Source organism: Methylocapsa sp. S129, from assembly GCF_009765995.1.
Classification (GTDB): Bacteria; Pseudomonadota; Alphaproteobacteria; order Rhizobiales; family Beijerinckiaceae; genus Roseiarcus.
This window is the reverse complement of sequence record NZ_LMUI01000059.1, coordinates 56718-105433: the sequence shown is the minus strand read 5'-3', so window position 1 is coordinate 105433 and position 48716 is coordinate 56718. Positions and strand designations below refer to the sequence as shown.

The 48716-nt window shown below is 62.6% G+C and carries 49 protein-coding genes and 1 tRNA gene; 30 read left to right on the top strand and 20 right to left on the bottom strand.

From position 1 onward, the window contains the following. On the bottom strand, positions 1-237 hold a 237-nt coding region (locus tag GSQ90_RS29030; RefSeq protein WP_246731829.1), incomplete at its 3' end, for a PAAR domain-containing protein. A gap of 151 nt (positions 238-388) precedes the next feature. Here GSQ90_RS29030 and GSQ90_RS29025 point away from each other — a divergent pair. After that, the gene (locus GSQ90_RS29025; protein ID WP_158818476.1) at positions 389-751 is read left to right on the top strand and encodes a DNA-binding protein; all 363 of its coding nucleotides are present in this window, start codon (positions 389-391) and stop codon (positions 749-751) included. Positions 752-829: 78 nt separating this feature from the next. Next, positions 830-1054 (top strand): DUF6290 family protein, encoded by a 225-nt coding sequence (locus tag GSQ90_RS29020; RefSeq protein ID WP_158818475.1) that lies wholly within the window; start codon positions 830-832, stop codon positions 1052-1054. Positions 1055-1159: 105 nt separating this feature from the next. Here the strand turns inward: GSQ90_RS29020 and GSQ90_RS29015 are convergent, their stop codons facing one another. Beyond that, positions 1160-1399: a sulfurtransferase TusA family protein gene (locus GSQ90_RS29015; RefSeq protein ID WP_158818740.1), complete on the bottom strand. Its 240-nt coding sequence runs from the start codon at positions 1397-1399 to the stop codon at positions 1160-1162. A 104-nt stretch (positions 1400-1503) separates the two neighbouring features. Between GSQ90_RS29015 and mobA the strand changes: the two genes are divergently transcribed. Then, positions 1504-2130 carry a molybdenum cofactor guanylyltransferase MobA gene (mobA, locus tag GSQ90_RS29010; RefSeq protein WP_158818474.1) on the top strand — a complete coding sequence of 209 codons (627 nt, stop codon included), beginning with the start codon at positions 1504-1506 and terminating at the stop codon, positions 2128-2130. 111 nt (positions 2131-2241) lie between these two features. Here mobA and cydB read toward each other — a convergent pair whose 3' ends face one another. The 5 genes from cydB to otsB form a co-directional block, all read right to left on the bottom strand. Next, positions 2242-3252: a cytochrome d ubiquinol oxidase subunit II gene (gene cydB, locus GSQ90_RS29005; RefSeq protein WP_158818473.1), complete on the bottom strand. Its 1011-nt coding sequence runs from the start codon at positions 3250-3252 to the stop codon at positions 2242-2244. A gap of 3 nt (positions 3253-3255) precedes the next feature. Beyond that, complete coding sequence (locus GSQ90_RS29000) at positions 3256-4668, bottom strand: cytochrome ubiquinol oxidase subunit I (protein ID WP_158818472.1); 1413 nt, start codon at positions 4666-4668, stop codon at positions 3256-3258. A 241-nt stretch (positions 4669-4909) separates the two neighbouring features. Beyond that, entirely contained in the window at positions 4910-6343 is a 1434-nt protein-coding gene (locus tag GSQ90_RS28995) for a trehalose-6-phosphate synthase (protein WP_158818471.1), read from the bottom strand. Further along, positions 6328-8151 (bottom strand): glycoside hydrolase family 15 protein, encoded by a 1824-nt coding sequence (locus tag GSQ90_RS28990; RefSeq protein WP_246731828.1) that lies wholly within the window; start codon positions 8149-8151, stop codon positions 6328-6330. The genes GSQ90_RS28995 and GSQ90_RS28990 overlap by 16 nt, the downstream gene beginning before the upstream one ends. Then, on the bottom strand, positions 8148-8888 hold the full coding sequence (gene otsB, locus GSQ90_RS28985; protein ID WP_158818470.1) for a trehalose-phosphatase: 741 nt from the start codon (positions 8886-8888) through the stop codon (positions 8148-8150). The genes GSQ90_RS28990 and otsB overlap by 4 nt, the downstream gene beginning before the upstream one ends. A 242-nt stretch (positions 8889-9130) precedes the next feature. Here otsB and GSQ90_RS28980 point away from each other — a divergent pair. Continuing rightward, positions 9131-9207: transfer RNA gene (locus GSQ90_RS28980), tRNA-Trp, on the top strand. A gap of 791 nt (positions 9208-9998) precedes the next feature. Beyond that, positions 9999-10151, top strand: a complete 153-nt coding sequence (locus GSQ90_RS28975; RefSeq protein WP_158818469.1) for a DUF3309 family protein — start codon at positions 9999-10001, stop codon at positions 10149-10151. A 15-nt stretch (positions 10152-10166) separates the two neighbouring features. Here the strand turns inward: GSQ90_RS28975 and GSQ90_RS28970 are convergent, their stop codons facing one another. Both GSQ90_RS28970 and GSQ90_RS28965 read right to left on the bottom strand, forming a co-directional pair. Further along, a complete protein-coding gene (locus GSQ90_RS28970) occupies positions 10167-10766 on the bottom strand; it encodes a nuclear transport factor 2 family protein (protein WP_158818468.1) in 600 nt (199 codons plus the stop codon). A 39-nt stretch (positions 10767-10805) separates the two neighbouring features. Continuing rightward, positions 10806-11654 carry an IclR family transcriptional regulator gene (locus GSQ90_RS28965; RefSeq protein WP_158818467.1) on the bottom strand — a complete coding sequence of 283 codons (849 nt, stop codon included), beginning with the start codon at positions 11652-11654 and terminating at the stop codon, positions 10806-10808. Positions 11655-12134: 480 nt separating this feature from the next. On the opposite strand from GSQ90_RS28965, the gene GSQ90_RS28960 reads away from it, so the two are divergent. The 21 genes from GSQ90_RS28960 (at position 12135) to GSQ90_RS28860 (ending at position 33073) form a co-directional block, all read left to right on the top strand. Next, a complete protein-coding gene (locus GSQ90_RS28960; protein WP_158818466.1) occupies positions 12135-12977 on the top strand; it encodes a cyclase family protein in 843 nt (280 codons plus the stop codon). After that, positions 12977-13327, top strand: coding sequence for a cupin domain-containing protein (locus GSQ90_RS28955; RefSeq protein ID WP_158818465.1), 351 nt, complete (start codon positions 12977-12979; stop codon positions 13325-13327). The genes GSQ90_RS28960 and GSQ90_RS28955 overlap by 1 nt, the downstream gene beginning before the upstream one ends. Continuing rightward, the gene (locus GSQ90_RS28950) at positions 13324-14124 is read left to right on the top strand and encodes an SDR family NAD(P)-dependent oxidoreductase (RefSeq protein WP_158818464.1); all 801 of its coding nucleotides are present in this window, start codon (positions 13324-13326) and stop codon (positions 14122-14124) included. The genes GSQ90_RS28955 and GSQ90_RS28950 overlap by 4 nt, the downstream gene beginning before the upstream one ends. Before the next feature lie 3 nt (positions 14125-14127). After that, positions 14128-15048: a 3-hydroxyacyl-CoA dehydrogenase family protein gene (locus GSQ90_RS28945; protein ID WP_158818463.1), complete on the top strand. Its 921-nt coding sequence runs from the start codon at positions 14128-14130 to the stop codon at positions 15046-15048. 27 nt (positions 15049-15075) lie between these two features. Continuing rightward, entirely contained in the window at positions 15076-16017 is a 942-nt protein-coding gene (locus tag GSQ90_RS28940; RefSeq protein WP_158818462.1) for a 3-keto-5-aminohexanoate cleavage protein, read from the top strand. A 58-nt stretch (positions 16018-16075) separates the two neighbouring features. Further along, positions 16076-16738, top strand: a complete 663-nt coding sequence (locus tag GSQ90_RS28935; RefSeq protein ID WP_158818461.1) for a DAPG hydrolase family protein — start codon at positions 16076-16078, stop codon at positions 16736-16738. A 75-nt stretch (positions 16739-16813) separates the two neighbouring features. Then, complete coding sequence (locus GSQ90_RS28930) at positions 16814-18040, top strand: amino acid ABC transporter substrate-binding protein (protein ID WP_158818460.1); 1227 nt, start codon at positions 16814-16816, stop codon at positions 18038-18040. Between the two features lie 232 nt (positions 18041-18272). Next, entirely contained in the window at positions 18273-19145 is an 873-nt protein-coding gene (locus tag GSQ90_RS28925) for a branched-chain amino acid ABC transporter permease (protein ID WP_158818459.1), read from the top strand. Next, entirely contained in the window at positions 19145-20113 is a 969-nt protein-coding gene (locus GSQ90_RS28920) for a branched-chain amino acid ABC transporter permease (RefSeq protein WP_158818458.1), read from the top strand. Before GSQ90_RS28925 ends, GSQ90_RS28920 begins: the two co-directional genes overlap by 1 nt. Then, complete coding sequence (locus GSQ90_RS28915) at positions 20110-21657, top strand: ATP-binding cassette domain-containing protein (RefSeq protein ID WP_158818457.1); 1548 nt, start codon at positions 20110-20112, stop codon at positions 21655-21657. The genes GSQ90_RS28920 and GSQ90_RS28915 overlap by 4 nt, the downstream gene beginning before the upstream one ends. 16 nt (positions 21658-21673) lie before the next feature. Beyond that, positions 21674-22795, top strand: a complete 1122-nt coding sequence (locus GSQ90_RS28910; RefSeq protein WP_246731827.1) for an alcohol dehydrogenase catalytic domain-containing protein — start codon at positions 21674-21676, stop codon at positions 22793-22795. A gap of 241 nt (positions 22796-23036) precedes the next feature. Continuing rightward, on the top strand, positions 23037-23816 hold the full coding sequence (locus GSQ90_RS28905) for an SDR family oxidoreductase (RefSeq protein ID WP_158818456.1): 780 nt from the start codon (positions 23037-23039) through the stop codon (positions 23814-23816). A 98-nt stretch (positions 23817-23914) separates the two neighbouring features. Beyond that, positions 23915-25216, top strand: a complete 1302-nt coding sequence (locus GSQ90_RS28900) for an ABC transporter substrate-binding protein (RefSeq protein WP_158818455.1) — start codon at positions 23915-23917, stop codon at positions 25214-25216. Positions 25217-25238: 22 nt separating this feature from the next. Further along, positions 25239-25967 carry an ABC transporter ATP-binding protein gene (locus tag GSQ90_RS28895; RefSeq protein WP_371418480.1) on the top strand — a complete coding sequence of 243 codons (729 nt, stop codon included), beginning with the start codon at positions 25239-25241 and terminating at the stop codon, positions 25965-25967. Positions 25968-26005: 38 nt separating this feature from the next. Next, entirely contained in the window at positions 26006-26704 is a 699-nt protein-coding gene (locus tag GSQ90_RS28890; RefSeq protein ID WP_158818453.1) for an ABC transporter ATP-binding protein, read from the top strand. Positions 26705-26708: 4 nt separating this feature from the next. Then, a complete protein-coding gene (locus GSQ90_RS28885; RefSeq protein WP_158818452.1) occupies positions 26709-27572 on the top strand; it encodes a branched-chain amino acid ABC transporter permease in 864 nt (287 codons plus the stop codon). Then, entirely contained in the window at positions 27569-28645 is a 1077-nt protein-coding gene (locus GSQ90_RS28880) for a branched-chain amino acid ABC transporter permease (protein ID WP_158818451.1), read from the top strand. The genes GSQ90_RS28885 and GSQ90_RS28880 overlap by 4 nt, the downstream gene beginning before the upstream one ends. 1 nt (position 28646) lies before the next feature. Beyond that, positions 28647-29858, top strand: coding sequence for a M24 family metallopeptidase (locus GSQ90_RS28875; RefSeq protein ID WP_158818450.1), 1212 nt, complete (start codon positions 28647-28649; stop codon positions 29856-29858). A gap of 34 nt (positions 29859-29892) precedes the next feature. After that, a complete protein-coding gene (locus GSQ90_RS28870) occupies positions 29893-30399 on the top strand; it encodes a cupin domain-containing protein (RefSeq protein ID WP_158818449.1) in 507 nt (168 codons plus the stop codon). Then, on the top strand, positions 30396-32231 hold the full coding sequence (locus tag GSQ90_RS28865; RefSeq protein WP_158818448.1) for a CocE/NonD family hydrolase: 1836 nt from the start codon (positions 30396-30398) through the stop codon (positions 32229-32231). The genes GSQ90_RS28870 and GSQ90_RS28865 overlap by 4 nt, the downstream gene beginning before the upstream one ends. After that, positions 32228-33073: a sugar phosphate isomerase/epimerase gene (locus GSQ90_RS28860; RefSeq protein ID WP_158818447.1), complete on the top strand. Its 846-nt coding sequence runs from the start codon at positions 32228-32230 to the stop codon at positions 33071-33073. Before GSQ90_RS28865 ends, GSQ90_RS28860 begins: the two co-directional genes overlap by 4 nt. A gap of 221 nt (positions 33074-33294) precedes the next feature. Here GSQ90_RS28860 and GSQ90_RS28855 read toward each other — a convergent pair whose 3' ends face one another. Both GSQ90_RS28855 and GSQ90_RS28850 read right to left on the bottom strand, forming a co-directional pair. Further along, positions 33295-34884 carry a bifunctional 3-(3-hydroxy-phenyl)propionate/3-hydroxycinnamic acid hydroxylase gene (locus GSQ90_RS28855; RefSeq protein ID WP_246731846.1) on the bottom strand — a complete coding sequence of 530 codons (1590 nt, stop codon included), beginning with the start codon at positions 34882-34884 and terminating at the stop codon, positions 33295-33297. Between the two features lie 5 nt (positions 34885-34889). Next, a complete protein-coding gene (locus GSQ90_RS28850) occupies positions 34890-36002 on the bottom strand; it encodes an NAD(P)-dependent alcohol dehydrogenase (RefSeq protein WP_158818445.1) in 1113 nt (370 codons plus the stop codon). A gap of 288 nt (positions 36003-36290) precedes the next feature. Between GSQ90_RS28850 and GSQ90_RS28845 the strand changes: the two genes are divergently transcribed. Beyond that, positions 36291-37289 (top strand): VOC family protein, encoded by a 999-nt coding sequence (locus GSQ90_RS28845; protein ID WP_158818444.1) that lies wholly within the window; start codon positions 36291-36293, stop codon positions 37287-37289. On the opposite strand, the gene GSQ90_RS28840 is transcribed toward GSQ90_RS28845, so the two are convergent. Beyond that, positions 37290-38048 (bottom strand): GntR family transcriptional regulator, encoded by a 759-nt coding sequence (locus GSQ90_RS28840; RefSeq protein ID WP_158818443.1) that lies wholly within the window; start codon positions 38046-38048, stop codon positions 37290-37292. Positions 38049-38434: 386 nt separating this feature from the next. Between GSQ90_RS28840 and secE the strand changes: the two genes are divergently transcribed. Both secE and nusG read left to right on the top strand, forming a co-directional pair. Next, positions 38435-38632 (top strand): preprotein translocase subunit SecE, encoded by a 198-nt coding sequence (gene secE / locus GSQ90_RS28835; protein ID WP_158818442.1) that lies wholly within the window; start codon positions 38435-38437, stop codon positions 38630-38632. A gap of 78 nt (positions 38633-38710) precedes the next feature. Further along, positions 38711-39241, top strand: a complete 531-nt coding sequence (nusG, locus tag GSQ90_RS28830; protein ID WP_158818441.1) for a transcription termination/antitermination protein NusG — start codon at positions 38711-38713, stop codon at positions 39239-39241. Positions 39242-39284: 43 nt separating this feature from the next. On the opposite strand, the gene GSQ90_RS28825 is transcribed toward nusG, so the two are convergent. Together GSQ90_RS28825 and trxB are read right to left on the bottom strand one after the other, a co-directional pair. After that, positions 39285-40178 carry a LysR family transcriptional regulator gene (locus GSQ90_RS28825; protein WP_158818440.1) on the bottom strand — a complete coding sequence of 298 codons (894 nt, stop codon included), beginning with the start codon at positions 40176-40178 and terminating at the stop codon, positions 39285-39287. A 119-nt stretch (positions 40179-40297) separates the two neighbouring features. Continuing rightward, a complete protein-coding gene (trxB, locus tag GSQ90_RS28820) occupies positions 40298-41272 on the bottom strand; it encodes a thioredoxin-disulfide reductase (protein ID WP_158818439.1) in 975 nt (324 codons plus the stop codon). A 173-nt stretch (positions 41273-41445) separates the two neighbouring features. On the opposite strand from trxB, the gene GSQ90_RS28815 reads away from it, so the two are divergent. Continuing rightward, a complete protein-coding gene (locus GSQ90_RS28815) occupies positions 41446-42057 on the top strand; it encodes a glutathione S-transferase N-terminal domain-containing protein (protein ID WP_158818438.1) in 612 nt (203 codons plus the stop codon). Positions 42058-42123: 66 nt separating this feature from the next. Here GSQ90_RS28815 and GSQ90_RS28810 read toward each other — a convergent pair whose 3' ends face one another. From GSQ90_RS28810 to GSQ90_RS28785, 6 genes are all read right to left on the bottom strand, one after another. Next, a complete protein-coding gene (locus GSQ90_RS28810; RefSeq protein ID WP_158818437.1) occupies positions 42124-42810 on the bottom strand; it encodes an outer membrane protein in 687 nt (228 codons plus the stop codon). Between the two features lie 515 nt (positions 42811-43325). After that, positions 43326-43586: a hypothetical protein gene (locus tag GSQ90_RS28805; RefSeq protein WP_158818436.1), complete on the bottom strand. Its 261-nt coding sequence runs from the start codon at positions 43584-43586 to the stop codon at positions 43326-43328. A gap of 115 nt (positions 43587-43701) precedes the next feature. After that, entirely contained in the window at positions 43702-44631 is a 930-nt protein-coding gene (locus GSQ90_RS28800) for a DMT family transporter (RefSeq protein ID WP_158818435.1), read from the bottom strand. A 121-nt stretch (positions 44632-44752) separates the two neighbouring features. After that, positions 44753-46279 (bottom strand): choline-sulfatase, encoded by a 1527-nt coding sequence (gene betC / locus GSQ90_RS28795; RefSeq protein WP_158818434.1) that lies wholly within the window; start codon positions 46277-46279, stop codon positions 44753-44755. 78 nt (positions 46280-46357) lie between these two features. Further along, positions 46358-47485, bottom strand: coding sequence for an extracellular solute-binding protein (locus GSQ90_RS28790; protein ID WP_158818433.1), 1128 nt, complete (start codon positions 47483-47485; stop codon positions 46358-46360). Beyond that, positions 47482-48678: an aminotransferase gene (locus GSQ90_RS28785; protein WP_158818432.1), complete on the bottom strand. Its 1197-nt coding sequence runs from the start codon at positions 48676-48678 to the stop codon at positions 47482-47484. The genes GSQ90_RS28790 and GSQ90_RS28785 overlap by 4 nt, the downstream gene beginning before the upstream one ends. Positions 48679-48716: the final 38 nt, after the last annotated feature.

Genomic DNA, 48716 nt, shown 5'->3' with positions numbered 1-48716 from the left:
CGCCCCGCCGACGATGGCGCCGCCGCAACCGATTTTGCCGCCCGCCGTCGCAGCGGGGCGGCCATTGATGAACACATTGGGCGATCCTTGGACGACGGGGCTTCCATCCCTAGCCGTATCGCCTTGCCGGGCAGCCGAAGCGCCGCCGATCGAGACGTCCGGACTGCCGCCGACGACAGGGGTCTGGGCATGGGCGCCGGCGAAGGGCGCCGCGAAAGCCGCGATTAGAAGAAACATTGTTGACCGCATCCATTTCACTCCGACGGAGGCGCCTGTCGCGACACTCTAGCAAATCCCTGCATGTATTCGCGGATTGAATTATAATCGGATCTCCCGCGTCCGCATTGATCCGCGATTTTCTGAGCGACGTGAAGAGGGAGCTGAGGCGATGAAGGAAGTTATCCTGCACGTCAGGGATACCGATGTGTTTTTTGCTGACGCGGAGGAAATGGCGCGCCGGCTCGATCGGGGCCAGACCAAGAGCGCGCCCGCCAGATTCGCCTTCGAGAGCATGGAAGGCCTGTTGAAAGTCCTGACGGCCAATCGTTGGGCGTTGCTGCGCGCCTTGCGGCATTTGGGGCCGGCCTCGGTCCGCGCCTTGTCCAAACATCTCGCCCGCGACTATCGCGGCGTTCACGCCGACGTGGCGCTTCTTGTCGAAGCCGGACTGATCGCGCGCGATAGCGACGGGCTCATTTACGTGCCGTGGTCGCGCATCGCCGCGGAAATGGCGCTCGACGCGGCGGCGTGAAACCAAGCCCACGCATCCACGATTTCAGGGAAGCGGCTCGTCATGCCATACACCTATTGCTCGTCCTGAGAAGCCGCCATGCTCTCCCTTCGCCTTCCGCCAGAAATCGAAGATCGCCTCGACGCCCTCGCCGAGCGCACGGGTCGCAGCAAGAGCTATTATGCGCGCCAAGCGATCCTCGAACATCTCGACGATCTCGAGGACGTCTATCTCGCCGAGCGCGAAATGGACGCGATCCGATCTGGCGTCGCCAAGGCAATTCCCTTGGACGAGCTGATGAAGCGCTATGATCTGACGAATTGAGTTTTCGCCGTCGTCTGAACGGAATCTCGAGCGGCGCGGCCGCTTAGTGGCGTAGGGTCTATTGAGGTCTTCCCGCGAGTGGGGCGCGGACTTCGACAATCCCGCTCAGGCGCCTGCCGCGCTCGCCTTTTCGATGAGGAACACGATCCGGCTTTCCAAATGTTCGGTGGCCGCGATGCGGTCGCCGGTCTCGCGGATGAGATGGGGAATGTCGATGGCGGCGAGCGGGTCGGTGCAATGGACCTGCAGGAGATCGCCCGGCATCAGGCGCGCGAGCGCCTTGCGGGTCTTCAACGCCGGCAAAGGACAATTCAGTCCGATCAGGTCGAGCTTGGTCGTCGCCATGGCTTCGACGATGGGGGAGGGGGCTCGCATCGTCAAGCGGCGCGGCAGCCGCCGCGCCGAAACAAAATATTGACGGAACGCGGATTTGCTTCAGAGATGCCGGCATGAATGACAGGCCTGTGACGCTTGGCGTCATCCTCGCCGGCGGTCTCGCGCGGCGCATGGGCGGCGGCGACAAGCCGATGCGCAGGATTGGCGCAAGCACGATTTTGGAGCGCGTCGCCGCGCGCCTCGCCCCACAATGCGACGGCCTCATCCTCAACGCCCATGGCGATCCCACGCGTTTTGAATCGTTGAGCCTGCCTGTCGTCGCCGACAATGTCGAGGGATTCGCGGGACCGCTCGCGGGCGTGCTGGCGGCGCTCGACTGGGCTGCCGCGCATAGACCCGATATCGCTTGGGTCGTCAGCGCGGCGGGCGATTGTCCTTTCCTGCCGCGCGATCTCGTTGCGCGTCTGCATGACGCGCGAACGGGCGCGGACGCGCAGCTCGCCGTCGTCGCCTCGGGCGGACGCGCGCATCCCGTGATCGGATTATGGAGCGTCGATTTGCGCGAAGACCTCCGCCATGCGCTCGTCGTCGAGGATTGCCGTAAGGTCGAGCGCTGGATGGCGCGTTATCGGCTCGCCACGGCGACATGGGCGAACACATCGCGCGATCCGTTCTTCAACGTCAACACGATCGCAGACCTTGCCGAGGCCGAGCGTCTCGCTAAGCTGGACGACGATTAAGGCGGACTGCGTCGACCAATCACTTGAGCGCGGATCGCAGCGCCAGAGCGACGATTGCAAAGACGGCCAGGCTCGCGCCGTAGAGGCCGACGAACCACAGCAGCTTGCGCATCAGTGATAGTGGGTTTCGTGGCCGACCTTGCCGCGAAACAGCCAGTAGCTATAGCCGGTATAGGCGAGGATGATCGGCAGCAGCACCACCGCGCCGACCAGCAGGAACCCCTGGCTGGCGGGCGGCGCCGCCGCCTGCCAGATCGAAATCGAGGGCGGCACGATCAGCGGATACATGCTGATCCCCAGACCCGCAAAGCACAGCACGAACCAGCCGAGCGCACAGAGGAAGGGCGTGAGATCGTGCTTCAACGAGAGCCCGCGCCAGAAGCCCCAGGCGAGCAGCGCGACCAGCAGCGGCACCGGCGCGGTCAGCGCGACGCCCGGCCAGCCGAACCAGCGCTGGAAGAACGAGGGGTTGAGCATCGGCGTCCACAAGCTGACGACCACGATGAAGGCCAGCACGACAACGCCCAGCGTGCGCGCATGACGCCGGCAGCGTTGCTGCAACGGCCCCTCCGTTCGCCAGATCAGCCAACAAGCGCCGAGCAAGGCATAGCCGGCCACCACCGCCAGGCCGCACAGCACGGTGAAGCCGGTGAGCCAGTCCCACCAGCCGCCGGCATAGGCGCGATTCTCCACCTTGACGCCTTGCAGCAGGCCGCCGAGCGCGAGACCCTGGCACAGAGCCGCGACGGTCGATCCTAGCGAGAACGCGAGATCCCAGCCTTGCCGCCCGCGGGGCGAGGATGCGCGGAAGCGAAACTCGAAGGCGACGCCGCGAAAGACCAGCGCGAGCAGCATGGCGATAATGACGGGATAAAGGGCGGGCATGATCGTCGCATAGGCGAGCGGAAAGACCGCGAACAGCCCGCCGCCGCCCAGCACCAGCCAGGTCTCGTTGCCGTCCCACATCGGCGCGATGGAATTGACCATCACGTCGCGCTCCTTATCCTCGTGTTCGACGGCGAACAGGATGCCGACGCCGAGATCAAACCCGTCGAGCACGACATAGGCGAGCACCGCGAAGGCGATGAGGCCGGCCCAGATCAATGGCAGATCGAGAGTCATGGCCTATTCCCCCGCCGTCGACGGCATAGGCGCGCCGGCGGCGGGCCCTGGCGTGAGGCCGGCGGCATGGATCGGCGCGCCCTGCGCCGGCCCCTCCTCGCCCGGATGCGGCGGCTTGGCCATAAGCTGCAGCAGGAATGCAATGCCGGCGGCATAGACGATGAGATAAACGACGACGAAGAACGCCAGCGAAGTCGCCACCCCGGGCAGGCCGATTGGCGACAGGCTGTCGGAGGTGCGCAGCAGGCCGTAAACCGTATAGGGCTGGCGCCCGACTTCCGTCGTGATCCAACCGCACACCAGCGCGATGAAGCCCGCCGGCGCCATCGCCACCATCATCCGCTGCAGCCAGCGCGCGCGATAGAGGCGCCCGCCGCGGCGCAGCCACAGGCTGACGAGGCCGATTCCCGCCATCAGGAAGCCGAGGCCGACCATGATCCGGAAGGTGAAGAAGATCACCGGCGCATAAGGCTGGTCGGCGCGCGGCCATTGTTTCAGGCCCGGCGTCTCGCCGTCGAGACTATGGGTCAGGATCAGCGCGCCCAGATAGGGAATGGCGATCTGATAGTCGGTGCGCTGTTCCTTCATATTGGGAATACCGAACAGGATTTCGGACGCGCCGCGCTCGGTTTCGAAATCGCCTTCCATCGCTGCGATCTTGGCGGGCTGATGGGCGAGAGTGTTGAGCCCGTGCAGATCGCCGACGACAATCTGCGCCGGCGCCGCCAGCGTCGCCATCCACAGCGCCATCGAAAACATGGTGCGCGCCGCCTGGTTCTGCGCGTCGCGCAGCAGGTGATAGGCGCCGACGCCGCCGACAAGAAACGACACGCACAAATAGGAGGCGAGCACCATATGCGGCAGGCGCACGAAGAAGGAAGGGTTGAAGATGATCGCCCACCAATCCTCCGGCATGAAACGCCCATCGGCGGCGATGGAATAGCCCGCCGGCGTCTGCATCCAGGAATTGGCCGACAGGATCCATGTCGCTGAAATCAACGTGCCGAAGGCGACAAGAAATGTCGCCGCGAAATGCAGTCCGCGCCCGACCTTGTTCATGCCAAACAGCATGACGCCCAAAAAGCCGGCCTCAAGGAAGAACGCCGTCAATACCTCATAGCCCATCAGCGGCCCGATGATCGGCCCCGCCTTGTCGGAAAACGCCGCCCAATTGGTCCCGAACTGATAGGACATGACCAGGCCGGAAACGACGCCCATGGCGAAGCCGATCGAGAATATCTTCAGCCAATATTGGAAGAGATCGAGATAGACCTGCCGCCCCGTCTTCAGCCACAGCGCCTCCAGCACGGTGAGATAGCTGGCGAGCCCGATCGAAAGCGCGGGGAAGACGATGTGAAAGATGACGGTGAAGGCGAATTGCGCGCGGGCGAGGTGGAATGCGTCTAGCGTGAACATGGCTATTTCGCCTCGATGCGACCGGGCCGCAAGTCGCGCTTCGCGCCGTCCGATTCCAATTCAAGGCGCGTATGGAAGCGCCTTGCTGGTCGAGCCGCGTCAGGGGGCAAATCCGGCCAGCGGCGTGTCTTGAATTGGTCCTTATATCAGATTATGCCGACGCGACGTGCGGCTAATTGGCCCGTTCGCAGGAGACGTCTCGTCGCTCCGCCGGCCGTCTATGCTCGAATGAAACCTTGCTTCACGCGCGTTGCGCGAATAATTGCCGCAGGCCTTTCAGCAGTCCGGGCTGTTCGCGCGACTCTCCCAGCGCGGTGAGAAAGCGCTCCGCCCAGCGGTCGATGTCGTTGGCGGCCAGATGGGCGAACATCCTGTGCTGGCGCGCTTTTCGATCGTCGAGCGGCATGTCGAGCGCGGTCTTGATCGCTTCGGCCATTCCTTCCGGCTCATGCGGGTTGACGATCACGGCGCCGTCGAGTTCCTGCGCCGCGCCGGCGAATTGCGAAAGCACGAGAACGCCGGGATCTTCGGGATCCTGCGCGGCGACATATTCCTTGGCGACAAGATTCATCCCGTCGCGCAACGGGGTCACCAGCGCCACCTGCGCTGTCCGGTAAAGGCCGGCGAGCGCCGCGCGCGTGTAGGAGCGGTTGACGTAACGGATCGGCGTCCAAGCGGCGTCGCCATGACGACCGTTGATCTGTCCGACAAGCGCGTTGATTTCCTGATTCATGGCCGCATATTCGGGCACTTCGACGCGGCTCTTGGGCGTCACCTGGAGGAAGGTGACCTTGCCCAGCCATTCCGGATATTTGTCGAGGAAATGGCCAAACGCCTGAATGCGGTGCGGAATGCCTTTTGAATAGTCGAGGCGATCGACGCCGAGGATGAGACGCTTGCCGCCCAGACTGTCGCGCAGCTCTCCGACCATGCCCGATCTCACCGCGTTGCGCGCCGCGCGCGCATAGATGGCCGTCGCGATCGAGACCGGGAATGAGGCGACCGTCACCCTGCGCCCGTCGATTTCAAACATCCCGGGCGCGCGCTTGGATTCGCTGCCCTGGATGGCGAAATAGCGGCCGAGATTTTCCGCGTCCTGCACGGTCTGCAATCCCACAAGGTCATAATGGCTGAGTGCGCCCATCGTCTGCCAATGTTGCGGCAGCGCCTCGAGAATATCGGGCGGCGGGCACGGGATGTGGAGGAAGAAGCCGATCGGATTTTGGTGGCCGCGCGCGCGCAGCTCTCTGGCGAGCGGCAGCAGATGGTAGTCATGGACCCAGATCGTGTCTTCGGGCGTGATGAGAGGGGACAAGGCGTCTGCGAAATGGGCGTTGACGCGCAGATAGCCGCCGAGATCTCCCGCGTTGAATTCCGCCAGATCGACGCGGTAATGAAGGATCGGCCAAAGCACCCTGTTGGCGAAGCCGTTGTAATATTCCTGAAAATCCGTCGCGGAAAGATCGAGCGTGACGTAGGTCCGCATTCGGCGGTGGACAATGGTCGGCGTGGGAATCGCGCCGTCCTCGCTGACCTTGCCGCTCCAGCCGAACCAGACGCCTTCGCGCTGTTTCAATGCGGCGTTGACCGCGACGGTCAAACCGCCCGCCTGCCGGGGCCCTTTGGAATCGGGGATATTGACTCGATTTGAAACCAAAATCAGACGCGGCGCCATGCATCCTCCCATTTCACTGAAAGTCGCATCGCCGAATTGATGATCGCGGCCATCGAATAGGTCTGGGGAATATTGCCCCACAGGACGCCGGTTTCGGGATGAATGTCTTCGGAGAGGATGCCGAAGGCGTTTCGACGTTCGAGCAGATCGGTGAACATGGCGCGAGCTTCGTCGAGACGGCCGAGTTCCGCAAGCGCATCGATGTACCAGAAATTACAAACCAGGAATGCGGTCTCCGGAGCGCCGAAGTCATCTTCATTGGTGTAGCGCATGATGCGGCCGTTGCGCTTCAACTCGCGCCCGACCGCCTCGAACGTGCCGATAAATCGCGGATCGTCGGGCGCCAGCAAACCCAATTCGGACAGGAGCAAAACGCTTGCGTCGAGGTCCTGGCCATCGAGCGCGCCCGCCAGCGCGCCCTTATTTTCGTTCCAGGCGCGCGCCAGAATCGGCTCGCGCAACTCGTCCGCATGACTGCGCCAATACGCGGCCCGGCCATCGATTCCCAGCCGCGCTGCGATTTGCGATAGCCGGTCGCACGCCGCCCAGCACAAAGCGGCCGAATGGGTGTGGATGCGTTGGCGTCCACGATATTCCCATATGCCGGCGTCCGGCGTCAGCGCCAGTCGCAGCGCCCGTTCGCCCAGCGGTTCAAGCGCTTTAAACAGCGGCTCGTCGCCCATTCGGGGCAGACGCTCGTCGACGAACATTTGCGTCGCCGCGAGAATGACGCTGCCATAAACGTCGTGCTGACTTTGTATTTCGGCGAGGTTGCCCACGCGGACCGGCCCATTGCCTTGAAACCCCGCGAGATCGGGCGCGATTTCTTCGGTCAGCCTGTCGCCAGGGACGATCGAATGAACGGGCTTCAGCGGCGTATCGAGGTCGGCGGCGACGGTCAGAATATAATTGATATAAGCTTCCATGGTCTCGGTCGCGCCGAGCCTGTTCAGCGCCTGGACGACGAAATAGGCGTCCCGCAGCCAGCAAAAACGATAATCCCAATTGCGGCCGCTGCCGGGCGCCTCGGGGATCGATGTCGTATGGGCGGCGACGATGCCGCCCGTCTCCTCGAAGCTGCACAGTTTCAGGGTTACGGCGGCGCGGGTGACGGCGTTTTGCCATTCGAACGGCACGGCCAGCGAGCGCACCCACCCCGACCAATAATCGCGCGTGCGCTCCTCGAAGTCGCGCGCCGTGCTGTCGAGCGCGCTTTGAAAGGGTTCGTCGGGACCAAACACGAGCGTGATCGGTCGGGTGAGCGGAAAAGTCGTCTCTTCGGCGATATAAGATAGCGGCGCATCGGTGGTGAGGCGAAGCACGTCTCCCGTGCCGCGGTAGCGGATATGATTGGAGCCGAGCGAAAACTCGGCGGTGGGCCGGCCATAGGCGTGGGTCGGCCGAACCCTAATCGCGATTCTGGGCAATCCGGCGACCGGAATAATGCGGCGCACGATTTGCGGCGGTCGGAACGTCCGTTCGAAATGAACAAATCGCGGCGCAAAATCCGTGATGCGAACGCGCCCGCCATGGCGATCTTCAAGCTCCGTCTCCACAATGGCGGTATTGCGGACATAGGCGGCGTTCACATGCGCGAGATCGGCGAGGACGACATCGGTAAATCCCTTCTCCTCGTCACCCGAAAGAAGGCGCGAGAAGGCGGGATTGGAATCGAAGCGCGGGAAACACCACCAGACGATGCGCCCGCCCGTGTCGACCAGCGCCGCGACCCGGCAATTGCCGATGAGCGCAAGATCGAGCGGCTGCGCGCCCGGCGATCGTTCCAGACGCTTGGTTGAAGGGTTCACGCCGTCACCTTTCCTAGCCAGGCGCGCACCCCCGCCGGCTGCGAAAACGAACCGGACAGTCCCGCCATTTCGAAACCAACCGAAAAGGCTATGCCGCCCAGCGCCAAAACCGTTTCAAAACCCGGCCGGTCCATTTTATCATCGGCGATGAATACGGGTCGGCGGCCAGCGAATGGCGCGCGCGCCATGAATCGCCGAATCGCCGAGCCCTTATCGAAGCCGGGCAGTTTAACTTCAAAGACGAGGTTTCCCGGAACCAACTCCAGTTCGAACCGCGCAAACCGTTCCACAAAACGCCGCAGCGCGAGAAAAAGTTCCCCTTCGACCGACGCGGCGAAATTGTAATGCACTGCGAAGCTCACGCCCTTGTTCTCGGCGAAGACGCCGGGGAAGCTTTCGAGCAAGTGCTGGAGGTCGATCCAGGCGCTCTCGGACAGCCGATCGTTGGTCAGCGATCTCGTTGGTTCGGAAGGCGAATATCGGATTTCGGCGCCGTGAATCCCGCTCGCCCGCAAACGCACAGGCGTAAATAGCCTGTCCAGTTCGTCGATCGGGCGCCCGCTCACCAAGGCAAGAGCGCCATCCAGACGCTTTTCGGCGAGGGATAATTCGTCAAGCAGCGCACTGGAGACGATAACGGCGTCGGGCGTCGGCGCCAGGTCGATGAGAGTGCCGTCGACATCGAGGAACAGACATATGGATTCGGCCTTCGGCACAAACAAATCCGGCGCCGCCATACGATATTCTCCGTCCCGCGAACTGAATCGCTTTAAATAGCCATCGGGCGCAGATGGCAACCTGCTCCGATGCGTCAGCCGTCGCGTCGTCACGCAAGCGGGCGGCGCCTCGCTGCGATGAGATCGCTTGTGCAGAACCATTGTGCGACGCAATCGTTCCAACAGAATCGGCCTGCGATTCGATGCGCGGTCATTCAGCGCGCTTGCATCAGCGCAAATGTTGCGGCAATAAGGGGCGCGTTAGGAGTGTAGCTCAATTGGCTAGAGCACCGGTCTCCAAAACCGGGGGTTGCGAGTTCGAGTCTCGCCTCTCCTGCCAGCGCTTTCCATAGCCTTGATTTTGTTAGATAATTTGTTGGTCTTGCGCCCCGCAACGTTGCGCCGTGGTGTGGAAAGATTTTTGTGTCTTCTTCGATCTCGGCGCTTTGGCGCCGACGGCGGTCTTTTTCCGCCCATGCGCGCGGCGGCTGTTATCGACTCTTCGAGTCCTGAAAATCTTCCATAATTTTTCCGGGACGCCGCACATTCGATTCGCGATGCCTAGGAAACAGCCGTCGCGGTCAGGACAGCCGCGCAGCTCTCGCGGAAAAACGGTGTGCAAGATGTATGAGGCGACGAAAATCCATTCGGGCTAAATATCACCTCAAAAGCGCCGCGAATGATTGCTCTTTAGGAATCAGCCGCGACTTTTTCAGCCCCCCAGCCCGTCGCGGCGCGGGCCGCTTTGGAGCCTCTCCGAGCGGCCCGCACTTTTCCGATCGTCATCTGATGGCCCTCGCGACGATGGACGAGAAAGCCGTCCCGATTCTGACGAAGCCCTCCAATGGTTGACGACGCTTTTCCTGGGGCCTTTCGCCGTCGTGCTGCCCGGAATTGTGGTGGGCCTGTTGATGCGCGGCTCGGGGTTGAAGTGATCGCTCTCTGACGCCAGCAGCGATATTCATTCATTAGACGCCAAGCGGCGCCCGCGTCCGTCGTACGTTCGCATCGAGCGTCCATCCTCGTTCAACCGCCAATCAGGCCGTCGCCGCGAAATACTGATCGGCCGATGGAACGTTTTTCCGAAATACGCATTCGTCATGTGTTGGCTTTAACGCACGGGGCTTTGAAATGCGTCTCATCCTTCTCATTATCTTGATCCTGCTGGTGGTGGGCGCACTCCCGTCATGGCCGTATAGCGCAGGCTGGGGCTATTATCCCTCCGGTGGGCTCGGCACGATTCTGATCGTTCTTCTGGTCCTCGCCCTCGTCGGCGTCATCTGAGCGTCGCAGGCCTCTCTACAACGCGCCGCCCGCGAGCCAGCGGGCGCCGCGCCGGTACAAGGCTTCGACTTCCGGTCCGGTCAGTCCCGGCATGTCGGCTTTCACCTGGTAGCCGATGCGGGTCTGGAGATAGGCGAGGTGCCGGTAGCCTTCCGGGAAGCGCGCGAGCAAATTGACGTCGAGCGTCAATTGGGCGTCCGACGCGACGGGATCGAGGCGGTCCTTTTCGTAGATCGGCTGCCGGAGAACCAATCCCCAACCCGCCTCGCGCTTCTCGATGAAGTCATAGAAACGTCCGGTGCAGACGACGTCGCAAAGAACGCCGTCGACCTCGGCGCGCTGGTTGATCGTCATTTTGGTCTGCGCGATTGCGCGATGTCCGGCGATGTCGATGGCCGCGCCGCCCAGAAAATGGAGAATGCGCACGCCTTTTTCGAAGCCGGCGCGGCTGACGCTGATGAATTCATCGGCGGTTCCCTGGAACCACGTCGCCATCATGCGTCCGTCATCATGCCAGACGGTGCGGAATCGCTCCCAGTCGCCCGCGTCGCGCCACAAGGCCCAGTTCTCGACGAGGTCACGAATGGCTAGGCGATCCGTTTGCTGGCTGTCCATTGTCCGCCCCTCTTGAAGTCGGCGCCGCGCCGCATAATGCTACGAAGCCATCATTTCCGCGAGCTCATCCTTGGCCATCAGCAGCCGGTTCGCGATGGCGTGTTCGTTTCGTTTGAAGCGATGGGTCGGCGCGGGAACGGTGAGGGCGACCGGATTTCCGAAGGGATCGGCGATTGCGACGCCGGCCGCCGAGATTCCCAGCGAATGCTCTTCGCGATCGAAAGCGATTCCCGACCTTCTGACCTCCGCCAATTCCGCCAATAAATGCGTGAGATCCGTGATCGTGTGCGGCGTGCGCCGCGGCAGATCGTCGCCAATCAGCGCCTCGACGGCGCTGTCGGTCAAAGTGGCCAGATAGGCCTTGCCATTGGCGGTGCAGTAAAGCGGGAATTGCTCGCCCACCGCGGAAACGGTTCGCAGACGCTGAGCCCCGATGACCTGATCGACGAACGTCAGGCGATCGCCTTTGAATGTCGCGAGATCGACGGTCTCGCGCAAGTCGTTGGAAACGCGTGCAAGCAGCGGATGCGCCAATTGCACAATGTCGAATCGGATCGTCCCGCCAAGCCTCAACAATTCCGGTCCAAGCGTCACCCGCGCGCCGGGGGAGGCGGCGATGAGAAATTTCTCGAATGCGAGCGCCGCGACGATGCGCTGAACCGTTGAGCGCGCGAGCCCGACCCGTTGCGCGATTTGCCCGAGGCTGAGCCCCGCCGGCTGGTTTTCCAGCGAACGCAGAATGCTGGCCGCGCGCGCGATGACCTGGACCTGGCTTTTCTCCGAGAGGTCGTCGCGCACGGGAGCCGCCTCAGGGCCTGGCCCCTTCCTCTGGGCCTGAGCGGACGGGTCAGGCGGCGGCTTGGCGTCCTTCATATTTCGCTGGTTCATGCTCGCTTTCGGATCGTTGGTCCGCGCCGGCCGACAGAATCGCGGCGTTCGCATTGCGCCGCGATGCGGTACACCGATTGCGACACAAGCGCCCTCCGTTTAACCGATTTCTTTTCGAGCGGCCGCGAATTTCGCGGCGCTCCCGGAGCAGGAATGCTCGCTGCATCTTAGATCGGGCGGGTGCCTCCTGCGCTACGAATAGTTTGTTTCAAGCCGCATTATCAACAAGTTGTCAGCAGCCGGCGCCAAGGAGCGCGGCGCGCCGGAGCGCCTATCAAAACGAGCGAGCCGCGATCGAGCGCGACCGGACCGGATGGCGTTGTCGCGCGCCCGCATCAAATTTCTCCGCACTTGGCTATATCGCGCTTGACCGTATTGTGGGCTATATGTATCACAATACGAACGACAAGAAAACAGATCGGGAAAGCGCAAGCGCTTCAGAGCGCGTGCGGCGCCCGATGCATTCCAGGGAGAAGACGGATGACCGTTAAGGTTCGCGGCATGGATTTCGAGGGCAATCTCGACAATCCGATGGGCCTCAAATTCTACAACCTGTCGCATCGCTTCGGCTATCAATCGCCCAACTGGCCCTATTTCCAGGACGTTCACATCGAACGCATCCACTACATGGCCAAATCGGGCGTTCTCTCGCAGCGCATCACCACGACCATGCACAACACGACGCATATCGACGCGCCCGCTCATGTCGTCGCGGGAACGCCGTTCATCGATGAAGTGCCACTGCCCCATTTCTTCGGCTCGGGCATCGTCGTCTCGATCCCCAAGAAATATTGGGAGCCGATCACTTATGACGATCTCGAAAAGGCGGCGGGCCATTGCGTGCGGCCGGGCGACGTCGTGATCGTCAACACCGGCTGGCATCACAAATACGAGGACAATGAAGAATATTTCGCCAAATGCCCGGGCTTCGTACCCTCGGCGGGCGACTGGCTCGTCGAGAAAAAAGTCAAAGTCGTCGGCCATGACACGCAGGCCAACGATCATCCGCTCGCCACCGCGATCGGCCCGCATCGCAATGGCCCGCTGCTTCCTCATCTCGCCGATGAATACAAAGTGTGGTCGGGCGGGCGCGACTGGAAGGAAGACCATCCCGAATGGGAGCCGGTGCATCGCAAACTCTTCACCAACGGCATTTTGGGCATCGAGAATGTCGGCGGCGATCTCGACGCCGTCACCGGCAAGCGCGTGACCTTCGCTTTCTTTCCCTGGAACTGGGATCGCGGCGACGGCTGCATCATTCGCCTCGTCGCCATGATCGACCCGAGCCAGAACTATCGGATCGAAAAAGGGGAGGCGCTCTGATGTTCGTCAAGCGCTTCGCCGACGCCAAACCCTATGAAGCGCCCAACCACCGCGACGTACGCGGCCTGCGGTTGCAGGGGTTTGAGGCGGGCGGTCCGACCAATCAATGGGTTGGGCTTTCGCATTTCCTGCCGGGCGGCGGCGCCGGGCCGGACGCCAGCCCGATCGAGAAAGTCTATGTCGTCGTCAAGGGCCATATGACAGTGATCATCGGTGGCAGCGAGACGGTGCTGGGGCCCTTCGATTCCTGCACCATCCCGGCCAACGAGAGCCGCGAGATCATCAATCGCGGCAATGAAATCTGCTCGATGCTGGTGGTGATGCCCTATCCGCCGGGCCATGCGAAATGACTGACGTTCTCGCCAACCCGCTCTCGCTGTTCGACGTCAGCGGCAAGGTTGCGATTGTCGTGGGCGCATCGGGCGCTTTCGGCGCGCTGGCGTCGCGCATTCTCGCCGCGGCGGGCGCCAAAGTGTTGATCGCAGCGGGCAACGCCAAAGCGCTGGAGGCGACCGCCGCGCAGTGCAGGGCGACGGGCGCAGAAGTGGAGACGCTCCAGGCGCGCCCTGATTCTGAAAAAGCCTGCGCCGCCATCGTCGCGGCCGCCGTCTCGCATTTCGGCCGTCTCGATATTCTCGTCGTGGCTTCCGGCAAGAACGATGTCGCCAAAATCGGCGACATGTCGCCCGAGCGCTTTCTCGATGTGATGGACGCCAATGTCACGCAGTCCTGGCTGATCGCGCGCGCCGCCGCGACGCAAATGATCGCGCAAGGAGAGGGCGGCAAGATCGTCCTCACCTCTTCGGCGCGCGGCCTGCTCGGTCATCCCGCGGGCTATACCGCCTATTGCGCGTCGAAGGCCGCCGTCGACGGCCTGACCAAGGCGCTTGGCTGCGAACTCGGGCCGACTGGCGTCACCGTCAATGCGATCGCGCCGACCGTGTTTCGTTCGCCGCTCACGGCCTGGATGTTCGAGGACAACGAACGAGCGCGCGAAGTGCGCAAAGGCTTTCTGGCGCGCGTGCCCAAGGGCAGGCTCGGAGAGCCCGACGATCTCGCCGGACCGCTGCTGTTTCTGGCTTCCCGCGCTTCCGACTTTTACACCGGACACATCCTCTATGCCGATGGCGGGTATACGGCGGGCTGAGCGATGAGCGCGCTGGAAAAAATCACCGTGGTCGGCGCCGGGCTCATGGGCCATGGCATCGCGCAGGTTTTTGCGCTGGCGGGCCATCGAGTCGCGATCACCGACCCGGCCGCTGCGGCGCTGGATTCGGTACGGGCAAGGATTCGGGCGAACCTGCGCGATCTCGGTCTCGACGAGGCCGCCGCCGACCGCGTGCGCCCGCTCGCCGATCTTCGCGACGCACTGGCCGCGGCGGATTTCGTCGTCGAGGCGGCGGCTGAAAATCTCGCGGTCAAACAGGCGCTCTTTCAGCAGATCGAGGCGGCGGCGCCAGGCCACGCGATCCTGGCCAGCAACACATCGGTCATTCCGATCACGCAGATCATGCAGCATCTGTCGCGCCGCGAGAATTGCGTCGGCACACATTGGTGGAATCCGCCTTATCTCGTTCCACTCGTCGAAGTCATCGGCACGCAATGGACTTCGGCGCCGGTGATCGAACAGACTATGGCGCTGCATCGCCGGCTCGGCAAAACCCCGGTCCATGTCAAGCGCGACGTGCCCGGTTTCATCGGCAACAGGCTGCAGCATGCTTTGTGGCGCGAGGCGATCACGCTTGTCGAGCTTGGCATATGCGATGCGGAGGCGGTCGACACGGTCGTCAAGGCGAGCTTTGGCCGGCGCCTCGCGGTTCTTGGGCCGCTTGAAAACGCCGATCTCGTCGGCACGGACCTGACGCTCGCCATTCACCAGACCGTTCTGCCGGCGATCGACAGCCGCCCGGCGCCCTCGCCCTATCTCGAACGGTTAGTGGCGAGCAAAAAGCTTGGCATGAAATCGGGCGAGGGTTTTCGCGCCTGGACCAAGGATCAAACTGATGTCCTGCGTCTTGCCGTCATGCAGCATTTGAAGGCGGCGCTCCAATCGGATGCGGCGGAAAAATGAGCGATCTCGTTCGAAAGGGAACATAGGATGAGCAAAGCGCGATCGGGCATGGTCATCATCAGTTGTGCGATCACCGGCTCGATCCACACGCCGACCATGTCGGACGCTTTGCCCTATACGCCCGAGGATATCGCCGCCCAGGCGATCGGCGCGGCGGAGGCGGGCGCCGCGATCCTTCATCTTCACGCACGCGATCCTGGGGATGGCCGCCCGACCGGCGATCCAAAAATTTACGGGCAGTTTCTTCCCCGCATCAAACAAGCGACCGGCGCCGTGGTGAACATCACCACCGGCGGCAGCGTCACGATGACCATTGAGGAGCGCATCGCCGCCGCCGTCGCCATGTCGCCGGAAATGTGTTCGCTCAATATGGGCTCGATGAATTTCGCGCTGCATCCGCTCGCCGATCGCTATCCCAAATGGAAATTCGATTGGGAAGAGCCCTATTTACGCAATTCCGACAATAACATCTTCCGCAACACGTTTCGCGACATCGCGCGCATCGCCCACACGCTCGGCGGCGACCACGGCGTCAAGTTCGAACATGAATGCTACGACGTCGGCCATCTCTACAATCTCGCCCATTGCGTCGACGCCAAATTGTTTAAGCCGCCGCTGTTCCTGCAGATGGTGTTCGGCATTCTGGGCGGCATCGGCGCCGACATGCGCAATCTGATGTTCATGAAGGAGACCGCCGACCGCCTGTTCGGCGCCGATTACCAATGGTCGGCGCTCGGCGCGGGGCGCGCGCAAATGAATTTCGCCACGCAATCGGCGATGATGGGCGGCAATGTCCGCGTCGGGCTCGAAGACAGTCTTTTCATCGGCAGAGGCCAATTGGCCAAGAGCAGCGCCGAGCAGGTCGCCAAAATCCGCCGCATCGTTGAAGAACTCGGCTTGCAGATCGCGACGCCCGACGAGGCGCGCGAAATGCTCGCGCTCAAAGGCGCCGACCGCGTCAATTTCTAACCCTTGCCGACCCCTAGGGATCGGCAGGCAAAAACATCAACAGATATGGGAGGATCGCATGGAATTGCATGAAGCCAACCTTCTTTTGAATCCCGGCTACCTTCCCTTTGAATCGGGATACAAGGATCTGGCCGACGGCAAGCGCCTGGTGGCGGCTTTGACGCGCATGCCCGGTTGCCGCGCCAAAATGGTCGATTGGTGGTTTTCATGGCTCGGCGGCTCGGACCAATATAAATGGTGGCATCCGCGCGATCATGTTTTCAGCGATTGGGAAAATCGCATTGACGGCAAATATATCGGCGCGTCGCATCTGGTTCACGAATATCTCGCCGGCGCCGATGGCCCGCTCTACAAGCTGCGCATCAATTTCATCGAGCCGGCGGAGCTTTATGACGCCGCCGCCTATCGCGCGTCAGGCGCGATGGCGATTTGCGCGCGCATCGGCGATCTCGATCATCCCGTCAACCATGGCCGCATGACGCATTTCGTGCGCAACACCGACTATGGCTGCGAAATGCGCAGCCGCTTCTGGCTCGGCGAAATCGAAAGCCGCGATCCGAACGTGACCTTCAGCGAGGATCAGGTTCGGGCGATGCGCAAGAGCGGATTGAACGAGGAATTCACGCGCCGGCTGCATCAGCATTGCGTCGAGGAGATGGGCTATCTCGCCGAGATCCTGCCGGTCCTCTATCGGCGCGAGACTGGCGATACGAGTTTCTAGCGTCGGCCAGGACGTGGGCGATCCGCCAATCAATCGCTCGCAACGAGGGAAAACAAAAAGCAGGAGGAATGATCGATGAACAAGAAGATCAACAATGGCTTGCCGCGTCGCTTGGCCAAGGCCGCGCTGTTTGGGGCGGTTGCCTCTTTCGCCCTTGTCGCAGGTTGGACCTCAAGCGCCAATGCCGCCGATGAAATCGTCATCGGCGCGTCGCTGCCGCTGAGCGGACCGCTGGCCGGCTTCGGCAGCTTCCAGCAATGGGGCTACAAGCGCGCGATTGACGCCGTCAACAAGGCGGGCGGCATCGCGATCGATGGCAAGAAATGGCCGGTGCGCCTGATCATCCGCGATGACAAGACCGATCCCAACGCTTCGGCGAGCAATATCGAGACGCTGATCTCGCGCGACAACGTGACCGCCTTGCTCGGCTCCTGCACGCCAAGTCTGGTCAATGCCGGCGCGCTCGTCGCCGAGCGTCACAAGAAGCCGATGGTGACAGGCTGCGATCCGCTCGAAGCCTTCAAGTCGGTGCGCAAATGGACCTATGTCTGGGATCTCTTCTTTGATGAGCCCGACCTTGCCGGCGCCGATTTCAAGATGATCGCCGAATATGGAATCGAGACCAATAAGAAGGTCGCCATCCTGCACGACAATGGGCCCGACGGTCAGATCGTCGGCGGCCAGATCTGGCCCGCCATGGCCAAGGCGGGCGGCATGGAAGTCGTCGAGAATGCATCGTTCCCCATCGACAACACCCAGTTCACTTCGATCATCGCGGAAGCCAAAAGCAAGAACGCGGAAATCGTTCTTGTCGATTCGATCACGCCACAGGCGGTGTCGATCCGCAAGCAAATGGCGTCGGCTGGCTTTTCCCCCAAAATCCTGGTGATCGAAAAGGGCGCGGAACCCGTGCAATTCGCCGAAGCGCTCGGCAAGTTGAGCGACGGCATATTGGTCGGCGGCTATTGGGACCCGAGCTTCCCCTATCCCGGCGCCGCGCAACTGGCGGCCGATTTCGAGAAAGAGACGGGTCAGACGAGCAGCCAGCACATCGCCGACAGCAATTCGGCAGCGGAGATCCTGCTCGATGCGATCGCCGCGGCGGGCTCGACCGATCCCGAGAAGATCAATGCGGCGATCGCCAAGACCGACAAGACCTATGTTGCGGGCCTGATCAAGTTCGATGAGAACCACACATCGAAGCTGCCGATGGCGATCGATCAATGGCAAAGCGGCAAAGCCATCGTCGTCTGGCCCAAAGACCGCGCCACCGGCAAGCTTCTATTTCCAATGCCGAACTGAACGCGCCGAGGCGCTTGTTTGACGCAGCGGATTCCCTCCCCCCTTGTGGGGGAGGGTTAGGGAGGGGGGTCGCGCAGGCCTATCAGTAGTCTTGTCTGCGACCTCGGTTTGATAGGTCAGCGCGACCCCCCATCCGGCCTTCGGCCACCTTCCCCCACAAGGGGGGAAGGGATGACGCGGCGCCATTCAACCATCTTGACGCAAGCCGCCAGGGTCTGGCGAAAGGACGGAAATGCCGAGCCTGGACGTCGTTGCAAGCAGCCTGGCGTCTGGATTCTTTCTGGGCGGCATTTATGCGCTCACGGCTCTGGGCCTGTCGCTTGTTCTGGGCGTGATGCGTCTCGTCAATCTCGCGCATGGCGAATTCCTGATCCTTGGCGCCTATGCCGGCCTGTTTCTTTTGAAATGGACGGGCGTCGACCCGCTGGCCGGCTTGCTGCTCGTTGGGCTGGCGGTCGGCTTGCTCGCCTATCCGATCCATCGGTTCCTGCTGACGCCGTTGCGCGGAAAAGGGCCGGAGGCGCCGATGATGACGATGTTCGGCGTTTCCATCATCATGCAGAACCTGTTCATCCTGCTGTTCAGCGCCGATACCCGTTCGATCGAGCGCGATTATGCGACTGCTTCTCTTTCGGTCGGGCCGGTCACGATCGCCTGGATCTATGTGATCGGCTTTGCGGTTTCCGTCATTGCGATTGGCCTGGTGCATCTTCTGGTGTCGCGCACCGCATTTGGCCGCGACCTTCGCGCCAGCGCCGTCGACCCTTTCGCGGCGGCGATCGTCGGCGTCGATGTGCAACGCGTTCACGCCGCGACTTTCGCTTTGGGCGCGGCCTGCGCCGGGATCGGCGGAACCCTGATCGGCATCGCCTTCTCGTTCACGCCATCGAGCGGCGCCACCTATCTCCTGACCAATTTCGCCGTCGTCGTCCTTGGCGGCATGGGCAATATTATGGGCACGCTGCTCGGCGGCGTGACGCTCGGAATCATGCAGAGTCTGGGCGGCATCGTCCTTGGCGACGGCTATCGCGACCTCGTGGGGATGGTCCTCTTCCTGATTGTGCTGGCGATCCGTCCGACCGGCCTGCTGGCGGGGAAGTCGTGATGGCCGGCGCTTCCCGCTTCGCCGCGGCGGTCGCGATCGTCGTCGTCATAGCGGGCCTGACGCTGCTGCCGCAGTTCAGCGGCGAATATGGCGTTCAGATCGGATTCCGCCTCCTCATCTATATCGTGCTTGGCGAAGCGTGGAACCTGCTGGCGGGCTATTGTGGGCTCGTGTCGCTCGGCACGTCCTCGTTTATCGGGATCGGCGCCTATGTTCTCGTTGGCGTTCTCAACGCCGCCGACGTTCCGATTTCGATCACGCTCGTCGGCAGCGGTCTGGTCGCGGCGATCGTCGCCTTCGTCGTATCGCCCGCCTTGTTCCGGTTGCGCGGGCTTTATTTCACGGTCGGCACTTTGGCGCTGGGCGAGGCGCTGCGGCTGTTCATGATCAATGCGTCGTTTTCCGGCGGCGCCGGCGGCTGGTTCCTCAACGCGCCGAGCCCGTCGACGAATGCGCTGTTCTATTATGCGATCGGCCTGCTGGCGGCGGCGACGATCGTCATATCGGCCTGCACCCAGACGCGCTTTTCGATTCTCCTGCGCTCGGTGCGTGACGACGAGGATGCGGCGACGCAGATGGGCGTGCGCGCCTTTCACGTCAAGCTCGCCGCTTTCATCATCGCCAGTTTCCTGATGGGCGCCGCGGGCGGCTTGCAGGCCTATAAGCTCGGCGCGATCGAACCCTATGGCATGTTCGGGATGCAATGGACGATCGACGTCCTGTCGCTCGTCATTATCGGCGGCCTGGGATTGCGGCTGGGGCCCGTCGTCGGCGCGATCATCGTCATCGCGCTCGGCGAATATCTTGCCGACTATCCTGAATTGCACATTGCGATAACGGGCGTGATCCTGATCGTCATCGTCCGGTTCGCGCCAAAAGGGATTCTCGGTCTGGGTTTGCAATTGGCGCGCTGGCTAACGGCGCCCCGTCCCGCCTCGGGCGCTCTGCGGAGCGGGGCTCCCCGATGACCGGGCTTCACGCGACCACCCCCAGCGGCCCATCGCGCGCTCCCTTGCTCCGCACCGAAGGCCTGACCAAGCGCTATGGCGGCATCGTCGCGGCCGATGCTATCGACCTCACGATCGGACTGGGCGAGATTTGCGGCGTGATCGGCCCTAACGGCGCGGGAAAATCGACACTCATTGGCCTTCTCGGCGGCGCGCTGCGGGCCAGCGCCGGGCGCATTCATTTCGATGGCCAGGATGTGACCGCGCTCGCGGATTTTGAAAGAGCGCGTCTTGGCATCGGACGCACCTATCAAATTCCGCGCCCCTTTCTCGATATGAGCGTGGAGGAGAATCTCAAGGTCGCCCAGTTTTCATTGTCGCCTTTCGCCGCGCACACCCTCATCGAGCGCGAATGCGACGAGATTCTCGAACAGACTGGTCTGGCCGATGTGCGCCGGCTGCCGGCGAACGCTCTGCCGTTGTTGAGGCGCAAGCGGCTCGAAGTCGCGCGCGCGCTCGCCTTAAAGCCCAAGCTCCTTCTGCTCGACGAGGTCGGCGCAGGCCTGATCGAATCCGAACTGACGGAATTGATTGCGCTCATCAAGGCGGTCTCCGGCCCGAACCGCTCGATCGTCGTGATCGAGCATGTCATTCGCGTCGTGAAAGAATGCTGCGACCATCTGGTCGTGCTCAATTTCGGCAAGAAATTTGCGGAGGGGTCGACCACCTCGGTCCTGTCCGACGAAAGCGTCGCGGCGGTCTATCTTGGAACGGCGCATTCGCCCTCGCCCGCCGCCGCGGTCGCCGCTGCGCCGCAGTCCAGCGGTGCGACGCCGAATCCAGAAAGCGCGGAGACTGTACTGGCCTTGAGCGAGGTCTTCGCCGGCTACGGGCAAGCGAAAGTCCTCAACGGCGTCGACATGACCGTCCGCAAAGGCGAGGTCGTCGCGATCCTTGGCGCCAATGGCGCCGGCAAGACGACGCTCGCCAATACGATCAGCGGCGCCATCAAGCCGACGCATGGCCGCATATCGATCGCGGGAGAAGACATTGCCGGCCTGTCGCCGCACCAGATCGCGCGGCGCGGCATCGCCCATTGCATGGAGGGGCGCCGAATTTTCACGCCCTTGTCGGTGGAGGAGAACCTGCTGATCGCGGCCCGGTCGGTCGATCGCGGCGAAGCGGCGCGCAGGCTTGATGAGGTCTATGCTCTGTTTCCGATTCTCGCCGAGCGGCGCGCCAGTCCCGGCGCTTCGATGTCGGGAGGCCAGCAGCAGATGCTCGCCATCGGCCGCGCGCTGATGTCGAAGCCGATGCTTGTCATTTTCGACGAAATAAGCCTCGGCCTCGCGCCTGTCATGATGGATCGTCTTTACGAGGCGCTTCTCGCCTTGAAGGCCGGCGGCCTGACGATGCTGCTGATCGAACAGGATGTCGAGCGCGCGCTCGCGCTCGCCGATCGGGCGCATGTTCTTGAACGCGGCAAATTCGCTTTGTCGGGATCGGCGGGCGCGATCCGTTCCGACGCGCGTTTGCGCCATCTCTATCTCGGAGAGGCCGAATAGACGGAGGAGGGGATTTATGAATGACCCGACGCTGACGATGAACGCCGCCCGTCTGCATAAATTCGGCGATCCGATGATCCTGGAGCGCGTGGCGCGGCCTGTTCCGCGCGCAACGGACGTCCTGATCAGCGTGAAGGCTTGCGGCGTCGTACCCAATTTGCGCAACGTGTTGGCGCATTGGCAGGGTTGGTTCCCCGAACTGCCGCTGCCGAAACTGCCCGCCATCTTCGGCCTCGACGTGGCGGGCGTGGTGGTCGAGATCGGCGATCGCGTCCAGAATTTCGCGCCGGGCGACCGGGTCTATTCGAACCCCGGCCTGACGTGCGGATCCTGTCCGTCATGCCGGGCCGATGATTCTATCAACTGCCGCAATTTCACGTTCAGGGGCTATTTCGGCTTCGGGCCGCAATCGCAACGCCAGTTCGACGCCTATCCTCACGGCGGCATGTGCGAGTTCGTCGCGTCGCCGCAACGCAATCTCGTCGCGCTGCCCGCCAATCTGTCCTTCGAGGCGGCCGCCCGCTTCGGTTATCTCGGCACGGCCTTCGCCGCTCTGCGCAAGGCGGAAGCGGGTCCGGGCCGAACGGTCCTGATCAATGGGATCACCGGTACGCTGGGCCTGGGCGCTTGTCTCATCGCCTTGGCCATGGGCGCCAATAAAATACTCGGGACCGCGCGCAACGCGGTTCTCTTGCGGCGCGTCAAGGCGCTCGCTCCGGAGCGCATCGATGTGTTGGAGCTTGGCGGGGAGGCGACGGGCGAATGGGCGCGGAGCCGAACCCGCGATCTGGGCGTCGACGCGGTTATCGATTGCCTCGGGCCCGGGGCTTCGGGAGCGTTGCTGATGCAGGCGATCTATGCGCTGCGGCGCGGCGGCCGCGCCGTTAATATCGGCGGGGTCGGCGAGAAGGTCACAATGGACGTCCACTGGATGATGGACGAGCAGATATCTTTCATCGGCAGCAACTGGTTCACCCCGGCGGAGGGTCAGGCGCTCGCCGATATGGCCGAAGCCGGCGTGTTGGGCCTATCCGTTCTTGAGCATCGTCGATTTCCCCTTTCGCAGGTCAATGACGCGTTGGAGGGATTGCCTGTGCGCAATGGCGGCTTCACCAATCTGGTGATCACACCCGACTGAACACGACGCGGCCTCGCGGAGCGCTCGTTTGCGGGCGCCATTTCACCGGCTCGCCATCGACGAAATAATAATCGATCATTTTAAAATTATATCATAATAATCGATTATTTTGTTGCCTCCTCACGCCTTTGATGATCTGTTGGATGGGCGTCGCGGCATTCATCGCGAGGCGGAAAAATCATTGCCGCGCGCGCTCGAGAATCATCGCCGTTTCGAGCTTCGCGCTGTGGGAGAGGGACGAATGGATCTGGGGATCCGAGGCAGGACCGCCATCATTTGCGCCTCGAGTCGGGGACTCGGCCGCGCCTGCGCCGAGGCGCTGGCGCGCGAAGGCGTAAATGTTGTGATCAATGGACGCGACGCCGCGCGGATCAAGAAGACGGCCGCCGAAATCAGCGAGACGGCGCAGGCGCAGGTCCAAGCCGTCGTGGGCGACGTCACGACGGCCGAAGGACGCGCCGCTTTGCTCGCAATTGCGCCCACGCCTGACATTCTTGTCAACAACAACGCCGGTCCGAGCCCGCATGCGTTTGACGACATCACCGGCGACATGTGGATGGAGGCGGTGGCGGCGAACATGGTCGCGCCGCTGCTGCTCGCGCGCGCTGTGCTGCCCGCGATGATCGAGCGGAAATTCGGCCGTATCGTCAACATTACTTCGGCAATGGTGACGACGCCGCGCCCTCATATGGCGCTGTCGTCGGGCGCGCGCGCCGGTTTGACCGCCGCGATGAAGGGCCTCTCGCTCGATGTCGCCAAATCGAATGTGACCATCAACAATCTGCTGCCCGAACGCTTCGACACCGACCGCCAGGAACAGATGGCGCGGGTGACGATGCAGCGCGAGAGCATTGGTTATGAGGAGGCGCGGCGGCGGCAGGTGCAGAGCATCGCGGCGCGGCGTCTCGGACGCCCGGAGGAATTCGGCGCGATGTGCGCGTTCCTCTGCAGCGTCCATGCCGGTTTCGTCTCGGGACAGAATATCCATCTCGATGGAGGCACTTATCCCGCGCTGATGTGACCAAAAAGATTTGGCGCGCGGCGCGGAACAGCGAGAACCAACAATTTCGACTGCATAGGAAGCTCCAGCGGAGCTTTTAAAAAAGGGGAGGGAAGACAATGTTGAAATCGGACCAACGGGACAACGTCGCGGGAAATGCGACAGCGGCCAATCCTTCGCGGCGCACCATCCTCATGGGCGGCGCGGCTGTCGGCGCCGCCACGATCTTCAGTCCGGCCGTTCTTCGCGCCGCGACGCCTGTCATCAAGATCGGGCATGTCGCGCCCGTCACCGGGCCGATGGCGGGATTCGCCGAAGCGCAGCCATGGGTGCTGGACGGCATCCGCAAATATCTGGCCAAGGGCCTCGAGATCGGCGGCAAGACCTATCAGGTCGACATTATCACCAAGGACAGCCAGACCGATGAAAGCCGCACGGCGGAAGTCGCCTCCGAACTCATCCTGAAAGACAAAGTCGACATCATCACGGCCTCGAGCGGTTCGATCGACACCAATCCCACCGCCAATGTCGCCGAACTCAACGAGGTGCCCTGCATCACGACCGACGATCCCTGGGAATCCTATTATTACGGGCGCGGCGGCACCGCGACGAAAGGCTTCGACTGGACCTATCATTTCTTCTGGGGACTGGATCAGGTTCTGGCCGCTTTCATCGGCCTTTGGCAGAGCCAGGACACCAACAAGGTCGTCGGCACGCTGTTCAATACCGCGCAGGACGATAATTCCTGGCATGACGCTTTCATTCCCGCGATCGCCAAGGCCGGTTTCAAAGTGGTCGATCCCGGCCAGTTTCCTGCGTTCGGCAATGATTTCACCGCGCAGATTTCCGCCTTCAAGAAGGCGGACGTCCAGATCATCACCGGCAATCTCTTCACGCCTGATTTCGCGACCTTCTGGGCGCAGTCGGCGCAGCAGGGCTACAAGCCGAAAATCGTGACGCTCGGCAAGGCGTTCCTGTTTCCCTCCGCGATCGAATCCCTCGGCGATCGCGGCCTTGGCGTGACGAGCGAAGTGTGGTGGTCGCCCGACTATCCCTATACGTCGAGCCTGACCGGCAGCACGTGCAGGCAACTCGTGACCGACTATGAGGCCGCCACGGGCCGTCACTGGACACAGCCGATTCCGTTCAAACACGCTTTGTTCGAAGTGGTCATCGATGTCCTGAAGAGAACCAAGGACGTCAAGGATCCCAAATCGATCCTTTCCGCGATCGCTTCGACGGACCTCAAGACCATCGTCGGTCCGGTCAAATGGAGCGGTCAGCCGGTCAAGAACGTCAGCACGACGCCGGTCGTCGCCGGCCAGTGGCAGAAGCATGGCGAGCGCATCGACATCGCGATCGTCAACAGTGGGCTCTATCCAGAAATCCACACGACGTCCAAACTCCTGCCGCTCGGTTGACCGAGCGACGGAGGAAATGTCTTTGAGCGCGATCCTGTCGCTGCAAAGCGTATCGAAGAGTTTCGGGGCCGTGGTTGTCGCCAACGACCTCGATCTCACATTGGGGAATGGCGAGGCGCTGGGTATGCTGGGTCCCAACGGCGCGGGAAAGACCAGCCTGTTTGGCATCATAACCGGAACGCTCACGCCCAATGCCGGCAAGGTTCTGCTCGACGGGCGCGACATCACGCGTCTGTCGTCGCCGCAGCGTTGCCGGCTCGGAATCGCGCGCTCTTTCCAGGTCCCGCAGCCGTTCGGCGGTATGACGGTGTTCGAGAATCTGGTCGTGGCGGCGGCTTTCGCGGGCGGCAAGCGGGAGAGTGAAGTCTATCAGATCGCCGCGACGACCCTCGAGGAATGCGGACTGGGCGACAAGGCGAACCGTCTGGCGGGCGCCCTGACGCTGCTCGACCGCAAGCGACTGGAGCTGGCGCGGGCGCTCGCCACGCGCCCGCGCGTCCTGCTGCTCGACGAAGTGGCGGGCGGCCTCAGCGAAGGCGAATGCGAGATCCTCGTCGCTTTGATCAAAAACATCCGACGTACTGGCATTTCAATCATCTGGATCGAGCACATCGTCCATGCGCTGCTCGCCGTCGTCGACCGGATCGTCGTTCTGGCGGGCGGCGCCTTCATCGCCGACGACAAGCCGGAGGCGGCGATCCGGCATCCGCGCGTCGCGGAAATCTACATGGGAATTTCCGCCGATGAGTGAAGAATGCAAGGCGCCGGACGATCGATCGGAGGCCGCGCATGGCGTTGCTTGAAGTCAATGCCCTCGACGCGTTCTACGGGGACTTTCAGGCTCTGTTCGGCGTATCCCTGAAAGTGGAAGAGGGTCAGATCGTCTCCGTGATCGGCGCCAATGGCGCCGGAAAGAGCACGTTGCTGCAAAGCATTGCCGGCCTGATCAAATCGGCTCCCGATATGATCGCTTTCGACGGGGCGCCGATCGGCGCCATGCGCGCGCCGCAACTCGTTCGCCAGGGGATCGCTCTGATCCCGGAGGGGCGACGGCTGTTTTCTTCCCTCAGCGTCGGCGAAAATCTCCTCGTCGGCGGCCAGGTCGGCCGCCCCGGACCCTGGACGCTCGATCGCGTCTTCGATCTGTTTCCCAATCTCAAACACCGCAAGGATCAGCGCAGCACGTCCCTGTCGGGGGGCGAACAGCAGATGGTCGCCTTCGGGCGCGCCCTGATGACAAACCCGCGGCTGCTGCTCTGCGACGAACTCAGTCTGGGCCTCGCGCCGATCGTGGTGAAGGAGATTTTCGCGCGCCTGCCCGAGATCGTCAGGGAGGGCGTCACCGTCGTCATCGTCGAACAGGACATCGTTCAGGCGCTCTCAGCCTCGAGCCATGTCTATTGCCTACAGGAGGGCCGCGTCACGCTCGGCGGCCCGCCCGCGCAACTCAGTCGCGAGGCCATCAAGGCCGCGTATTTTGGAGTCTGACCTGATGGAATGGGTCAACATTATTTTTCAGGGCGTCTTGCTGGGCGGCCTTTACGCCTTGTTCGCGGCGGGCCTTTCGCTGATCTTCGGCGTCATGCGCCTCGTCAATATCGCGCATGGCGATCTCATCGTCGCTTTCGCCTATATGGCCTATTTCGTGATGGCGGCCCTGCACATCGGGCCTTTCACCTCGCTCGCTGTCATCGTGCCGGCCGCGGCGCTCATTGGCTACGGGCTGCAACGCGGGCTGCTCAACTGGACGCTCGGCGAGGAACTCCCGCCATTGCTGGTGACGATCGGCCTTTCCGTCATCATCCAGAATCTTCTGCTGGTTTTTTTCACCTTCGACACCCATCGGCTGCATGCGGGCGATATTGAGATTGCGAGCGTGCAATTCCTGCCGGACCTGTCGGTCGGCGTTCTGCCGCTGATCCAGTTCGCCGTCGCCGTCGCGATCATCGCCGGGCTCCAGATCGTCTTCTATCGCACGGCTCTCGGCCGGGCCTTCCGGGCGACATCGGACGATCCCGTCGTCGCCCAGCTTATGGGATTGGAAACGCGCCATATCTTTGCAATGGCGATGGCGCTTTCCTTGGCCGTCGTCGCGGTCGCCGGCGTGTTCATCGCAATCCGCACCGACTTCAATCCCTTCTACGGGCCGCAATTGCTGATCTTCGGTTTCGAGGCGATCATCATCGGCGGGTTGGGAAGTCTTTGGGGAACATTGGCGGGCGGCATTCTGCTGGGAATCGCCCAGGCCCTTGGCGGCCAGTTCAATGTCGGCTGGCCGTTTCTCGCCGGTCACGTCGTGTTTCTCGCCGTGCTCATCGTCCGCCCGCAAGGCCTTTTTCCCAAGGTGGCGCTATGATCGCGGCGAAGGTTCAAGACGCATTCTCGTTTCGCGTCAGTCATATCGACCGTTCGAGCCGCTTCGGCCTCGTTTTCTGGGCGCTTCTGTTGATTCTTCTCGCCGCCGCGCCGTTTTGGGGCGATCGCCAGACGATGCGGCTGCTGGGAGAGATCTATTCCTACATCGCCTTGGCGAGCCTGTGGAACCTGCTCGCCGGCTATGCCGGATTGGTGTCGATCGGTCAGCAGGTGTTCGTCGGCCTCGGCGGTTATGTTCTCTATGTCGGCGCGCTTGCGGGCGGCCTGCCGCCGCTTCTATGCGTGCCTCTCGGCGGGTTGCTCTGCGGCGTCCTCGCCGTTCCGGTCGTGCTCGTGCTGTTTCGGCTGCGCGGCGCCTATTTCACCATTGGAACCTGGGTGCTGGCCGAAGTGTTCGTCCAGGTCTTCCAGCAGGTCAAAGCGGTCGGCGGCGGTTCGGGCATCAGTTTGCCCGCCGTGGTCGTCAAGTCGATCGCTCAATCGCGGGACGGACGCGAATTCCTCATCTATTGGCTGTTCCTCGCTTTGGTCGTCGCGGTGATCGGACTCATCGTCACGATCCTGCGCACGCGCTACGGCCTCGCGCTGACGGCGATCCGCGACAATGAAATGGCGGCCAAGTCCAATGGCATCGACGTCAACCGGACCCGGCTCATCGTGTTTGTCGCGGCGGCCTTCGCGAACGGCATGGCCGGCGCCCTGATCTTCCTGCAGAAGCTGAGCATCACGCCCTTCTCCGCCTTCAGCATCAACGACTGGACGATGAATGTCATTTTCATCACGGTCATCGGCGGCATCGGCCGCGTCGAGGGGCCGATATTGGGCGCGGTGATATTCTTCGTCTTGCGTGAGTTTCTCGCCGACTATGGCAGCGCCTATCTCATCGTCCTCGGCGTGATCGCGATCGTCGTCATGCTCAAGGCACGGCGCGGGCTGTGGGGCTATGTGGCCGATCGCTACGGCTGGCAATTGTTCCCGCTCGCGCGCCGCCTCGAGCGCACGCGCATCGTTCCTGATGCCGCCGCCGCCGCCGCGACGATCGAGGCTCACTGACATGCCTGGACACAATTTGGCGGGCAATGCGGAACGCATCGCAACGCGAATTTCCACCCAGGAATTGCAACGGCGCTGGAGCGCCGTTCGCGCCGCCATGGCGGATCGGGGCATCGAGGCTCTCGTCATGCAGAGCGCCAATGATTGGCTTGGCGGCGCTGTCAAATATTTCACCGACCTTCCCGCCCATAACGGCTATCCGCGCTCGGTGATATTTCCGCTCGCCGGTCCGATGACGGTCGTCGAGGTCGGTCCGTTCGACGCGACGCGCCAGTTCGGCGGCGCCGATCCCGTTCATCGCGGCGTCGGCGACATCCGCTATTCCCCGTCGTTCCTTTCGATCGCCTACACGCATCGCTACGATTCCGAGGCGATCTGCGACAGTTTGCGCAAGGGCGGCTATCGCACCATCGGCCTGGTGGGCGCCGGCGGCATGGCGCATGGCTTTGTGGCGGGGCTGCAAGCGGCGTTCCCGGGCGCGGAGACAATCGTCGACGCGACCGATCTCGTCGATTCCATCAAGGCCATTAAGAGCGAGGAAGAGGCCGGCCTGATCCGTGCGGCCGCAAGATTGCAGGATGATGTGTTCGCGGCCGTGCTCGCCGCCATTCGGCCCGGCATGCGCGACATCGACGTGACGGCGCTGGCGTGGCGCGAAGGGCAGATCCGCGGCAGCGAGCAGGGAATTTTCCTTGGCGCATCGGCGCCGATGGGAAGCGCTTCGCCGTTCCTTGGCCGTCACATGCAGGGGCGCACGTTGGCGGCCGGCGATCATCTCTCGCTGTTGATCGAAATCAACGGACCCGGCGGGTTCTACACGGAATTGGCGCGCACCCTTGTTCTGGGCCGCGCTTCGCAGGAACTGCTCGACGGATTTTCCGCCGTCCGCGAAGCCCAGGACGCGACCTTGCGCCATATGAAGCCCGGCGCGTTGTGCCGCGACGTGGCGGCCGCGCATGACGCCTTCATGATCGGGCGAGGCTTGCCGCCCGAGCTGCGTCTTTACAGCCACGGCCAGGGCTATGACATGGTCGAACGGCCGCTCATTCGCCGCGACGAGCCGATGGCGTTGCGCGAGGGCATGTGCCTGGCGGTGCACCCCGGCTATGAAACCGAATCGCTCTTCGCGATCGTCTGCGACAATTACATGATCGGCCCCGACGGCCCTGGCTCCTGTCTGCACAAGACGCAGAAGAAGGTTTTCGAGATTTGAGCCCCCGATGGAAGCCGCCCAGCAGGAGATTGCGATGACCCGTTCCTTTCGCCGCCTGACGACTGGCGTCAACGCCGACGGCAAGTCGACCCTCGTCGACGAGGCTGAGATCGCGGAGGGCGAACTTGGCAATTTCAATCTCTGGATGACCCGTCCCGAGGGCAAGGACGGCGCCGCCGACATGCCGTTCTTTCCGCCGCCTGGCGCGACGACCTTCCGTGTCGTGCGCTTGCCGCCGCCCGATCCGGCAATGACGCCGGAGGATCTGGCGAAGCTCACAGCCGAGTTCTTCGCCGGCGTCGGCTCTCCCGCCTGCCGGCGCGACACCAGCCGCCATCCCTTCATGCATGTGACGCCGACGACGGACTATATCATGCTGCTCGAAGGCGAAATCTCGCTGTTGCTCGACACCGGCGAGCCTATTCCGCTGCGTCCTTTCGATGCGGTCGTGCAACGCGCGACGAACCATGCCTGGCTGGTCACGGGCGACAAGCCGGCGATCTTCCTTGCCGTCATGACCGGCGCCGCGAGCGCGTCATGACAGCAGCGCTATCTCCAGGCGCCGAGGCGCTGCTGTCGGGCAATCAATTGCCGACGTCTTATGAGCGGGCGCCTGAGCACGAGGGCGTCGCCGTGGATCGCGACGTCGCCGTGCCGATGCGCGACGGCGCGGAATTGCTGGTCGATGTCTATCGGCCGGACGCGCCAGGGAAATTTCCGGTGCTGCTCGCCTTCGCCAGCCACAGCAAGGAAATCCAGGGCAGCGAATTTCCCAAAAACTTTCCGCCGCAACCGGCCTGGTCGACGCTGTGGGTCGGTCATATGGAGGCGGGCGACACGCGCTTCTTCGTTTCGCGCGGCTATATCCATGTCATCGGCTCGCCGCGCGGGTTCGGCAAGTCGAAGGCTACGGGGTCGCGGCAATGGGACAGCTATGACGTCATCCAGTGGATCGCCGCCCAGCCCTGGTGCGATGGTCAGATCGGCATGGTCGGCATCGGCGCCTTCGCGTCCGAGCAATTCCACGCGGCCAAGCAGCGGCCGCCGCATCTCAAGGCGATCTTTCCCTATGATCCGCGCGGCGCCTATGGCGCTTTCGGCGGCTTTCGCGAGGAATATCCCGGCGGCGTCATGCACGCGTTCCGCTATCTCCAGGATCATTTCTCCGGCGCTCATCACACGAAAAGCGCGCCAGCCGAACTCGCGCCAGACAGGGATCGCCAGTGGCGCGAGGCGATGGCCGATCCCGACTACAAGATGTATCCGCATCTCTTCCACTTGCTGGGCCTGAAAGGCCAGCATATGCCGCGCGTGTTCGACGTGCTGATCGATCCGTTCGATCACGCGGAATATGTCGCACAAGGCGAGACCGATCTCGCGCGGATCGATATTCCCGTTCATACCGGCGCTGGCTGGTACGGCTATACCTACAAGACGCATTTGAGCGGCGCGCAGAATTATTTCGCCAATCTGCAAGGGCCGAAAAAGCTGACCTTCACCGGCCCCTCGCATCCCGACCGTCCGTTGCGCGCTCTGCGCAATGAAATGCTGCGCTGGTACGACCATTGGCTGAAGGGGATCGACACCGGCATGCTGCGCGAGCCGCCGGTCAGGTTTTGGGTCATGGGCGCCAACGAATGGCGGACCAGCAGCGATTGGCCGCCGCCTGAGGCGCAATGGACGAAGCTCTATCTCAATAGCTGGGAGCGGCTGAGCGTAGAGCCGCTCATTGACGCCAGCATCGATGAATTCATTCCGCCCGACGCCTTCGTGCAGATGCCGCCGACCCAGACCAATCAGGTCGCAAGATTGCGCTATCTGAGCGAACCGCTCGGCGCCGATCTGCTGGTCGCCGGGCCGATGGTGCTCAATCTGTTCGCCGCGATCGACCAAGACGATACGAACTGGATCGTGACAGTGAGGGACGTTGGGCCGGATGGTTCGGTCAGGACCGCGCGGGAGGGAGAGCGCGAGATAAACCCCGATCTGCCCGCGCGCGAATTGACGCGCGGCTGGCTGAAGGCCTCAAACCGCGCCCTCGACGAAGAGCGCTCTCTGCCCTGGAAGCCGTGGCACAAACTGACGCGCGAAGCGCGGCAAAAAATCACGCCGGGCGAGATCGTCGAATATGCGATCGAGATATTGGCGACCGCCAATCTGTTTCGTAGGGGACACCGGATCTGCGTGGAGATCGCCAGTCTCGATCTGCCCACCGGCGTCTCGGGGACCACCAATGTCGAATATATTCCCTATCACATCGGCAGCAGTCGCATCACGATGCACAAAATCTATCACGACGCGAAACATCCTTCGCATCTCCTGCTGCCGATCATTCCGTCATTGACGCCGCGCGCCGGGGAGGAAGCGGAGTGAAAATCGGATTCTGCATGTTTTTGTGGGGACCGTCAGTCACGCCGGCGCAGCGGCCCCTGTTCGAGGCGCTGAAGGCGACAGGCTATGATGGGATCGAAATTCCCGTCATTTCGGGCGATATGGCGACCTATCGCGCGCTTGGCGCGATGCTTGACGATATCGGCCTCGATCGCACGACGCTCACCGTTCTGCCGCAGGGCAAGAATCCGCTCTCCGACGAACCAGCGCAACGCCAGGCCGCGGTCGATCATCTCGCCTTTGCGCTCGATTGCTCGGCGGCGATTGGCTCGAAACTCATTTGCGGACCGATACACCAGACGCTCGGCGAATTCACCGGCCTGCCGCCGAGCGAGATCGAGATCGAGCGCGGCTGCGCTTTTCATTGCGCGGCGGGCGATCTGGCGGCCGCACGTGGAATCACCATCGCGGTCGAGGCGATGAACCGGTTCGAATCGCATTTTCTCAACACGATGGCTCAGCTCGTCGCCTATATGGATCGCGTCGGACATCCCGCGGTGACGGGCATGTACGACACGTTCCACGCCAATATCGAAGAAAGCGACGCCGTCGCCGCCATCATTCCTTCGCTGCGGCGGATCGCGCATGTCCATCTGTCTGAGAACGATCGCGGCGTGCCCGGACGCGGCCATGTGCCCTGGGCGGCGACCTTCAAGACCTTAAAGCAATCGGGCTATGACGGCTGGCTAACGATCGAGGCTTTCAGCCGCGCTTCCCCCGAATTCGCCTTCAAGACGCGCGTCTGGCGCGATTTTGCCGCCAGTCCCGCCGACGTATTTGGTGAAGGCTTCCGCTTCGTGCGCGCCGGGTGGGACGCGGCGTGAACTTGATGCCACGGCTCCGAAAGTACGCCTCTTCGATCGCATGAATACACAAACCTCAGGACGTCGTGGCCGGGCTTGTCCCGGCCATCCACGCGGCGGCGCTGCAAGCAACTTGTGAAGTTAGCATCGGCGGCACGGCGTGGATGGCCGGGACAAGCCCGGCCATGACGGCAGGTAGGGACGCCCACGAGGTTATGCTCGGAGAGTTCTGCTATGAGCCCTTACGTCTTGCCGAAAACGCCCGCTTCCAGCGACAGGCAAAGCGCGTGGAGCGCCTCGGCGCTGCCCGCGACGCCGTAGATGAATTTGTCGGGACGCACGACAAGGGCGAAGCGGTCGCCGTCCTTCATCCATTGCTCCAGGATGCCTGTCGCGTCGACGAAGGCGATGTCATCGGCCAGGCGATCGCTTGCATCGCCGCCCTGAATCAGGATCATTGCGACGCCGCCGAGCCGTTTGAGAATCTCGCGCGGCGTTCCATGCAGCCATGACGCGCGCGCGGCGCCTAGCGCGACAATCGCGAACCGCTCGCCGATGACATCGTCGAGAAGAGCCGGCGGCTCGCGCCCGACCCGCACCTGCGGCTGCAGGAAAAGGCTTCCGGCCGCCGGCGCGGGTTGGCCGTCCGGGCCACGGGCGATCAGGCCCGCCGTGAGATCGGGGATGAGCTGTTGGCGGATGGTGATCGAGCGTCCGCTATCGACCTCATCGCCGAGCAGCCGGTCGCGCTCCCTCGCCTTGTCGATATCGAGTTCGCCGATGATCTCGCCCAGATTTTTCGCCGTGCCGACCAGTTGCCGGATGTGGGGCTTGCGCTCCACTTCATAGGTTTCGAGAAATGGTTCGGGATAGGCGCCCCGCAGGACGCCGCTCAGTTTCCAGCCGAGATTGGCGACGTCGCGAACGCCGCAACAGAGGCCCTGCGCCATGAACGGCGGCATCTGATGCGCGGCGTCGCCGGCAAGAAAGATGCGATCGCGCCGCCATCGGCGCGCCACCAGCGCGTGGAACCGATAGGTGGCGACGCGCCATAGGTCGATCGCGTCGGGATCGACAAATGGCGCAAGGCGCCGGCGCACCCAATCCATATCCTCGAAATCTCTGGGCGTTTCGCCGGGCAGCAATTTCAATTCCCAGCGCCGCAGATCGCGCGGCCCTACGACATAGGTCGTCGGCCCGGCAGGCAGGCAGAATTGCGTTGTGCGTTTTGGCAAAGGCGTCGGGCGGCGCAGCCAGGCGTCGACCACCGTCCACCATTCGTCGAATCCGAGGCTGTCCTGCGCGATTTCCAATTGCTTGCGAATGGGGCTGGCGGCGCCGTCGCAAGCCACGAGATAGCGCGCCCTCACTGTCCGGGGCGCGACTCCATCGCGCTCCTGAATCTCCAGTTCGACCTCTTCGTCATTCTGCGCAACGTTCAAGGCCTTGCATCCCAGGCGAATGTCGACCCGGGCGAAGCGCTTGACCCCATCGCGCAGGATCGGTTCGAATTCGGGCTGGATGAACATCAGGTTGGGATGCCAATGCAGCGGATAGGGCGGCTCGATCGGATTGAATATTTTGATCAGCCGTTCGTCGAGGCCGACGAAATCCGTGCCCAGATGCGGCGTGACGATCCGGTTGACGGCTTCTCCCAGCCCGACCGATTGAAGGACGCGCATGACTTCGTGGTCGATGTTGATGGCGCGCGGCTTGTCGAAAATGTCGAGCATCTGATCGACGACGAGGACGGAATGACCGTCGCGCCCGAGCAGGTTGGCGAGAATGGCGCCGACCGGACCATAGCCGACGATCGCGACATCATAGGTCATCGCGCTCACGCCGCCGCCGCGCCGAATTCGAGCACGGCCTTCACGGTTCGTCCCGCTTCGCAATCGGCGATCGCGTCGTTGATCCGCTCGAAGGGATAGCGGGTGATGATCTTGTCGATCGGAAATTTTCCGGACGCGATCGCTGTGGTCATGCGCGGCAGAAAGATCTCCGGATCGCTGTCGCCCAGGATAATGCCGCGAAACGTGCGGCCGCCGACCATCATATGCTCGACGTCGAGCGTGACTTCGGTTCCCGCCGGAATGCCGCCGACGAAGCCGCAGATTCCGCGCGGCGCAAGCACGTCGGTCGCCTGCCGCAGCAGCTTCATGCTGGCTGTCGTCTCGAAGGTGAAGTCGACCCCATTGCCTGTGATGCGGCGCACCGCGTCGGGTATCGATTCCCGGGAGGGATTGATCGTATGCGTCGCGCCAAGCTCCCGCGCCAGGGCGAGGCGCTGGTCGACGACATCGATCGCGATGATGATTCCGGCTCCGACCATTTTCGCAGCCATCAGGGCGCATAATCCGACCGATCCCGTACCAAAGATCGCGACGGATTGGCCCGCGCCGACTTTCAGCGAATTGATGATTCCGCCGGCGCCGGTCTGCACGGCGCAGCCAAGGGGGCACATCAGGTCGAGGGATGCGTCCGAGGGAACCACAATGATATTGCGCTCGGCGCAGACAGCATGGGTGGCGAAGGACGATTGCGTCTGGAACAGGCTGACGGGCGCGCCATTCTGCGACAAGGGCGTCGTGCCGTCGCCCCGGTCGCCATAAAAATTGATCTCATTGAAATGGTGGCAATAGCTCGGATGATGCGCGGCGCAGGACGGACAATGGCCGCAAGAGCCGAAACTGAGCACGACGCGATCGCCGGGCGCCGCCTTGGTCACATCCCGGCCGGCGCGCACGACGATTCCGGCGCCCTCGTGGCCAAGGACGGAGGGATGCGGGATCGGGTAGATCTTGTGATCGCGCATCGCCATATCGGTGTGGCAGATGCCGGTCGCGACCATGCGAACCAGAACCTCGTTGGCGCGCGGCTCTTCGATGTCGACATTCTCGAGACTCATCGGGAGCCCAACGCCTCGCGCGACCGCGGCGGTAATTTTCATGCGAATCGGCTCCCGAAAAAGGTCAATGCCGCTGTCTTGCCGGCGATGCCAGACGATCGTCGGCGTGCAAAGACCGACCCATTTGCGATTCCATATAGATCGATCATTTTGCAATCAAGGCAAAATGATCGATTATTTCTTGCGCCTTCGCGCAAGCTGTGGCTTTGTTTTCCTCCGGGAAGGATATTGTCGGAATCGGGTGTCTTTACTCCTGATCGCGATCCGTTTCGCCAACCCGATCCGGCCCAAGGGCCGGCCGATCCATGAACTGTTCTCCGAGGGGCTTGCATGCCTTTGCCATCCATCGTTTTGGATCCGCCTTTCAATATCACGCGCGCCAGCCATATCGCGCTGACCGTAGCGGACCTCGGCGCCAGCCGGGTCTTCTATGAAGAAGTGATCGGCCTTGTGCTGACGCTGGCGACCGAAGACGCGCTTTATTTTCGCGGCGTGGAAGAAGCCTGTCACCACAGTCTCGTGCTTCGCAAGAGCGGCTCCGCGCCCCGGTGTCAACAGATTGGCCTGCGCGTGCTGACCGACGAGGACCTGATCAAGGCGCATGCGTTCTTCCAGCAGCGCGGCTGCCCCGTCCAATGGGCCGAGGTCGCCCATCAGGGCAAAACCTTGCATGTCGTCGATCCCTTCGGGATGCAGCTTGAATTCTGTTCGCGCATGCCGGTTCAGCCACGTCAGATCACCAGCTTTCAGCGCCATAAGGGCGGCTGCGGATTGCGGATGGATCACATCCAGCTCTTGACGCCGCACCTGCGCCTGGCGCTGGAATTTTATATGAGCCTGGGCTTTTGGCTCACCGAATATGTGGCGCCGGACGACGACCATATCCGTGCGGTTTTTCTGCAGCGCAAGGGCAATCCGCACGACCTCGTTTTCTTCCATGGCGATGGCCCGAGGATGCATCATTTCGCCTTTGTCGCTCCCGAGACGCAGCATCTCTTGCGGGCTTGCGACACGGCCGGCGAACTTGGCTTTGGCGCGAAAGTCGAGCGCGGGCCGGGACGGCACGGACCGGGACACGCGCAATTCGTTTATTTCCGCGATCCCGACGGGCACCGGATCGAACTCTTCAACACCCATTACCAGGTCATGGATCTGGAAAACGAGCCGGTCCGGTGGGACCCGAACGATCCCGCGGTCGCTTATCCCTGGGGCATGCCCGCGCGAAGCCGATGGTTCGAGCAAGCGACGCCGTTCGAAGGCAGCGAGGTGACGGCCGCCTCGCCCAAACCCAATCCGATGACACTGGAGCGCTTTCTTAGGGAAGACTGATCAGCCTTGCGCGCGTGAACGCCGTCCCGCGGCCGGTTCGCGCCGGCCGGTCGAGGCATGCGCGCTCTGACCCATAACCGCCATGACCAGTTCGGCGGTCTTGTTGAAATGAAGGGCCAGCAACTGGACCGCGAGATCGGCCTTGTGCGCAAGCGCGGCGTCCATGATGCCGCGATGCTCGTCCTCTTTCATGCGCGATTTGCCGGCCAGACGCCCCAGATGGCGATAGCGCTCGGCCGCTTCGAAAAGCTGACCGCTGATTGTCGTCAACCAGCGCGAACCGCACCCCGCCACCAATTGCTGATGGAACTGCTTATGCGCGGTTTCCCAGGCCGCGCTTCGCGTTCTGTTGTCCTCGCTGGCGAATCGCGGCGTCCGCGACAGTCGATGGTAGGAAACAAGCAGGCCTTCTTCCCAGGCCGCATCGCCGATCTCGATCGATTGCCGCAGGCCCATGCCATCGATCCAGCCGCGGGCCTTCGTCAGATCCTGCAAATCCGCCAGGGATAGCGGGGCCACCGTGAAGCCGCGGTGATCGACCTGCAGAACCAGATTTTCCATCGACAAGCGACTGAGCGCCTCACGCACCGGGCTGAGGCCGACCGCGAACCGATCGCAGAGGGCACGAATGTTCAATTTGGATTCGGCGGGCAGGGCGACCGTCAGAATGTCCTGTCGGAGCTGCTCGTAGACCGCTGAGGCCAATGTTTCCTGGCCAACCCTGGCGCCCGGCCGCTTCGAGGTGACTTTCAGCGTCATTGTTTGCTTTTCATTCCGATGGGAATCAGGGAGGGCCAACCAAAATTCGCCCAGCCGCGCCTGCGATGATTATGCGGAAAGAGGCGGCATGCCAACTCGCCCGTTAGGCGTCGCGTCCCGCGCGCCAACCGTGAAGAAGAAGGGCCGTCGTCGGGGCCGCTGATGGCCTCCCACGCCGCAAATGAGGAGGGAAAAGGCCGGAATTTGGGCTCGCGGCTCTATGACCTCATATTTTTCTTGGCTAATTGGCGCATCATCCTATATGACGTTGCTGTGGCGCGCGACCGAGAGGTTCCGCGCCGCGAATTTTTGTGGCCGGGCGCATCGCGGCTTTAGGCGTCGCGCCGACGGTCCCGGAAAACGAATATTTCCCTGGAAAACGAAGAATGGCCAATCCGTTCGAATTCATTCAGCAGGTGCGCTCCGAGGCGTCGAAGGTCATCTGGCCGACGCGGCGCGAGACCCTGATCACCACGGGCATGGTCCTGCTCATGGTTGTGTTCGCCAGCCTGTTTTTCGTGTCGATCGATGGGGCCTTGCGCTACCTCGTGGGACTCGTTCTGGGAATTGGCCGACATGGCTGAAGCGACGCTTCTTTTTAATCCGGCCGCGCCGCCCCGCCGCGTTGCGCGCCGCTTTGGGACTTTGTTTGGGATGCCGACATGAGCATGCGCTGGTATATCGTCCACGCCTATTCGAATTTCGAAAAAAAGGTCGCCGAATCGATCAAAGAGCAGGCCGCGCAGCGTGGCCTCGCCGAGAAATTCACTGAAATCATGGTGCCGACCGAGCAGGTCGTCGAAGTGCGGCGCGGCCGCAAGGTTAGCTCCGAACGCAAGTTCTTTCCGGGCTATGTCTTGGTGAAATGCGATCTGACGGACGACGTCTACCATCTCATCAAGAACACGCCGAAAGTCACCGGATTCCTCGGCGCCGACAAGAAGCCGATGGCCATTCCCGACAATGAGGCCGAGCGCATCAAGGGACAGGTGGCTGACGGCGTCGAGCGGCCCAAGCCTTCGATCCGTTTCGAGATCGGCGAGCAGGTGCGCGTGGCCGACGGCCCGTTCGCTTCCTTCAATGGCACCGTCGAGGAAATCGACGAGGCGCGTTCGCGTGTCAAGGTCGCCGTGTCGATCTTCGGGCGCGCGACGCCGGTTGATCTGGAATTCGGTCAGGTCGAGAAAACCTGACCGACGGCTCTCTATCTGAGGGGCGGACGGACGCCCGGCGCTTTCAATAGCGCCAGCGCTGCGCCTTCGAGACGAGAAAGTCGCGAAACGCCTGGACGCGGGCGACGTTTTTCATTTCCTCGGGATAGACGAGAAAACATTCCATTTCCGGCATGTCGGCCTGCGGCAGCAGGCGAACGAGCCCGGAATCCGGCGTGATGCAATAATCGGGCAGAACTGCGATGCCGACGCTATGTTCGACAGCGCGGGTGATCGCGCCCAGATTGTTGGCGGCGATATGAGGCGTGCGCGGATTGCGCGGGTCGCGCCCAATCGTCAATAGCGAATTGAGATCATACAGGAGATGGCTGGCCGTCGCCGCGCCGAAGGCCAGCAAACGATGGGCGTCGAGATCGCCGATCGAACGCGGCTGGCCGTATCGCTTCAGATAATCGGCGGAAGCATAGGCGTGGAAATGCACGGTGAAGAGGCGACGGCGAATGAGGTCGGGCTGCGAGGGTTCTTTCAGCCGCAACGCGACATCGGCTTCGCGCATGCCCAGATCCAGCTCGTCGTCGGCCAGTAGAAGCTGCAGCTTGATTTCGGGATAAAGCTCGAGAAATTCGCCAAGGCGCGGCGCGAGCCAATTGGCGCCGAGCCCGAGCGTCGTCGTCACGCGCAATTCCCCGTTCGGCTTTTCCCGGCTGTCGATCAGACGGCTCCGGACCGCCTCCAGCTTCAGCACCACGTCCTGGACGGTGTTGAGCAGCAATTCGCCCTGTTCGGTCAGAATCAGTCCGCGCGCGTGCCGATGAAAGAGCGGGGTGCCCAGATCCTGTTCGAGCGCGCTCACCTGACGGCTGATCGCCGATTGGCTGAGGCCCAAAGTCTCGCCCGCATGGGTGAACGAGCCGGCGTCGGCGGCCGCCTGAAAAACGCGCAGCTTGTCCCAATCCATTGTTCCCCCCGCCCGGCCCTTGGCTGCTTCTCAACGAAACAGCGGCCATTGCCTTGCGCATAGCGTTTTCTTCGCGCAAACCGGCGCAGGGCGCAGGCAAAACCCTGGACCTGCTTCGATCACTCCGCCGCCTGCTGAACTCGAGGCATCGCCGCGAGCCAGCGTTCAGCCTCGAGCGCGGCCATGCAGCCGAGGCCCGCCGCCGTGACAGCCTGACGAAAAACATCGTCGGCGACGTCGCCGGCCGCAAAGACGCCTTCGACGCTTGTCGCCGTGGAGCCCGGCGCCGTTTGCACATAGCCGTTCGGTTTCAGCGTCAATTGCCCGCGCGCCAATTCGCTCGCCGGCGCATGGCCGATGGCGACGAAAATTCCGTCCGCGACGATGTCTTCGCGCATGCCCGTTTTTAAATTGTGCACCCTCGCGCCCGTGACGCCGAGCGGCTCGCCGCCGCCCAGCACTTCCTCGACCGCGCGGTTCCATTTCACCTCGACATTGGCGCGCTGGAGCAAGCGGTCCTGCAGAATCTTTTCGGCGCGGAAGGAGTCGCGACGATGAACCACAGTCACGTGGGAGGCGATATTGCTCAGATACAGCGCTTCCTCGACGGCCGAATTGCCCCCGCCCACGACAATGACCTTCTTGCCGCGAAAGAAAAAACCGTCGCATGTCGCGCAGGCGGATACGCCATAGCCCTTGAAAGCCTGCTCGCTCGGCAATTCCAGCCACTTTGCCTTCGCGCCGGTCGCCAGAATGATCGTGTCGGCGGTGAGGGCGCGTCCGCTGTCGCATTGAATGCGAAACGGCCGCCGGCTCAAATCGAGGCTCGTGACATATTCGTTTTCGATCCGCGCGCCGACATGGGCGGCCTGCGCGCGCATCTGCTCCATCAGCCAAGGGCCCTGGATGGGCGCCGCAAAGCCGGGATAATTCTCGACATCGGTGGTGATCATCAATTGACCGCCTGGCTCGAAGCCGGACAGCATGAGGGGATCCAACATAGCGCGCGCCGCATAGACCGCCGCCGTATAGCCGGCCGGTCCCGAACCGATAATCACCACGCGCTCGTGATCCGCAGAGTCCAATCCAGACATAGGTCTCGCCTGACTGAAGGCCTGACTTTCGGCAAGCCGGGCCAATGAGAGAAGTTCTGTCTTATATGGGCGCCCGCCCTTGCCCGGCAACAAATGCTTGCAGGCGGCGCATGGCTCCAAGCTTGCAAATTTTGCCGCTGTGCGGCCTGATCGCCGTCTTATGGAGGATTCTTATGCTCGTTTTACGCTCGTCTCCCGCATCGCCTTTTGGCCGGAAAGTCAAGATCGCCGCAGCGATTCTGGGTTTGACCGAGCGAATCGAAATTGTTCCGGCGGACACCAATGACGCCCATGATTCGCTGCGGCTGCAAAACCCGTTAGGCAAAATCCCCGCGCTCGTTCTGGAGGATGGCGCGGTCCTCTACGACAGCGCCGTCATTCTCGAATATCTCGATTGGCTGGCGGGAGGCGGCCAGATCATTCCGGCCGCGCCTGGTCCGCGCTTTAGCGCGCTCACCCGTCAAGCCCTTGCCGACGGGATCGCGGACGCCGCCCTGTTGCAGGTCTACGAGACCCGTTTTCGCGAGCCGGGCCAGCATGTCGCCAAATGGCTGGATCACCAGTCGGGAAAGGTCGAGCGCGGGCTCAAGGCGCTGGAGGCGGCGCCTCCCGAGACCGCCGCGCGCGACGTCGGCGCCATCGCGCTCGCCTGCGCTCTGGGCTATCTCGACTTGCGCTTCGCCGGCCGATGGCGCGCCGGCTATCCGCGCCTTGCGGCATGGCTCGCCGCCTTCGCCGCCGCCGTGCCGGCCTTTGAAGAGACGCGCTTTTCGCCGCCTGCCTGAGCGGCCACGAAAAAGCCCGGCGAGACGCCCCGCCGGGCTTGATTTCATTCACGAATTTTTGTCAACTCAGAACTTGTAGTTGACGCCCAACTTGAAGGTGTTGATGTCGAGTCCAGCCTTCACGACATCCGGTGAACCGCCGTAGTAGGTCTTGCCTTCGAGCTGCGAGAACAAATATTCGCCCTTCACCGAGATATTGTTGGTGACGGCGTATTCGACGCCGGCGCCAACCGCATAGCCGCTCTGCCATCCCGAACTTCCGCCATAGCTAAGGCCGGTGAATGTATCGTTGAACGCGCCGGCGTGAACGTCGCCGCCAGCATAACCGGCCGCCACATAGAACAAGGTGCGGTCATAGGCGTAGCCGACGCGAGCCAGGACGTTTCCGAGCGTGTTGACGTTGAGCTTGTCGGACGAGCCGTCAGCGAAAGTGCGGCTCCGGTTGAGATCGGCCCAATCGAGCTGACCTTCGACGCCGAGGACGAGCTGATTGATTTGATAATTGTAGCCGATTTGTCCGCCGACGATGCCGCCGCTGGGGCTGCCGAACACCGAACCTCCGCCGATGAATTGGTTGCCCCGAACGTCGGTGAAACCGCCGCCGCCGTTGATACCGACGTAGAAGCCGGTCCAGCTAAACGGAGGAGCATAATAGACCGGGGCCGGCGGGGGAGCCTTGCGCGAAGGCAAGTCAGCGGCGAAAGCCGAGGTCGCGACACTTGCCAGAAGAGCCGCAGTCAGGATCTTTTTCATTACAATCTCCATTTTCATCACATTTCCCTCAACGCGCGACATGACCGTTCAGGGAATAAAACACTCGCAGACATGGATGGTTCCGCATCGGAACCGGCATTGGCCTCACGGGAGCATTGCCGCCCCGCCAGCGTGGACAGACGTATAGCGATGATCGTGTCGAAAGTCTGTTGCGGATGGGTCACTAATGGATGGCCCAATGTGGCCAAAATCTGGCAATTATGCGCAAGTAATGGGGTTCCAAATTTAAGCCGTGATCTCTGAAAGTGCGACGCAACAAGCCTGGTCGATCGCGGTGTATATTAAATTTTTATCTTTCTCGTCCACAGTTTATCTAGGTAAATAAATTGTTTATTTAAATTATAAGCTACGGATTTTCTGCGAAACAGCGCCAACAAACGGAAAGAAAGACTGTCACGAATCGTTTGCAAAGGGGACAGCAAAGCTTCGCCGCGCGCCCCGTGCCGCCGCCTTTCAGCGTGGCGGACGGACGGAAGCCAATCCCGCGCGAAAGCTTAGTCCGCGCTCGGCAGGCGCCGGATGGTGAATTCGATCCGACCGTCCGCCAGCTCACGCCAGAACTCTATTTCGGTCATATAGGCGGCTTTTGGATAGAGATCGAACCATTCGAGCGCTTTTTCGCGCGCCTCGGGTCGCGGCAGGCAATAGGTTTCGCGCCGCCACATATCCTCAGCCTGACGCAGGGCCGGGCGCTGCCCGCGACGATGCGCGGCGCGTTCGGCAATGTTCTGCGGCTGTTTGCGCTCGATCGCCATGTCCTGTTCCCCGCGCGGTTCAGCATAGCGTGGCGGCGCGGGGAAGGGGAGTCGCCATTGCTGGTAAAGCGGGAAGGGCGTCCCTCAGCGCTGTCGTGGTTAACCGCGCGGGCGCTCAAGCGCTCCGGGCGATCCCTAAGGCCCTCAGGGGTCTACCGTCGATGCAGGCGAGCCCGAGGCCGATCAGCGCCAGCCCGATAAAGTGCCTGGGCGCGAGATGTTCATGCAGGACAATCGCACCGAGCAGAATCGAACTCACCGGCGCTAGAAGCGTGACAAGCGCCACATTGGTTGCTCCAGCGCTGGCCAGAATGCGGAAATAGAGGATATAGGCGAGAGCGGTTGAAAGAGAGGCGAGCCCGGCGATCGCGGCGAATGTCGCCACCCCCGGCATAGGCAGGGCCCAGGGGCGATCGACGAGAAGCGCGATCGGGATCAGCATCAGGCTCGAGGCCGTCACCTGACCTGTCGCAGTCGCGATCGGGTTGATTCCCAAGCGGCGAAAACGACGGCCGAATATGCTGGCGAAGGCGTAGCTCACTGCCGCGCCCAGAATGGCCAGTTCCGCCAGCACGCCGCCGCCAAGCCCCTCGACAAGCTGCGGGCCGATCATGCCGGCGACGCCGAGCAGGCCGCATAAGGCGCCCGCCAGCCGCTGCGGAGTCAGCCGCTCGTCTGCGGTCAGGAAATGGCCGGCCAGCACCGTAAACAGCGGCGTCGTGGCGTTGAGGATCGAGGCGAGACCGCTGGCGAGCTGCGTCTGGCCGAAGGCGATCAGGCAGAACGGGATGACGTTGTTGATGAGCGCCATGATCAGGAAGGCGGTGAGCGCTTCCCGGCCCCTCGGCATGACGAGGCCGAGCGCCGGCGCGCATAGCCAAAGGATCGCCGCAGCAAGCGAGACCCGGAGCGCGACGATCGTCAGGGGCGGCAATTCCTTGACCGCGATTCCGACGAAAAAGAACGAGCCGCCCCAAAATAGCGCAAGCAGCAGCAACATGCCCCATTCGAGGGGCGTCATCATCTTGTTCACGCTGCCTGTCATGGCGCTTCCAGCCCTCGTTACGAGGGGTCTAACGCGACGAAGGCCCTCTGTCCCTCCGATTCTTGCTGCGTGAGATGCAGCGCGCGCCGTTAAGGCGCAAAGCTGGCGCTGCGCCCGCGTTCTATTCGGGGGCGGCGACGGGAGGAAAACGCGACATGGCTTCGAGATCGTCGAGTGGAATCGTGTTGCGCATGTAAGTGCGCGCAGCGTCGCGGTAGGGCTGGAAATCCCACGAATGCGCTTCGCCTTTCGTCAGCGCCGCATCGACGATGCGGCGGCGATGCTGGCTTTCGCGCACCTCAGCATCCAGCGCCGCAAGATCCCATCGTTTCGCAATTTCCGCTCTGAATTGCGCGACGCGTTCGGCGTGCTCGCTCCGCGCAGCCAGATTGTCGCGCTCGCCGGGATCGGAAGAGAGATCATAGAGCTGGTCGGGATCAGCCGCCGAATGGATGAATTTCCAAGACCCGCGGCGGATCATGACGATCGGCGCGATCGCGCCTTCGGCGAGATATTCGCCGATGACTTCGTCGTGACCGCCGGCGCCCTCCAGATGGGGAAGCAAGCTGCGCCCATCGGTCGAAGCGCCGAGTGCTGGGCAATCGCCGCCCGCCAGGTCGACGAGCGTCGGCAGGAGGTCGACCAGCGAAACGCTCGCGGCGACGCGGCGCGGCGCAAATCTTTGCGGCGCGGCGATTACCAGCGGCACCCGCGCGCCCCCTTCGAAGAAGTTCATCTTGAACCAGAGCCCGCGCTCGCCGAGCATTTCGCCATGATCGCTCAGGAAGACGACGATCGTGTCTGAGGCGAGCCCGGTCGCGCGCAAAGCCTCCATCAGCCGGCCGAGATTGTCGTCGACATAGGAGATCGCGCCGTAATAGGCGTGCCGGGCGGCGCGGATCTGGTCGTCGGTGATCTCCTGCGCATCCATCGCGCAGACGTGGCGCAAGCGCAGGGAATGCGGATCGTAATTCTCGCGCGCGACGGGCGGCCCTGGCATATCGATATCCTCGTCGCGATAGAGGCTCCAGTAGCGCTCGGGAATCGCGAAAGGATCGTGCGGGTGGGTAAGCGAAGCGACGAGCAGGAAAGGGCGCTTGTCGCTGGAGCGCACGATTTCGTAGAGCGCGCGTTCGGCGGTGAACACGACTTCGTCGTCGAAATCGAGCTGATTGGTGCGCACGCATAGCCCCGCCTGCGTCACCGAACTCATATTATGGTACCAGTCCGGCCGCTCGTGCGGATGATCCCAATCGGGCGTCCAGCCGTAATCGGCGGGGTAAATGTCGGTCGTCAGGCGCTCTTCGAATCCGTGCAACTGGTCGGGGCCGCAAAAGTGCATTTTGCCGGACAGGATTGTGCGATAGCCGAGGTTGCGCAGATAATGCGCGTAGGTCGGGATATCGGCGCGAAATTCCGCGGCATTGTCGTAGACGCCCGAATGGGAGGGCAGGCGGCCGGTCATGAACACCGCGCGCGAAGGCGAGCAGAGCGGGCTGTTGCAATAGGCGCTATCGAAGACAATTCCATTGCGCGCCAGCGCTTCGAGGTTGGGCGCCTTGACGACTCGATGCCCGTGGATCGGCAGGAAGGCGGGCGCCAATTGGTCGACCATGACGATGAGAATATTGGGCTGCTTGTCGGCCATGCGTGATTAAGCTCCGTCAGATCGTGATGACTCGAAACACGTCGAATGGCCCGGGCGGCTTCCGCTGTGGAGCGACGTTCATGATTTCTTTTTCGCTCGTTGCGGCTTTTGGGCTGAGGCTGGCGGAGCGATCTTTTCCGGCTGGGGGGGCGCCTTGATTCGCTCCCATTCCTTTTCAATGATTGGCGCAAGGCTGGCGTCGACGCCGCCGGTGGGAAACAATTGTTTCACGATGTCGGGGTCGCCAGCATCGTCGCCGCTGGAAAGGCCGGTCGCGTGCGCGTTGCGCTTGGCGATGTCGGGCCGCAGCAGAAAGTCGAGCAAGGCATAACTTTCCGCAAGATGCGGCGCATCCTTGGGGATCGCTAGGGCGTCGAGCGACATGGGCGCCCCTTCCCTCGGCACGACGAAACGGATGTCGGCGTCGCGCCCCCCCTGTTTGGCGCGGGCGATAGCGAGCGTGGCGTCGTCCATCCGCCCCATGCTGAGGCAGGCGGACCCATTCGCCAGGGCGCCCACATAATCGCGCACCGCAAAAGCGCGCGCGCCCATCTTCAGGCGGGCGAGGAGATCGGCCGCGCGCTTGACGTCGAGCGCGTTCATTTTGGCGAGTCTTGGATTGGTGGACCGCCATGCCGCCATGAACAGGTCGTCGCGTCCATCGGGCGTCGCGATTCCACAATCGGACAGGCGAAGGGCGAGCTGGGGTGCGAAGAGGACGCTCCATGACGCCGGCGGCGCTCCCAGACGCTTGGGCGCCGCGTCGGCGTCGTACAACAATCCGGATGCGAACCACATATAGGTTATCGCATAAACCCCGGACGGGTCGTAGGCCGCGAGCTTGGCGGCGATGGCGGGCGCGGCGCTGGCGACATGCGGCAATTTGGCGCGATCGAGTTTTTGCAGCGCGCCGTTGGCGATTTGCTGACGCAGAACGGGCCCGGGCAGCACGACAAGATCATAAGGACCCTCGCGCAATTTGTCGGGGATTGATTCGGGTGCGTCATAGGCGTCATAGGCGATCTGCAAGCCGCTCTCATGCTCGAATTCCTCGAGCGCCTGCGCATCGAAATAATCGGCGAAGGCGAGCAGGCGCAGGAATGTCGGCTTGGCCTGAAGCGGCGGCGCGAAGGGTGAGTCGGCGGCTGCCGGCGTCAGCAGCGCGAGCATGGCAAAGGTCGACAAAAGCAGGGAGCGCGAGGTCAAGGCGAGCTTTCAATCTCTTTCGGGCGGTTCAATTGATCGCCGCGGCCCAGCCGCGCGACATTGTCGAGCCGCGCCAACGCGGCGTCGAGCGTCGAATCATGCTTGGCGAAACAAAAGCGCACGACCGTGCGGATCGCGTCATGCGCGTAGAAGGCCGAGACCGGGATGGCCGCGACTCCATGGTCCTCGACCAGCCATTTGCAGAATGCGACGTCGTCGTCGCGTCCAAGCGCCGCTATGTCGATATTGACGAAATAAGTTCCCTGGCTTGGCAGTACATGGAAGCCGCGCTCGACGAGACCGGCGCTGAAGCGATCGCGGCTGCGCTGGAAGGCGGCGCGCATCTCGGTGAAATAGGAATCGTCCTTCATCAGGCCGTAGGCGACGGCGCTTTGCAGGTTGGGCGGCGTCGTGAAGGTGATGAATTGATGCGCCCGGGCGATGACGCGCATGATGGCCGGAGCGGCGCAGACGAGCCCGACTTTCCAGCCGGTGAGCGAAAAAATCTTGCCTGCCGAACCGATCTTGACGGTCCGTTCGCGCATGCCTTCCATCGCCATCAGTGGGATATGGACGCGGCCATCGAAAATGACATGTTCCCAGACCTCGTCGCATAGCGCGATCGCGTCATATCGGACGCAGAAGCGCGCGAGCAGCGCCAAAGTCTCGTGATCATAGACGATTCCAGCCGGATTGAGCGGATTGTTGAAGAGAACGACGCGGGTGCGCGGCGAGAAGGCGGCGGCGAGGTCCGCCTCGCCGATGGTCCAGTGCGGCGGCTTGAGCGTGACGAGCTTCGCAACGCCGCCGGCGCGCTGCACGAGCGGCAGATAGGCGTCGTACATTGGCTGGAACAGCACGACTTCATCGCCGGGCTGCAAAAGGGCCAGAAGCGCGCCGGCCAGCGCCTCGGTCGCCCCCGACGTCACCATGATCTCGCTCGCGGCGTCGAGATCGAGCCCCTGGAAGCGCTTGTAATGAGCGGCTATCGCCTCGCGCAACTCCGGCAATCCCATCATCGGCGGATATTGGTTCCAGCCCGAGAGAACGGCTTCGGCCGCCTTGGCCCGCACATCGGCCGGGCCGGGATCGTCAGGGAAACCCTGGCCGAGGTTGACGGCCCGACGCTCGCGCGCCAGCCGCGACATGACTTCGAAGACGCTGGTGCCAATATCGGCGAAAATCGGATTCATCGGCCTGCCGTTCAGATTCTTGCGACAAGCCTTCTAGC

Bases quoted from the DNA above. Each gene is read 5' to 3' on its own strand.
- GSQ90_RS29025 (WP_158818476.1), top strand. From the start codon at position 389: ATGAAGGAAGTTATCCTGCACGTCAGGGATACCGATGTGTTTTTTGCT.
- GSQ90_RS29020 (WP_158818475.1), top strand. From the start codon at position 830: ATGCTCTCCCTTCGCCTTCCGCCAGAAATCGAAGATCGCCTCGACGCC.
- GSQ90_RS29015 (WP_158818740.1), bottom strand. From the start codon at position 1,399: ATGGCGACGACCAAGCTCGACCTGATCGGACTGAATTGTCCTTTGCCG.
- mobA (WP_158818474.1), top strand. From the start codon at position 1,504: ATGAATGACAGGCCTGTGACGCTTGGCGTCATCCTCGCCGGCGGTCTC.
- cydB (WP_158818473.1), bottom strand. From the start codon at position 3,252: ATGACTCTCGATCTGCCATTGATCTGGGCCGGCCTCATCGCCTTCGCG.
- GSQ90_RS29000 (WP_158818472.1), bottom strand. From the start codon at position 4,668: ATGTTCACGCTAGACGCATTCCACCTCGCCCGCGCGCAATTCGCCTTC.
- GSQ90_RS28995 (WP_158818471.1), bottom strand. From the start codon at position 6,343: ATGGCGCCGCGTCTGATTTTGGTTTCAAATCGAGTCAATATCCCCGAT.
- otsB (WP_158818470.1), bottom strand. From the start codon at position 8,888: ATGGCGGCGCCGGATTTGTTTGTGCCGAAGGCCGAATCCATATGTCTG.
- GSQ90_RS28975 (WP_158818469.1), top strand. From the start codon at position 9,999: ATGCGTCTCATCCTTCTCATTATCTTGATCCTGCTGGTGGTGGGCGCA.
- GSQ90_RS28970 (WP_158818468.1), bottom strand. From the start codon at position 10,766: ATGGACAGCCAGCAAACGGATCGCCTAGCCATTCGTGACCTCGTCGAG.
- GSQ90_RS28965 (WP_158818467.1), bottom strand. From the start codon at position 11,654: ATGAACCAGCGAAATATGAAGGACGCCAAGCCGCCGCCTGACCCGTCC.
- GSQ90_RS28960 (WP_158818466.1), top strand. From the start codon at position 12,135: ATGACCGTTAAGGTTCGCGGCATGGATTTCGAGGGCAATCTCGACAAT.
- GSQ90_RS28955 (WP_158818465.1), top strand. From the start codon at position 12,977: ATGTTCGTCAAGCGCTTCGCCGACGCCAAACCCTATGAAGCGCCCAAC.
- GSQ90_RS28950 (WP_158818464.1), top strand. From the start codon at position 13,324: ATGACTGACGTTCTCGCCAACCCGCTCTCGCTGTTCGACGTCAGCGGC.
- GSQ90_RS28945 (WP_158818463.1), top strand. From the start codon at position 14,128: ATGAGCGCGCTGGAAAAAATCACCGTGGTCGGCGCCGGGCTCATGGGC.
- GSQ90_RS28940 (WP_158818462.1), top strand. From the start codon at position 15,076: ATGAGCAAAGCGCGATCGGGCATGGTCATCATCAGTTGTGCGATCACC.
- GSQ90_RS28935 (WP_158818461.1), top strand. From the start codon at position 16,076: ATGGAATTGCATGAAGCCAACCTTCTTTTGAATCCCGGCTACCTTCCC.
- GSQ90_RS28930 (WP_158818460.1), top strand. From the start codon at position 16,814: ATGAACAAGAAGATCAACAATGGCTTGCCGCGTCGCTTGGCCAAGGCC.
- GSQ90_RS28925 (WP_158818459.1), top strand. From the start codon at position 18,273: ATGCCGAGCCTGGACGTCGTTGCAAGCAGCCTGGCGTCTGGATTCTTT.
- GSQ90_RS28920 (WP_158818458.1), top strand. From the start codon at position 19,145: ATGGCCGGCGCTTCCCGCTTCGCCGCGGCGGTCGCGATCGTCGTCGTC.
- GSQ90_RS28915 (WP_158818457.1), top strand. From the start codon at position 20,110: ATGACCGGGCTTCACGCGACCACCCCCAGCGGCCCATCGCGCGCTCCC.
- GSQ90_RS28910 (WP_246731827.1), top strand. From the start codon at position 21,674: ATGAATGACCCGACGCTGACGATGAACGCCGCCCGTCTGCATAAATTC.
- GSQ90_RS28905 (WP_158818456.1), top strand. From the start codon at position 23,037: ATGGATCTGGGGATCCGAGGCAGGACCGCCATCATTTGCGCCTCGAGT.
- GSQ90_RS28900 (WP_158818455.1), top strand. From the start codon at position 23,915: ATGTTGAAATCGGACCAACGGGACAACGTCGCGGGAAATGCGACAGCG.
- GSQ90_RS28890 (WP_158818453.1), top strand. From the start codon at position 26,006: ATGGCGTTGCTTGAAGTCAATGCCCTCGACGCGTTCTACGGGGACTTT.
- GSQ90_RS28885 (WP_158818452.1), top strand. From the start codon at position 26,709: ATGGAATGGGTCAACATTATTTTTCAGGGCGTCTTGCTGGGCGGCCTT.
- GSQ90_RS28880 (WP_158818451.1), top strand. From the start codon at position 27,569: ATGATCGCGGCGAAGGTTCAAGACGCATTCTCGTTTCGCGTCAGTCAT.
- GSQ90_RS28875 (WP_158818450.1), top strand. From the start codon at position 28,647: ATGCCTGGACACAATTTGGCGGGCAATGCGGAACGCATCGCAACGCGA.
- GSQ90_RS28870 (WP_158818449.1), top strand. From the start codon at position 29,893: ATGACCCGTTCCTTTCGCCGCCTGACGACTGGCGTCAACGCCGACGGC.
- GSQ90_RS28865 (WP_158818448.1), top strand. From the start codon at position 30,396: ATGACAGCAGCGCTATCTCCAGGCGCCGAGGCGCTGCTGTCGGGCAAT.
- GSQ90_RS28855 (WP_246731846.1), bottom strand. From the start codon at position 34,884: ATGACCTATGATGTCGCGATCGTCGGCTATGGTCCGGTCGGCGCCATT.
- GSQ90_RS28850 (WP_158818445.1), bottom strand. From the start codon at position 36,002: ATGAAAATTACCGCCGCGGTCGCGCGAGGCGTTGGGCTCCCGATGAGT.
- GSQ90_RS28845 (WP_158818444.1), top strand. From the start codon at position 36,291: ATGCCTTTGCCATCCATCGTTTTGGATCCGCCTTTCAATATCACGCGC.
- GSQ90_RS28840 (WP_158818443.1), bottom strand. From the start codon at position 38,048: ATGACGCTGAAAGTCACCTCGAAGCGGCCGGGCGCCAGGGTTGGCCAG.
- secE (WP_158818442.1), top strand. From the start codon at position 38,435: ATGGCCAATCCGTTCGAATTCATTCAGCAGGTGCGCTCCGAGGCGTCG.
- nusG (WP_158818441.1), top strand. From the start codon at position 38,711: ATGAGCATGCGCTGGTATATCGTCCACGCCTATTCGAATTTCGAAAAA.
- GSQ90_RS28825 (WP_158818440.1), bottom strand. From the start codon at position 40,178: ATGGATTGGGACAAGCTGCGCGTTTTTCAGGCGGCCGCCGACGCCGGC.
- trxB (WP_158818439.1), bottom strand. From the start codon at position 41,272: ATGTCTGGATTGGACTCTGCGGATCACGAGCGCGTGGTGATTATCGGT.
- GSQ90_RS28815 (WP_158818438.1), top strand. From the start codon at position 41,446: ATGCTCGTTTTACGCTCGTCTCCCGCATCGCCTTTTGGCCGGAAAGTC.
- GSQ90_RS28810 (WP_158818437.1), bottom strand. From the start codon at position 42,810: ATGAAAAAGATCCTGACTGCGGCTCTTCTGGCAAGTGTCGCGACCTCG.
- GSQ90_RS28805 (WP_158818436.1), bottom strand. From the start codon at position 43,586: ATGGCGATCGAGCGCAAACAGCCGCAGAACATTGCCGAACGCGCCGCG.
- GSQ90_RS28800 (WP_158818435.1), bottom strand. From the start codon at position 44,631: ATGACAGGCAGCGTGAACAAGATGATGACGCCCCTCGAATGGGGCATG.
- betC (WP_158818434.1), bottom strand. From the start codon at position 46,279: ATGGCCGACAAGCAGCCCAATATTCTCATCGTCATGGTCGACCAATTG.
- GSQ90_RS28785 (WP_158818432.1), bottom strand. From the start codon at position 48,678: ATGAATCCGATTTTCGCCGATATTGGCACCAGCGTCTTCGAAGTCATG.